This window comes from Streptomyces sparsogenes (assembly GCF_001704635.1).
Taxonomy (GTDB): Bacteria; Actinomycetota; Actinomycetes; order Streptomycetales; family Streptomycetaceae; genus Streptomyces; species Streptomyces sparsogenes.
In genome coordinates this window covers 57,348-113,400 of sequence record NZ_MAXF01000041.1, presented here as the reverse complement: position 1 = coordinate 113,400, position 56,053 = coordinate 57,348, and the positions used below count along the sequence as shown (strand labels likewise).

At 72.8% G+C, this 56,053-nt stretch carries 51 protein-coding genes (2 of these 51 only partly in view); 27 read left to right on the top strand and 24 right to left on the bottom strand.

Annotation, left to right across the window (positions count from 1 at the left end):
* Both BBH68_RS10150 and BBH68_RS10145 read left to right on the top strand, forming a co-directional pair.
* Positions 1-291, top strand: the final stretch of a protein-coding gene (locus BBH68_RS10150) for an enoyl-CoA hydratase family protein (RefSeq protein WP_065960891.1). The gene continues 537 nt to the left of window position 1, outside the view; the window shows 291 of its 828 coding nt (coding positions 538-828); the start codon falls outside the window, past its left edge; it ends in the stop codon at positions 289-291.
* Positions 288-929 (top strand): TetR/AcrR family transcriptional regulator, encoded by a 642-nt coding sequence (locus BBH68_RS10145; RefSeq protein ID WP_065960940.1) that lies wholly within the window; start codon positions 288-290, stop codon positions 927-929. The genes BBH68_RS10150 and BBH68_RS10145 overlap by 4 nt, the downstream gene beginning before the upstream one ends.
* A gap of 40 nt (positions 930-969) precedes the next feature.
* On the opposite strand, the gene BBH68_RS10140 is transcribed toward BBH68_RS10145, so the two are convergent.
* Positions 970-2,070 (bottom strand): citrate synthase 2, encoded by a 1,101-nt coding sequence (locus tag BBH68_RS10140; RefSeq protein ID WP_065960890.1) that lies wholly within the window; start codon positions 2,068-2,070, stop codon positions 970-972.
* 393 nt (positions 2,071-2,463) lie between these two features.
* Between BBH68_RS10140 and pdxH the strand changes: the two genes are divergently transcribed.
* Positions 2,464-3,162, top strand: a complete 699-nt coding sequence (gene pdxH / locus BBH68_RS10135) for a pyridoxamine 5'-phosphate oxidase (RefSeq protein ID WP_065960889.1) — start codon at positions 2,464-2,466, stop codon at positions 3,160-3,162.
* Between the two features lie 411 nt (positions 3,163-3,573).
* The gene (locus BBH68_RS10130; protein ID WP_245737980.1) at positions 3,574-5,079 is read left to right on the top strand and encodes a PAS domain-containing protein; all 1,506 of its coding nucleotides are present in this window, start codon (positions 3,574-3,576) and stop codon (positions 5,077-5,079) included.
* 102 nt (positions 5,080-5,181) lie between these two features.
* On the opposite strand, the gene BBH68_RS10125 is transcribed toward BBH68_RS10130, so the two are convergent.
* Complete coding sequence (locus tag BBH68_RS10125) at positions 5,182-5,937, bottom strand: SIS domain-containing protein (RefSeq protein ID WP_065960888.1); 756 nt, start codon at positions 5,935-5,937, stop codon at positions 5,182-5,184.
* 246 nt (positions 5,938-6,183) lie between these two features.
* On the opposite strand from BBH68_RS10125, the gene BBH68_RS10120 reads away from it, so the two are divergent.
* The gene (locus tag BBH68_RS10120; protein ID WP_065960887.1) at positions 6,184-6,876 is read left to right on the top strand and encodes an iron-dependent transcriptional repressor DtxR; all 693 of its coding nucleotides are present in this window, start codon (positions 6,184-6,186) and stop codon (positions 6,874-6,876) included.
* 702 nt (positions 6,877-7,578) lie between these two features.
* Positions 7,579-8,448, top strand: coding sequence for an alpha/beta fold hydrolase (locus tag BBH68_RS10115; RefSeq protein ID WP_065960886.1), 870 nt, complete (start codon positions 7,579-7,581; stop codon positions 8,446-8,448).
* Positions 8,449-8,453: 5 nt separating this feature from the next.
* Here BBH68_RS10115 and BBH68_RS10110 read toward each other — a convergent pair whose 3' ends face one another.
* Together BBH68_RS10110 and BBH68_RS10105 are read right to left on the bottom strand one after the other, a co-directional pair.
* Complete coding sequence (locus BBH68_RS10110) at positions 8,454-9,125, bottom strand: SRPBCC family protein (protein ID WP_065960884.1); 672 nt, start codon at positions 9,123-9,125, stop codon at positions 8,454-8,456.
* A 134-nt stretch (positions 9,126-9,259) separates the two neighbouring features.
* Positions 9,260-10,294: a medium chain dehydrogenase/reductase family protein gene (locus BBH68_RS10105; protein WP_065960934.1), complete on the bottom strand. Its 1,035-nt coding sequence runs from the start codon at positions 10,292-10,294 to the stop codon at positions 9,260-9,262.
* Positions 10,295-10,449: 155 nt separating this feature from the next.
* Here BBH68_RS10105 and BBH68_RS10100 point away from each other — a divergent pair, with 155 nt between their 5' ends.
* A complete protein-coding gene (locus tag BBH68_RS10100; protein ID WP_065960883.1) occupies positions 10,450-11,112 on the top strand; it encodes a TetR/AcrR family transcriptional regulator in 663 nt (220 codons plus the stop codon).
* A gap of 4 nt (positions 11,113-11,116) precedes the next feature.
* On the opposite strand, the gene BBH68_RS10095 is transcribed toward BBH68_RS10100, so the two are convergent.
* Positions 11,117-11,467: a hypothetical protein gene (locus BBH68_RS10095; protein WP_245737979.1), complete on the bottom strand. Its 351-nt coding sequence runs from the start codon at positions 11,465-11,467 to the stop codon at positions 11,117-11,119.
* Between the two features lie 269 nt (positions 11,468-11,736).
* Between BBH68_RS10095 and BBH68_RS10090 the strand changes: the two genes are divergently transcribed.
* The 3 genes from BBH68_RS10090 (at position 11,737) to BBH68_RS10080 (ending at position 14,154) form a co-directional block, all read left to right on the top strand.
* Positions 11,737-12,996: a sensor histidine kinase gene (locus BBH68_RS10090; RefSeq protein ID WP_065960882.1), complete on the top strand. Its 1,260-nt coding sequence runs from the start codon at positions 11,737-11,739 to the stop codon at positions 12,994-12,996.
* Positions 12,981-13,628 (top strand): response regulator transcription factor, encoded by a 648-nt coding sequence (locus BBH68_RS10085; protein ID WP_065960881.1) that lies wholly within the window; start codon positions 12,981-12,983, stop codon positions 13,626-13,628. Before BBH68_RS10090 ends, BBH68_RS10085 begins: the two co-directional genes overlap by 16 nt.
* Before the next feature lie 172 nt (positions 13,629-13,800).
* The gene (locus tag BBH68_RS10080; protein WP_065960879.1) at positions 13,801-14,154 is read left to right on the top strand and encodes an SH3 domain-containing protein; all 354 of its coding nucleotides are present in this window, start codon (positions 13,801-13,803) and stop codon (positions 14,152-14,154) included.
* 15 nt (positions 14,155-14,169) lie between these two features.
* Here the strand turns inward: BBH68_RS10080 and BBH68_RS10075 are convergent, their stop codons facing one another.
* A complete protein-coding gene (locus BBH68_RS10075) occupies positions 14,170-15,720 on the bottom strand; it encodes an RICIN domain-containing protein (protein WP_065960877.1) in 1,551 nt (516 codons plus the stop codon).
* Positions 15,721-15,783: 63 nt separating this feature from the next.
* On the opposite strand from BBH68_RS10075, the gene BBH68_RS10070 reads away from it, so the two are divergent.
* Positions 15,784-17,157 (top strand): phospholipase A2, encoded by a 1,374-nt coding sequence (locus BBH68_RS10070; protein WP_065960876.1) that lies wholly within the window; start codon positions 15,784-15,786, stop codon positions 17,155-17,157.
* Between the two features lie 50 nt (positions 17,158-17,207).
* Here the strand turns inward: BBH68_RS10070 and BBH68_RS10065 are convergent, their stop codons facing one another.
* Positions 17,208-17,405, bottom strand: coding sequence for a DUF397 domain-containing protein (locus BBH68_RS10065; protein WP_065960875.1), 198 nt, complete (start codon positions 17,403-17,405; stop codon positions 17,208-17,210).
* An 11-nt stretch (positions 17,406-17,416) separates the two neighbouring features.
* Entirely contained in the window at positions 17,417-18,271 is an 855-nt protein-coding gene (locus BBH68_RS10060) for a helix-turn-helix domain-containing protein (protein WP_065960874.1), read from the bottom strand.
* Positions 18,272-18,429: 158 nt separating this feature from the next.
* On the opposite strand from BBH68_RS10060, the gene BBH68_RS10055 reads away from it, so the two are divergent.
* Positions 18,430-18,855, top strand: coding sequence for an ATP-binding protein (locus BBH68_RS10055; protein ID WP_065960873.1), 426 nt, complete (start codon positions 18,430-18,432; stop codon positions 18,853-18,855).
* Between the two features lie 24 nt (positions 18,856-18,879).
* On the opposite strand, the gene BBH68_RS10050 is transcribed toward BBH68_RS10055, so the two are convergent.
* From BBH68_RS10050 to BBH68_RS10040, 3 genes are all read right to left on the bottom strand, one after another.
* Complete coding sequence (locus tag BBH68_RS10050) at positions 18,880-20,502, bottom strand: transporter (RefSeq protein ID WP_065960872.1); 1,623 nt, start codon at positions 20,500-20,502, stop codon at positions 18,880-18,882.
* Positions 20,499-21,368: an ABC transporter ATP-binding protein gene (locus BBH68_RS10045; protein ID WP_425428798.1), complete on the bottom strand. Its 870-nt coding sequence runs from the start codon at positions 21,366-21,368 to the stop codon at positions 20,499-20,501. Before BBH68_RS10045 ends, BBH68_RS10050 begins: the two co-directional genes overlap by 4 nt.
* 77 nt (positions 21,369-21,445) lie before the next feature.
* A complete protein-coding gene (locus tag BBH68_RS10040; RefSeq protein ID WP_065960932.1) occupies positions 21,446-22,111 on the bottom strand; it encodes a bifunctional DNA primase/polymerase in 666 nt (221 codons plus the stop codon).
* Between the two features lie 389 nt (positions 22,112-22,500).
* Here BBH68_RS10040 and BBH68_RS10035 point away from each other — a divergent pair, with 389 nt between their 5' ends.
* Together BBH68_RS10035 and BBH68_RS10030 are read left to right on the top strand one after the other, a co-directional pair.
* Positions 22,501-23,892, top strand: a complete 1,392-nt coding sequence (locus BBH68_RS10035; RefSeq protein WP_065960867.1) for an NsdA family TPR-like regulatory protein — start codon at positions 22,501-22,503, stop codon at positions 23,890-23,892.
* Positions 23,893-24,002: 110 nt separating this feature from the next.
* Positions 24,003-25,841, top strand: a complete 1,839-nt coding sequence (locus BBH68_RS10030; protein ID WP_065960865.1) for a hypothetical protein — start codon at positions 24,003-24,005, stop codon at positions 25,839-25,841.
* A gap of 104 nt (positions 25,842-25,945) precedes the next feature.
* On the opposite strand, the gene BBH68_RS10025 is transcribed toward BBH68_RS10030, so the two are convergent.
* Complete coding sequence (locus BBH68_RS10025; RefSeq protein ID WP_065960863.1) at positions 25,946-27,259, bottom strand: ABC transporter substrate-binding protein; 1,314 nt, start codon at positions 27,257-27,259, stop codon at positions 25,946-25,948.
* Between the two features lie 171 nt (positions 27,260-27,430).
* Here BBH68_RS10025 and BBH68_RS10020 point away from each other — a divergent pair, with 171 nt between their 5' ends.
* Together BBH68_RS10020 and purU are read left to right on the top strand one after the other, a co-directional pair.
* Positions 27,431-27,877 (top strand): SCO4402 family protein, encoded by a 447-nt coding sequence (locus BBH68_RS10020; protein WP_065960861.1) that lies wholly within the window; start codon positions 27,431-27,433, stop codon positions 27,875-27,877.
* 32 nt (positions 27,878-27,909) lie between these two features.
* A complete protein-coding gene (gene purU, locus BBH68_RS10015; RefSeq protein ID WP_065960859.1) occupies positions 27,910-28,782 on the top strand; it encodes a formyltetrahydrofolate deformylase in 873 nt (290 codons plus the stop codon).
* Positions 28,783-28,813: 31 nt separating this feature from the next.
* Here the strand turns inward: purU and BBH68_RS10010 are convergent, their stop codons facing one another.
* On the bottom strand, positions 28,814-30,211 hold the full coding sequence (locus BBH68_RS10010; RefSeq protein ID WP_065960858.1) for a maleylpyruvate isomerase N-terminal domain-containing protein: 1,398 nt from the start codon (positions 30,209-30,211) through the stop codon (positions 28,814-28,816).
* Positions 30,208-30,831, bottom strand: coding sequence for a sigma-70 family RNA polymerase sigma factor (locus tag BBH68_RS10005; RefSeq protein ID WP_065960857.1), 624 nt, complete (start codon positions 30,829-30,831; stop codon positions 30,208-30,210). The genes BBH68_RS10010 and BBH68_RS10005 overlap by 4 nt, the downstream gene beginning before the upstream one ends.
* A 301-nt stretch (positions 30,832-31,132) precedes the next feature.
* On the opposite strand from BBH68_RS10005, the gene BBH68_RS10000 reads away from it, so the two are divergent.
* Entirely contained in the window at positions 31,133-31,492 is a 360-nt protein-coding gene (locus tag BBH68_RS10000; protein WP_065960855.1) for an STAS domain-containing protein, read from the top strand.
* 43 nt (positions 31,493-31,535) lie between these two features.
* Here the strand turns inward: BBH68_RS10000 and BBH68_RS09995 are convergent, their stop codons facing one another.
* The gene (locus BBH68_RS09995) at positions 31,536-33,038 is read right to left on the bottom strand and encodes an MFS transporter (RefSeq protein ID WP_065960853.1); all 1,503 of its coding nucleotides are present in this window, start codon (positions 33,036-33,038) and stop codon (positions 31,536-31,538) included.
* A 61-nt stretch (positions 33,039-33,099) separates the two neighbouring features.
* Between BBH68_RS09995 and BBH68_RS09990 the strand changes: the two genes are divergently transcribed.
* A complete protein-coding gene (locus BBH68_RS09990; protein ID WP_065960851.1) occupies positions 33,100-34,125 on the top strand; it encodes a helix-turn-helix transcriptional regulator in 1,026 nt (341 codons plus the stop codon).
* Here BBH68_RS09990 and BBH68_RS09985 read toward each other — a convergent pair.
* From BBH68_RS09985 to BBH68_RS09975, 3 genes are all read right to left on the bottom strand, one after another.
* Complete coding sequence (locus BBH68_RS09985) at positions 34,122-35,327, bottom strand: sensor histidine kinase (protein WP_065960849.1); 1,206 nt, start codon at positions 35,325-35,327, stop codon at positions 34,122-34,124. The genes BBH68_RS09990 and BBH68_RS09985 overlap by 4 nt on opposite strands.
* Complete coding sequence (locus BBH68_RS09980) at positions 35,324-35,992, bottom strand: response regulator (RefSeq protein ID WP_065960848.1); 669 nt, start codon at positions 35,990-35,992, stop codon at positions 35,324-35,326. Before BBH68_RS09980 ends, BBH68_RS09985 begins: the two co-directional genes overlap by 4 nt.
* Positions 35,993-36,307: 315 nt before the next feature.
* On the bottom strand, positions 36,308-37,807 hold the full coding sequence (locus BBH68_RS09975) for a helix-turn-helix domain-containing protein (protein WP_065960847.1): 1,500 nt from the start codon (positions 37,805-37,807) through the stop codon (positions 36,308-36,310).
* Between the two features lie 66 nt (positions 37,808-37,873).
* On the opposite strand from BBH68_RS09975, the gene BBH68_RS09970 reads away from it, so the two are divergent.
* Entirely contained in the window at positions 37,874-39,256 is a 1,383-nt protein-coding gene (locus BBH68_RS09970; protein WP_245737978.1) for an alpha/beta fold hydrolase, read from the top strand.
* Positions 39,257-39,524: 268 nt separating this feature from the next.
* Positions 39,525-40,889: a M64 family metallopeptidase gene (locus tag BBH68_RS09965; RefSeq protein WP_065960845.1), complete on the top strand. Its 1,365-nt coding sequence runs from the start codon at positions 39,525-39,527 to the stop codon at positions 40,887-40,889.
* A gap of 160 nt (positions 40,890-41,049) precedes the next feature.
* On the opposite strand, the gene BBH68_RS09960 is transcribed toward BBH68_RS09965, so the two are convergent.
* From BBH68_RS09960 to BBH68_RS09935, 6 genes are all read right to left on the bottom strand, one after another.
* Positions 41,050-41,688: a response regulator gene (locus tag BBH68_RS09960; RefSeq protein WP_065960842.1), complete on the bottom strand. Its 639-nt coding sequence runs from the start codon at positions 41,686-41,688 to the stop codon at positions 41,050-41,052.
* Positions 41,685-42,920, bottom strand: coding sequence for a sensor histidine kinase (locus BBH68_RS09955; RefSeq protein ID WP_174589005.1), 1,236 nt, complete (start codon positions 42,918-42,920; stop codon positions 41,685-41,687). The genes BBH68_RS09960 and BBH68_RS09955 overlap by 4 nt, the downstream gene beginning before the upstream one ends.
* 5 nt (positions 42,921-42,925) lie before the next feature.
* Positions 42,926-45,139, bottom strand: coding sequence for an MMPL family transporter (locus tag BBH68_RS09950; protein WP_065960838.1), 2,214 nt, complete (start codon positions 45,137-45,139; stop codon positions 42,926-42,928).
* Between the two features lie 138 nt (positions 45,140-45,277).
* A complete protein-coding gene (locus BBH68_RS09945; RefSeq protein ID WP_065960836.1) occupies positions 45,278-46,465 on the bottom strand; it encodes a winged helix DNA-binding domain-containing protein in 1,188 nt (395 codons plus the stop codon).
* A gap of 95 nt (positions 46,466-46,560) precedes the next feature.
* On the bottom strand, positions 46,561-47,085 hold the full coding sequence (locus BBH68_RS39115; protein WP_245737977.1) for a hypothetical protein: 525 nt from the start codon (positions 47,083-47,085) through the stop codon (positions 46,561-46,563).
* A 54-nt stretch (positions 47,086-47,139) separates the two neighbouring features.
* Complete coding sequence (locus BBH68_RS09935) at positions 47,140-47,391, bottom strand: ATP-binding protein (protein WP_065960832.1); 252 nt, start codon at positions 47,389-47,391, stop codon at positions 47,140-47,142.
* 37 nt (positions 47,392-47,428) lie between these two features.
* Between BBH68_RS09935 and BBH68_RS09930 the strand changes: the two genes are divergently transcribed.
* The 7 genes from BBH68_RS09930 to BBH68_RS09900 all read left to right on the top strand — a co-directional run.
* A complete protein-coding gene (locus BBH68_RS09930) occupies positions 47,429-48,232 on the top strand; it encodes a helix-turn-helix domain-containing protein (RefSeq protein WP_141712978.1) in 804 nt (267 codons plus the stop codon).
* Entirely contained in the window at positions 48,148-48,363 is a 216-nt protein-coding gene (locus tag BBH68_RS39110; RefSeq protein WP_076972227.1) for a DUF397 domain-containing protein, read from the top strand. The genes BBH68_RS09930 and BBH68_RS39110 overlap by 85 nt, the downstream gene beginning before the upstream one ends.
* A gap of 110 nt (positions 48,364-48,473) precedes the next feature.
* Positions 48,474-49,373, top strand: coding sequence for an aminoglycoside phosphotransferase family protein (locus BBH68_RS39105; RefSeq protein ID WP_076972226.1), 900 nt, complete (start codon positions 48,474-48,476; stop codon positions 49,371-49,373).
* Between the two features lie 76 nt (positions 49,374-49,449).
* Positions 49,450-51,249: a serine/threonine-protein kinase gene (locus BBH68_RS09915; protein WP_065960827.1), complete on the top strand. Its 1,800-nt coding sequence runs from the start codon at positions 49,450-49,452 to the stop codon at positions 51,247-51,249.
* A gap of 87 nt (positions 51,250-51,336) precedes the next feature.
* Positions 51,337-53,310, top strand: coding sequence for a serine/threonine-protein kinase (locus BBH68_RS09910; protein ID WP_065960823.1), 1,974 nt, complete (start codon positions 51,337-51,339; stop codon positions 53,308-53,310).
* Positions 53,311-53,421: 111 nt separating this feature from the next.
* A complete protein-coding gene (locus BBH68_RS09905; RefSeq protein ID WP_065960821.1) occupies positions 53,422-55,077 on the top strand; it encodes a succinic semialdehyde dehydrogenase in 1,656 nt (551 codons plus the stop codon).
* Between the two features lie 32 nt (positions 55,078-55,109).
* A protein-coding gene (locus BBH68_RS09900) for an FAD-dependent oxidoreductase (RefSeq protein WP_065960818.1) crosses the window boundary here: on the top strand, positions 55,110-56,053 show its 5' portion. The gene runs 919 nt beyond the window's last position; 944 of the gene's 1,863 nt are visible here — the first part of the coding sequence; it begins with the start codon at positions 55,110-55,112; its stop codon lies beyond the right edge, outside the window.

Sequence of the window (56,053 nt, the reverse complement as noted above, 5' to 3'; positions counted from 1 at the left end):
CTGGTGACTCTGGGCGAGCCGGGGGCGGACGTGGACGCGCTGCTGGCGCCGGTGCTCGAGGGGCTGCGGCGGGGGTCGCCGCAGGGGCTCGCGGAGTCCAAGCGGCTGGTCACGGCCGGGGTGCTGGCGGCCTTCGAGCGGGAGACGGACCGGCTGGCACAGCGGTCGGCCGAGCTGTTCGCCTCCGCCGAGGCCCGGGAGGGCATGGCGGCGTTCCTGGAACGGCGGGACCCGGCGTGGGTGGCGGAGCCGCCGGCCGACGGCACGGCGCCCGGCGGGGAGGCGCGATGACCCCGCGTGCCGCGCTGCGCGACCCCAAGCAGGACCGCAGCCGGGCGACACGGCAGCGGCTGCTGGAGGCCGCCGTGGCCTGCCTGGCCGAGCACGGCTGGGCCCGGTCCACGGTGGCGGTGGTGGCCGAGCGGGCCGGGGTGTCGCGGGGCGCGGCCCAGCACCACTTCCCGACCCGCGAGGACCTGTTCACGGCCGCCGTGCAGCACGTCGCCGAGGAGCGCTCGGCGGCCCTGCGCGCGCTGCTCTCGCACGAGCGGGGGGAGGGGCGGGAGCAGCGCGAGCCCGGGGGCCCGGGCCGGGTCGCGGAGGTGGTCGAGGCCCTGGTGGAGCTGTACACCGGCCCGCTGTTCCGGGCCGCGCTCCAGCTGTGGGTGGTGGCCTCGTACGAGGAGCAGCTCGGCGCGCGCGTGGCCGCCCTGGAGGCCCGTATCGGCCGGGAGACGCACCGGATGGCCGTGGAGGCCCTGGGTGCCGACGAGAGCGTGCCGGGGGTGCGGGAGTCCGTCCAGGGCTTCCTGGACATGGCGCGCGGCCTCGGCCTCGCCAATCTGCTCACCGACGACCGCGCCCGCCGCGACCGGGTGGTGGCGCAGTGGGCGCGGATCCTCGACGACGTGCTGCGCGCGCCGAGCTGACGTGCTGCGCGCGCCCGGCTGACGTGCTGCGCGCGCCGGGCTAGCGGGAGATGTCCCCGAAGCCCTCGATGTCGTGCGGGCTGCGCGGGCCGGGTCCGGTGTAGCGGGCGGAGGGGCGCACCAGGCGGCCGGTGCGCTTCTGCTCCAGGATGTGCGCGCTCCACCCGGCGGTGCGGGCACAGGTGAACATGGACGTGAACATGTGCGCCGGGACCTCCGCGAAGTCCAGGACGATGGCCGCCCAGAACTCGACGTTGGTGGCCAGCACCCGGTCCGGCCGCCGGTTGTGCAGCTCGTCCAGGGCGGCCCGCTCCAGCGCCTCGGCGACCTCGAAGCGCGGCGCGCCCAGCTCCTTGGCGGTGCGCCGCAGCACGCGGGCGCGCGGGTCCTCGGCCCGGTAGACGCGGTGGCCGAAGCCCATCAGCCGCTCGCCGCGGTCCAGGGCCTGCTTGACGTAGGAGGTGGCGTCGCCGGTGCGCTCGATCTCCTCGATCATGTGGAGCACCCGGGAGGGCGCGCCGCCGTGCAGCGGGCCCGACATGGCGCCGACCGCGCCGGAGAGGGCCGCGGCGACGTCGGCGCCGGTGGAGGCGATGACGCGGGCGGTGAAGGTGGAGGCGTTCATGCCGTGCTCGGCGGCCGAGGTCCAGTAGGCGTCGACGGCGGCGACGTGCTTGGGGTCGGGCTCACCGCGCCAGCGCCGCATGAAGCGCTCCACGATGGTCTCCGCCTTGTCGATCTCCCGCTGGGGGACCATCGGCAGGCCCTGGCCGCGGGCCGACTGGGCGACGTACGACAGCGCCATCACGGCGGCGCGGGCCAGGTCCTCGCGGGCCTGGGCCTCGTCGATGTCCAGGAGCGGTTTGAGGCCCCAGACGGGCGCCAGCATGGCCAGCGCGGACTGCACGTCGACGCGGATGTCACCGGAGTGGACCGGGATGGGGAACGGCTCGGCGGCGGGCAGGCCGGGGTTGAACGCGCCGTCGACCAGCAGGCCCCACACGTTCCCGAAGGAGACGTGGCCCGCCAGGTCCTCGATGTCGACGCCTCGGTAGCGCAGCGCGCCGCCCGCCTTGTCGGGTTCGGCGATCTCCGTCTCGAACGCGACGACTCCTTCGAGTCCGGGTACGAAGTCGGACATCAGGCGGCTCCTCGTGATGTGGTCGACGGTGGGCGGGCGCCCGTGCTGCGGAACGGGTGGTGCGTGCGTACGGCTCCCGGTACAGGGTGCCCCGGGATGTCGCCGGGGACGGCGGCGCCGGGACGGCTCCACGGTCGCGTGCGCGGCTCGCGGTCCGTACCGGTCACCCCGGTGATGCCCCGTACGGGCGGGTGTCATCCGGCCGCGCCGGGCGCGTCCGGCCCGACGGGCGCATATGGTCAGCCACAGTCTGGTCTCTGAGGTACCCCCGGGGAAGCGTGAGAAGCGGCACACCCCCCACCACCCCGGAAAGGGTTACGCCGTGGCCGGGAGGGGGAGGAGGAATCGCTCGTTCGGGGCAGTACCTGCGGCACGGTGTTGATGTTGCAAGATATGCGCGTGCCTCACGTTGACCCGCAATTCTCGGCGCGTCCGGCCGCGCGCACCTACGACCCGGCCGCCATGCGCGAGCACTACCGCGCGGAGGGCATCACCGAGCGCGACCTCGCGGCGGACCCGTACGAGCAGTTCACGCGGTGGTTCGAGCAGGCCGTGGCGAGCGGTCTGTTCGAGCCCAACGCGATGGTGGTCGCCACGGCGGACGCCGCCGGGCGCCCCAGCGCCCGCACGGTGCTGATGAAGAGCTTCGACACGCGTGGCTTCGTCTTCTACACCAACTACACCTCGCGCAAGGGCCGTGAGCTGGCCGAGAACCCGTACGTCTCGCTGCTCTTCCCCTGGCACCCGATCGCCCGCCAGGTCATCGTGACGGGCACGGCGCGGCGCACCGGCCGGGACGAGACGGCCGCGTACTTCAGGACCCGCCCGCACGGGTCGCAGCTGGGGGCGTGGGCGAGCGCGCAGTCCTCGGTGGTCGGCTCGCGGGAGGAGCTGGACCGGGCGTACGGGGAGCTGGTGGACCGCTATCCGCCGGGGGAGCAGGTGCCGGTGCCGCCGGAGTGGGGCGGCTTCCGCGTGGTGCCGGACGCGGTGGAGTTCTGGCAGGGCCGGGAGAACCGGCTGCACGACCGGCTGCGGTATGTGCCGGGCCCGGGCGGGGAGGGCTGGCGGATCGAGCGCCTGAGCCCCTGACGGATCGCCCCTGACGAACAGGTGAACGCCGGAGTGAAGGGGGCGGAAACGCAGGCGACCCGCGGGTCTGTACCCCTGCGCCGTGGCGCGAGGGGGCCGGTCGGACGTACCGGCGACCCGCGGGTCGGGTGACTGCTTGGGATTGGCCGGCCGCACATCCTGCGATGCGCGTGTCCGGCGAATGCGCTGAGCGCGACGACGGACTGCTAGCCCGCAGCCACCTCACGCGTCCGGATTTGATACATCTGCCGAACCACCTCCCTTCTCGTGTGCTCCACACCCTAAGAAGCGGCTCGCCGGGCCACAAGTGAATTTCCGGGGCGCAACGATTTCGCGGAATCCGGTGTGGCGCGTGTCACGTTCGAGTTGAATGTCGGACAGGCCCAGCAGGTCCCACCAGGGGGGTGTCCCGTGAGCGCTTCGGAGGTCCGGCCGCCGCGGCCCGCGTCCGACCGGGGGGACGACTCGGGGCTGCTCGCCGCGCTGCTGGACGGCATGGACGCGGCCCTGTGCGCCTTCGACGCCGACGGCACCGTCACCCACTGGAACCGCGAGGCCGAGCGCATCCTCGGCTGGTCGGCGCGCGAGGCCGTCGGCCGCAAGGGCCTCGCCGGGTGGGCGGTGCGCGCGGCGGACGCCCACGAGGTGGAGGCGCGGCTGATGGCGGCGATGGACGCCCCGGGGCGCCATGTGCACGAGTTCGCGCTGCTCACCAAGGACGGCGGGCGGGTCCTGGTGCGCACCCAGTCCTCGGCGGTGCCGCGGGCGGACGGGCGGCCCGGCGGGGTGTACTGCGCCTTCAGCGAGGTGCACACGCAGATCGACCTGGAGCGTGCCATCGCGCTCAGCGAGGCGCTGCTGGCCGACGCCTCGTGGAGCGTGGTCCTGGTCGACGCCGATCTGCGCCCCGCGGCCGTCAACAAGAACGCGGCCCGCGCGCTGCGCACCAGCCGTACGGCGGCGCTGGGCCGCCCGCTGGGGGACCTGCTCGACCAGGGCGTGGAGGAGCTGGAGACCGCGCTCCAGCACGTCCTGGCGGAGGGCGCGCCACCGGCGCCCACGGAGCTGTGGGTGAGCCTGCGGGAGGCCGGCGAGGGCCTCAGGGGGTTACGGGGCGGCGGAGGCGGGGCCGGCGCCGAGGACGACGGCCGGCTCGAGGGCGGCGCCCGGCCCGACGGGGGCACCGCCGCGCGCCGCTGCTGGCGCAGCGGCTTCCTGAGGCTGGCGTCGCCGCTGGCGGAGGAGCCGGTGCCGCTCGGGGTGGCGTGGATCTTCCAGGACGTGACGGAGCTGAAGCGGCACGAGCTGGACAGCTCGCGGCTGCGCTTCCGCGGCAATCAGCTCCAGCGGGCGGCGCGGGCGGCGGCGGAGTGCGAGGACCCGGCCGAGGCGGCCACCGTCCATCTGGACTTCGCGCTCGCGGGCTTCGCCGACCACGCCCTGATCGACCTGGTCCTGGAGGCAGCCCCGAGCGCCGGCCCGCGAACCGGTTTCGGGGCCGCTTCGCAGGCCGCCGGTGCCGGTGACGGCGCGGAGCGGATCCGGCTGGTGCGGGCGGCCGCGACGCCGGGCGGGGCCCCCGGCCCGTGCCCGGCGATCGTCGCGGGAGGCATTCCGGTGGCCTACGGGGAGGGTCACCCGGCGCTCCAGGCGGCCGAGCGCTGCGGACCGGTGCGGGTCAGCGCGACCCGCGCGGAGGAGACGGGCACCACCTCGTGGGCGGCGGCCCGCAAGTGGCCCGCCGGCACGCTCCACGCCCTGTGCGCCCCGCTGCGCAGCCGGGGCCGCACCCTGGGCGTGGCCACCTTCCTGCGCGGCTCCGGCCGCCGCCCCTTCGACCGGGCGGACGCCGCGTACGCCGAGGACGTCGCCGGCCGCGTCGCGGCCGCCCTCGACCTCGCCCAGCAGCTCGGCTAGCGGCGCGTCCGATTCGCGGTGAGTATGAGACAGCGACACGCCGTGGTGTCGGCGTGTCGCTGTCCGATACTCACCGCAAACACTCACCGCACATCACGGGCATCAGCGCCGGTAGAAGATCCGGTCGCCGTACGCGGCCATGACCCGCCCGTTCCAGTCGTGGCCGCCGTCCACATTGCCCGAGCGCAGCATCGGCGGGTCGATGCCGCGCGCGGCCAGCTCGCCCGCCGCCGTGGCCATCACGGCCTGCATCAGCGCGGAGGTCACGACCGTCGAGGCGGGGCCGAAGGGCGCGCCGACCCCGTCGGCGGTCAGCTCGGCGTCGCCGACCGCGATCTTGCTGTCGAGGACCAGGTCGCAGTGGTCCTTCAGGAAGTCCCCGGAGTGGTGCCGCGAGGTGGTCGCGGTGGTGTACGCGACGGAGGTCACGCCGATCACCTTGAGGCCGGCGGCCCGCGCGTGCATGGCCATCTCCACGGGCAGCGCGTTGCGCCCGGACAGCGAGATGACGAACAGCACGTCGCCCGCCCGCGCGGGGCTGTTGTCCAGGACGGCTCCGGCGAGCCCGTCCACGCGCTCCAGGGCGCTGCCGAGCGTGGCGGGCACCACGTCGACCCCGACCACCCCCGGCACCGGGAGGAGGTTCATCAGGGCCAGGCCGCCCGCGCGGTAGACGACGTCCTGGGCGGGCAGCGAGGAGTGGCCGGCGCCGAAGGCGAAGAGGCGGCCGCCCGCGACGACGGTCTCGGCGATCAGGGCCCCCGCCGCGCCGATGGCCTCGGCCTCCTCGTCGCGTACCCGCCGCAGCAGGCCGATGGCGGCGTCGAAGTACTGCCCGGCCAGCTTGCTCTCGCTCATCCCCGAGTGGTCCTTCCGTAGGTGTCGGTCGTCGGTCGGTTGTCAGTCCTCGGCGGTCGCCGGCCGGTCGCCGGTCGGTCGCCGCGTGGCGCGGATCACGTTGGGCCGTCGGCCGGGAGGCTGTCAACACCGGATCGGCCCGGGGTCGCACCGATGGGGGCGGCGGCGCCTGACTCGGCCCCATTGTCGGTGGGATGCGTCAGAATTGTGGTCAGGGCCACCGCACGACACATTCGAGGGGCACGCATGTCCGGACTCATCGACACGACGGAGATGTATCTCCGCACCATCCTCGAGCTTGAGGAGGAGGGTGTCGTCCCGATGCGCGCCCGTATCGCGGAGCGGCTCGATCAGAGCGGCCCGACGGTCAGCCAGACCGTGGCGCGCATGGAGCGCGACGGCCTGGTGCAGGTCGCGGGCGACCGCCATCTGGAGCTCACCGAAGAGGGCCGCCGCCTGGCGACGCGCGTGATGCGCAAGCACCGGCTCGCCGAGTGTCTGCTGGTCGATGTGATCGGCCTGGAGTGGGAGCAGGTCCACGCCGAGGCCTGCCGCTGGGAGCACGTGATGAGCGAGGCGGTGGAGCGGCGGGTGCTGGAGCTGCTGCGCCACCCCACCGAGTCGCCGTACGGGAACCCGATCCCGGGCCTGGAGGAGCTGGGCGAGAAGGCGGAGGCCGACCCGTTCCTGGACGACAGCATGGTGAGCCTGCGCGAGCTGGAGCCGGGCACGGAGGGCAAGACGGTGGTCGTGCGCCGGATCGGCGAGCCCATCCAGACGGACGCCCAGCTGATGTACACGCTGCGCCGGGCGGGCGTGCAGCCGGGCTCGGTGGTGAGCGTGACCGAGTCGCCCGGCGGCGTGCTGGTGGGCAGCAGCGGCGAGGCCGCCGAGCTGGACCCGGACATCGCCTCCCACGTGTTCGTAGCCAAGCGCTGACCCCCGCCCCCTTCAAGCCCCGCTCCCCTCAGCGTCCTCCTACCCCCCCGCGCCCGCGTGATCCGGGCGACACGCTGACCGAATCGGCCGGTGCGGCCGGCGGGGCGGCCGTGACCTGCGGTGACCGGCTACCGGCGGGTTTTCCCGGTGCCGGAGTTGGTGGAAAGCGAGCGGCCGGGCCGCCGCCGTGCGACTCTGTCGCGTAGGCGTAGGCATATATGCACGAGGCATGAGCGCGTGCGTGCGCCGAGGTGTGCTGCGCCGAGATGTGCAGGGGCCTGGGGCCGGGGCATCCGAGGTCTGCTCGGCTGCCCTCCCGGGCCGGGGGGAGGGGGCTCTCATGTGCCTGACGGGCGGTGTCGCCCAGCGGGCGTACGACAGCGAGGGCCCCGGCGCCTTGAGTCGCCGGGGCCCCGCTTCCCCATGTCCCCCCGCTGGGCCCCCGGCCGCACGGTCCGCTGTGACGCGGCCCGTGCGGCCGGAGGCCCTGGCGACCCGGAGCCCCGAGCTCTCAGGGTCGCTCCCCGCGGACTTCCTTCCCCGAGCAGTCCGCCTCCCGCTAGCTGTCTCCCCTCGGTGCGGACGATCAACCCCCTGGCACGGTCACTCGAACGAGGGGTGTTGCCCGGTCGTGACGGCGTGTTCGAATAAAGGTTCGATACCCTGCGGTTGGTCGAGGGAGGAACGGAGGTGCCAGAACAGATGGCGCGGCGCATCGACGTGACGGGAGCCGGCGGCGTGCGGCTCGCCGCCTGGGAGTTCGCCGATCCGCCCAAGGCGGACGGCGGCGAGCCGACACCGCCCGGGCCGGGAGTGCTTCTGCTCCATGGCCTGATGGGCCGGGCGGCCCACTGGGCGCGGACCGCGCGCTGGCTGGCCACCCGCCATCGGGCCGTCGCCCTCGACCAGCGGGGCCACGGCCGCAGCGAGAAGCCCGCCGACGGCCCGTTCGACCGCGCCACGTATGTGGCCGACGCCGAGGCCGCGGTCGAGCAGCTGGGCCTGGCCCCCGTCACCCTCATCGGCCACTCCATGGGCGCCCTCACCGCCTGGCAGCTGGCCGCCCGCCGCCCCGACCTGGTCCGGGCGCTGGTCATCTGCGATATGCGGGCCTCCGCCCTGGGCTCCGCCTCGCAGGCGGAGTGGGCCGAGTGGTTCGCCTCCTGGCCGCTGCCCTTCGCCACCCTCGCCGATGTGCGCAAGTGGTTCGGCGAGGACGACCCGCGGCTGGAGCGGCCGAATCCGGCCAGGGGCGAGTTCTTCGCCGAGGTCATGACCGAGCGCTCGGACGGCTGGCGCCCGGTCTTCTCCCGCCGCCAGATGCTCAAGGCCCGCGCGGCCTGGGTGCATGACGCCCATTGGGAAGAGCTCGCGCTCGTCGAGTGCCCCACCCTCGTGGTGCGCGGCCTGGACGGCGAACTGGGCCGGGCGGAGGCGCAGGAGATGGTCCGTGTCCTGCCCCGCGGTGAGTACGCGGAGGTGACGGACGCGGGCCATCTCGTCCACTACGACCAGCCGGACGGCTGGCGCCGGGCCGTGGAGCCCTTCCTGGCCTCGGTGTTGCCCGCGTAGCCCGGTCACCGCCCGTGGGCGCGGGCCTCGGCGGTGGTCTTCAGGTCGCGCAGCCAGGCGTCGAGGCCCGCGCCGAGTGCCGCGGTCGCGGTGGGGATGTCGGCCTCGACCTGGGCGCCGGTCCAGGTCTCCTCGGTGTGCACCCGGACGCCGCCTTTGACCTTGGTGAAGGTCCACAGGTGGACCCCCTCGTCGATGCGCAGCCCCTCGCCGATCGCGGGCCCGCGCCACAGCACGCAGTGGCCGCGCTGGAGCTGCCGGACGGTGGAGGTGATCTTCAGGGTGGTGGCGGGGGTCGAGGGGGTGGCGGGCGCGGGGGTGGTCCACCGGAACCGCGAACCCTTCCGCAGCGGGCCGGGGTCCAGGCGCTCCGCGGTGAGGACGGGCGGCTGCCAGGACGGCCAGCGCTCCACGTCGGTCTGCAGCGAGAAGACGGTGCTCAGCGGTGCGTTGATCACGGTGTCGGACCGGTAGCGAATCCGGGCGTCGGGGTCGACGCCTTCTCCTCGGCACTGCGCGGGACGGCTGTGGGGGGCGGGCGGGTCGGCCTGGGCGGGCGGGGCGGCGGCCCCGAGGACGCCGGCGAGGGCGAGCGGGACGGTGAGGGCGGCGGCGCGTACGCCGGCCCGGGGCCGGGGCTGCGGGGCGGGGGAGTGCGAACGGCGGCTGCCGAACATGGTGGTTCCTCTCGTTAGGGCATGGTGGGTGAGGTCGCGGGTGAGGCCGTCGTGGTCGCGGTTCGGGACGGTGGCGCTGGCAGGGACGGCGGCGCGGCTCGGGACGGTGGCGCGGGCAGGGGCGGCGCCGGGTGCTACGGGGTCAGCACGACCTTGCCGGCGACGGTGCCGGATTCGGCCAGCCGCACGGCCTCGGCGACGCGGGTGAGCGGCAGTTGGGCGGCGATCCGGGCGGTGATGTCACCGCGCTGGAAGGCGGCGAAGACCTGGGTGAGGTCGTGGCGCAGCCGGGCCCGGAAGCGGTTCTTGGCCAGGGACCGCCCGGCCCAGGCGTTGTAGAAGTAGGCGCGGCGGCGGTTGGGCAGGGCGTTCCACAGCCAGACGCGGCCGAGGAGTTTGAGCACGGGCCACTGCTTGGAGCCCCGGTCGTCCCGGGTGGAGGCGCTGCCGTACGAGACGAGGGTGCCGCCGGGCGCGAGGAGGCGCCAGGAGTCGACGATGCCCCGGCCGCCGACGTGGTCGAAGACGGCGTCCACCCCGCCGGGAGCGAGCTCGCGGATCCGCGCGGCGACGTCCCCGGCGCGGTAGTCGACCGGGGTGACCCCCTGCTCCCGCAGGGCGGCGTGGTGGCGGGTGGACGCCGTGCCGATCACCTTCGCCCCGGCGGCGTGGGCGAGTTGGACCAGGACCGAGCCGACGCCGCCGTTGGCGCCGTACACCACGACGGTCTGCCCCGCGCGGACGCGTGCCTTGCGGTGGAGCATCTGCCAGGCGGTGATCCCGTTGATGACCAGGGTCTCCGCCTCCGCCGCGCCGACCCCGTCGGGGACCTCGACCACGTCCGCCGCGTCGACGACCACATGGCTGGCCCACCCGCCGACCTTCACCAGCGCGGCCACCCGGGTCCCGGCCGTCGCCGGCGCGACGCCCTCCCCGGTCGCCGCCACCGTGCCGACCAGGTCATAGCCCGGCACGAACGGGAACGGCGGCTGGTCGTAGTAGCGGCCGCGCCGCATCTGCTGCTCGGCGAACGAGACGCCGGTCGCCTCCATCTTGATCACGACCTGTCCCGGTCCCGGAGAGGGGACCGCCCCGCCCGAGCGGACCTGAAGCCCTTCCGGCTCCACCGTGCCCGGCAGGACGACCTCGACGAGTCCTTCGGCGTTCATGACGACCTCCACTGCGCTCCGCGCTGTCTATAAGTTCTCGCGTTCGTTAGAAGTTATAACTGGACGGCGGGGCGGACGTCAACAGGGTTCGTGATAGCTTCTAACTAAATCTTGAAGCTGTAGACCCGCAGGTGAAGAGGGGTGGCAGGCGGACCATGGCGGAATCGAGCAGCGCAACCCCGCGCGAGCGCTACCGCGCCCAGGTGCGCGCGGAGGTCAAGGAGCGCGCGTGGGAGCAGATCGCCACGGCGGGGGCCTCAGCCCTCTCCCTCAACGCGATCGCCAAGCGGATGGGCATGAGCGGACCCGCCCTCTACCGGTACTTCGCCAGCCGCGACGAGCTGATCACCGAGCTCATCCGGGACGCGTACCGAAGCCTCGCCGACACCCTCCGCGCGGCATCCGAGGAGTCCGGCGCCGACGTGGCCGCGCTGGCGCACGCCCTGCGCGGCTGGGCCCTGGACGACCCCCAGCGGTACTTCCTCGTCTACGGCACCCCCGTCCCCGGCTATCACGCGCCCGACGACATCACCGCCATCGCCTCCGAGAACATGGCCACCCTGCTCGACGCCTGGACCGCGCGGCCCTCCGCCGACCCCGCGCCCCCCTTCGCCGAACACCTCGAAGGCCTCGGCCGCCAATGGGTCGACGACCACCCCGCCCCGCCGGCGGCCCTCCACGGCGCCCTGACCTTCTGGACCCGGCTGCACGGCGTCCTGTCCCTGGAACTCGCGGGCCACTTCAACGGAATGGGATTCGACCCCGCCCAGCTCTTCGCGGCCGAACTGGACAGCCTGCTCACGGGCGGCGGCCACTGAGAGGTCAGCGCGCCTTGGGGAAGGCGGCGCGCAGCTCGGGCCGGTTGACGATGAACGCGGCGGGCGCGAGGGCGAGGGCGCCCGCGATCTGCGGGACGACGAACCACAACGGGAGGGCGCCGGGGATGGAGTCGATGGCGACGATCGCGATCGGCACGACGACGGCGATGACGCGCACGCGTATATAGGCCCAGCGTGCGCCCCGTGAGGCGACGACGGTCAGCCAGTACGCGACGACGGCGCTCGCGAACATGCCGCCGGCGCGGCCCCACATGAACGACGTCACCTCGCGGCCCATGACCGAGCGGACGACGACCACGGCGAGGACCGCGACACTGAACGAGCCGTAGGCCATGACGAGTCCTCACCGTGGCGAAGGCCCGCAGGGTGTCCGGGCGGGTGATGTGGTCGGTCGCGGCCGTGGTGCGGCTGGGAGTTGCCATGGCTCCTGCTTCCTCGGGCTGTCCGGTGTCGATTCGACGCTAGGGAGCGCAGGGCCGGGGCGGTATGCGCCTGGACGCACAGGGGGGTGGGTCCAGCCCTACTTCTGCGCTGACCCGGCCGGATCCGGACTCCCCGGGGCGCACAGTGGAGTCACTGGGTCATGAAGTACCAAGGAGAATCATGAAACCGCTGGGGTCGTGGGTGACGAGTGCGTGCGTGGGGTTCGCGCGGGCGTGCGTCGTGGTGGCGGTCGCCATGCTGGTCCCGGTCGTATGGGCGGCCGCCGTGGCGCTGTGGTTCTGGTGGGGTGGAAACCCGTGGTCGTGGATAGGCCCCTTCGTATGGGCGAGTATCGGCACCGCCGCCCTGTCCCGCCCGGTCTGCCGGATGGTCCGTTCCCTCGTCGCGAAGTGGACGGGCACCCGCATCCCCGCCGGATACCGGGAGGCCACCCCGGTGACCCAGATGTCGACCGGGTACTGGTGGAACGGTTTCTCCTACTCGCGTACCAGCGAGGACGCCCGCCGGGAGCAGCGCTTGCGGCTCTGGTGGAGCGATCCCGCCACCTGGCGTGATCTGCGGTTCACCGCGATCGTGCCGATCACCATCGGGGTGATCGCGGCCATCCCGCCGGCCGGAGCCGTGGCGGCGGTCCTCGGCTTCAGCCAACCGGGGTCCGCTCGGGTCGGGGCGGTCGGGGTAGTCGGCGTGCTCGTGGCCATCGGCACCGCCCCGTACGCCTGGCGGTCCGTCGAGCCGGTGGCCGTACGCCTTCTCCGTCCGTCGTCGGCGATGGCGCTGGCCGACCGGGTGGACGAGCTGACGGCCCAGCGCGCCGACACCACGCTCGCGCAAGCCGCCGAGATCCGCCGGATCGAACGGGACCTGCACGATGGGGCGCAGGCGCGCCTGGTCATGCTCGGGCTGTCCCTCGCGACCGCCGAGAAACTGATGGAAACCGACCCCGACCAGGCCAAGGCGCTGATGCGAGAGGCGCGGATCGGCGCCGCCACCTCGCTGGCCGAGCTCCGCGAACTGGTCCACGGCATCAACCCGCCGGTACTGAACGACCGGGGGCTCGTCGACGCCGTACGCACCCTGGCCATGGACAGCCCGCTGGAAACCAGCGTCAGCGCCGACGTTCAGCCGCGCCTGGAGCCCCCGATCGAGTCCGCCCTGTACTTCGGAATCGCCGAACTGCTGACCAACGCGGTCAAGCACGCCCATGCGACCCGGGGCCGGATCGCCATCACCCAGGACGACACCGGCATCGTCGTCGAAGTCGAGGACAACGGCCGGGGCGGGGCCGATGAGCGGGCGGGTGGCGGACTCGCGGGGCTGCGCCGCCGCCTCGCCGTCTTCGACGGCACCCTGGAGATCACCAGCCCGGCAGGGGGCCCGACCCGCGCGAGGATGATGGTGCCGTGCGCATCGTTGTAGCCGAAGACCTCTACCTCCTGCGCGACGGCATGGTCCGCCTCATCGAGGCATGCGGACACCAGGTGGTGGCGACGGCCGCCACCGGACCCGAGACGCTCGCCGCGCTGCTGAGGTGGCGGCCGGACGTCGCCGTCGTCGACGTCCGGATGCCTCCGACCCAGTCGGACGAGGGCCTGCGGGCGGCCCTCGCCGCCCGCCGCGAGGTTCCCGGACTGCCGGTCCTGATCCTCTCCCAGTACGTGGAGCAGCTGTACGCCCGCGAACTCCTGGCCGACGACGCCGGCGGCATCGGCTACTTCCTCAAGGAGAGCGTGTTCGACGCCGATCAGTTCATCGACGCCCTGGAACGCGTCGCCGCCGGCGGCACCGCCATGGACCCGGCCGTCATCACCAAGCTGCTCTCCAGCGGATCCTCGAACCGACGGCTGGAACGGCTCACAGAACGCGAACACTCCGTGCTCAGCCTCATGGCGGAGGGGCTGTCCAACCAGGCCATCGCCCAGCGGCTCTTCCTCAGCGAAAGTGCCATCAGCAAATACACCACCTCGATCTTCGGCAAACTCGGCATCACCGACGACGACAACAACAATCGCCGTGTCCGGGCCGTCCTGGCCTACCTCAACAAGCCCTAGCTCTAGGTAATGACGCGCCCACTTGCCGGAGCGGTTCCGTCCGACCCGTCAACGCGGCCCACGACTAGGAAAGTTGCTGTTGGCGCGTTTCCTGGTCGTCACGTCGTGAATGCCCGGTGCTAGTCTCTTCGGTGCGATAACGGAAGCGTTCCTGATCAGGGGGTGGGATCGCGTGCAGGCTAAACGCAGGGCCTCGGCCATCGTGTTGACGGCTTCACTGCTGCTGGGTGGCTCGATGGCCCTGGCACCGACGGCGTCCGCGGTGGGGTCGTCGGCATGCCGGTTCGATTCACCTGACGTCAATTTCAAGGTCCGCACCAGTGGAGCGACGTTCCGGACCGGCCCCGGAAAGCGTTATCACGTGATCGGGACGCTTTACCGGGGGGATTCCTTCCGCTATTACTGCCGGACGGGTGGCCTCAAGGACTTCAGGAAGAGCTGGTCGTACGGCAAGCTCCTGAAGCGGAGCCATTCGGGAATTCCGGCCGGAACGAAGGGCTGGGTCTACAGCAAGTACCTCGACTAGCGACGGCCCGAACTCTCAGGTGCGCCAGAGTGTCCAGCTGTCGCCGCCGCACTCTTCTTGCAGCACTTGTTCCTCGTCCCCGCTCGCAGTGGGCAGGGCTACGCACTTGCCGCTGTTACGGCTGATCAGCTTCCATGCGTGGCGGGAAGTGTCGTAGCGGAAGCTCCAGAGCTGATCCGGGAACAGATCTTGCTCGTCGTCACCGCACAGATACTGCGTGATGATGGCGTCGTTCTCCTTGCGTGCCGCATCGACCGAAAGGCACAGACCGCTGTGCTGATTGCGGATCGAGTACGTGGTTCCGGCTGATCCGGCGTCTTCCGCGGTAAGTTTCCAGAACTGCTCGGTGCTCGCGCCACAGCCGGTCTGGATGAGGCCTGCCGATGGGATGGTGTTCTCCGGGGGCACGGACAGGCACAAGTGGCTGTCGACATTGGTCAGGCGGAACAGGCCCTTCGGCAGCGGCGGTGCGTCAGCGCGGGCGCGCGGCTTCTGGCCGGGCGATGGGGTGGCCGACGGTGCCGACGGTGTCTGCGGCTTCGACGGGGTCGCCGTGGGTGCGGGCCGCCTTGTGCCGCCGGACGGGCGCGTGAACGGATCGGAGGACCGCGCCGAGGGCCCTGGCGTCGGGCTGTGGGGCGTCGTGATCGTCGGCGTGGCGGACGTGGTGGGTGCCGCGCCTGACGTTGCGGTGTTCTGGCTGTCGGTGACGAACCACATGCCGCCCAGCAGCGCCGCGAGCGCGCCCCACTGGGCGGGGGTGCGCCAGCGCCGGAAGCGGTCCCGGCGGTCGCCGGTCCTGCCGGTCGCCGGGGAGCCGCCTCCGGCCGGTGGGCCGTCCGCCCCGGACGACGCCTGTTGGGGAGCGCGCGGTCCTGCGTTCGAGTGGAGGTACTTCTCCTGGTCCTCCAGGGCGGCATTCCGGGCCTGTAACGCGTCGGACTTGGCCTCTTCGGCGATCGTCAGGCTCTCTCTGGCCTGGCGGAGTTCCTCCCCGGCATCCCCGTCCGCTGTCGGGTCCTGCGTCTTTCCGCGCTCAAGCCGGTGGATGACCTCGACCAGGCTCCGGATGCGCTCTTCCGCTTCCGCCAGGTCCGTCTCGGCCTGCCGCCGCGCCTGTACGGCCTTCTCCACGGCCTGCTGTGGCTTCGATGCCGGGGCCTGCCGCGGCTGCTTCTGGTCAACCAGTTCGTAGAGGCGTTTGGCCTCTTCGTGCCGCTGCTGCCGGGTGCGGGCGTCGCGTACCTGGCGGTTGATGACCTCATGCAGGATGTGGGCGGGCACCGCCCGCTCGCCGGAGCGGTACTGCCCCCACAACGTCTTTCCGCCGCCTTGCGGATAGCGCTCGGCGAGCTCGCGCAGCGTCAGGCCTTCCGTCAGCCGGCACAGCATTCCCGCTAACTCGTTGATGTGCTCCGACTCGCCCCTCAGCCCTTCAAATGGCCGGCCAGTCCTGCCCATGAACCCCCCTTTGTCCGCGGACAATCCCCCGATGTCCGCCGCCGACCTGCACCGAAGGTGAACGATCTTGATGGAAAACAGTCCGGCCCGCAGCGTCGATGTCATGCACCGGATCCCCGTGAACGGACCGGTGCCCGGAATCACATCAACGCTGAAAGGACTCTACCCATGCGTATACGCGGACTGACGCACTCCACAGCACGGCGGCTGTCCACTGCCAAGAAGGTTCTGTTCCTGCTCGGCGCGGCCTCTCTCGTCGCCGGCATCCCCGCGTATGCCGACCCGCAGCAGCCCGTGTCGGGCGAGCCTGTCGCCATGGGCCAGATCGTCTCGGCCGAGGACAGCGTCTATGCCCTGGCCGAAGACAACTCCGCGGTCTACGAGTGGTCCTCCGACACGGTCAACTGGCAAAAGGTGGGCGGCCCCGCGAAGGACCTCTACGCGAGCGCCGACGCCGTCTACGCCACCGACCCGGCCACAGGCGACCTCAACAAGTACAACGGCGAGCCCGGCCAGTGGTCCCGCATCGGCGGCGCCGGCACCGCCTTCGCCGCCACCAGCGAGCACCTGTACGGCATCGGCCCCGACGGCACCGGTGTGTGGGAGTACACCGGCCAGGGCGACACGTGGACCAAGGTCGGCGGCCCCGCCAAGGACCTCTACACCGGCCCCGCCGCCGCCCTGTACGCCACCGACCCGGCCACCGGCGAACTCAACAAGTACGCGGACGGCCAGTGGGCCGGCATCGGCAGCTCAGGCGCCGCCTTCGCCGTCACCGACAACAACGTCTACAAACTGGACCCCGACCGCTCCGGCGTCTTCGAGTACAACACCGAGGACAACCAGTGGAACAAGGTCGGCGGCCCCGCCGGCGAGATCTTCAGCAGCAACACCCTGTACGCCACCAACCCCGACACCGGTGACCTCTACAAGTACAACGGCCGGCCCGAGGAGTGGAACCGCGTCGGCGGGCCCGCCGCCGCCTTCACCACCAGCGGCGACCGCCTCTACCGCCTCGCCTCCGACCACCGGTCCGTCCAGATGTACAGCGGCACCGGGGCGGACGACCAGTGGACCGACCTCCACGCGCCGACCGCCCCCGCGGTCTCGGACGACAAGCTCGCCCGACTCAAGAGCCTGACGCAGGAGGGAGAGGACGCCCGCCGCGCCTGGTACGCGGCCCTCTACGAACACCAGAGCGGCACGCCCGACCCCTACGAGTTCGACTGGTCCACAAACGGGTGCAACGCGCCTGCCCCCGACTCCATCGGCGGCTTCGACTTCACATTCGCCTGCTACCGGCACGACTTCGGGTACCGCAACTCCAAGGCCCTGCTGGGCAAGGAGTCCTTCCACAACAGCGTGAACGGAGACTCCGACAAGGACCGCATCGACCGTGTCTTCCACCAGGACCTGAACACCATCTGCGAGAGCCGGGACTGGCCCGTCGACCACACCGCCGTCGAGCGCGCGCTGTGCCGCCGGGCGGCCGGCCTCTACTACCAAAGCGTCCTCGCGGCAGGCCTGCTCGAAACCCGGTGATCCGCTGAACCACCCGTCGCCCGGCCGGCGCCCCGCCGACCGGGCTTCGGCTATGCGCCGAGGTGGTCGAACTCGCCTGCCTTTATGCCGCGTATGAGGGTGCGGAGCGGGTGGGGGGCTGTCGTGACGACGACGTTCGGGTCGTCGCTCTCCCGGAGTTGTATCGCGCCGTCGACGGTGGCCAGCTCCACGCATTCACCCTCCTCGTGGGAGAAGGAGGACTTCTGCCAGATGAGTGGGGCGGTCATCAATGTGCCTTTCATAGCTCTCGGACGATCGAGTCGAGGAGGTCTCGCGATGCGTCGCAGCTGAGGGAAGCTGCCTTCACTGCCTCGAAGAGCGTGCGGTATTTCCTGAGGTGCGGCTCCGCGTGCAGGAAGCTCACGCCCGGGGCGGTGTCGATCTGCACGGTGTCAAGCTGCGGAACCGGGCCGCCTGTGTAGTACATCGCGTGGCCGGAGCCGATGGGCTCTTCCACGCGAAAGGGAATCACCCGCAGGGTGAGGTTCGGTCGCTCGCACAGTTCTCGGAGATGTTCGAGCTGTGCGCGGGCCACCTTTCGGCCGCCGAATCGCATCCGCAGCGCGGCCTCGTGAATGACGGCTTCGAACGGCTGGGGTTCGTCGCGCAGAAGGATCTTTTGGCGCTCCATCCGGAAGCCGAGCCGTGCTTCCATTTCTGCCTGAGGGAGGCGGGGGAAGGTGAAGCTGAAGACCGTGCGGGCGTAGTCCTGGGTCTGGAAGAGGCCTGGCACGTGGGTGATCTGGATCGTGTGCAGATAGGTGGCGTGGTGCTCCATCTCGGCCAGGTCGAGCATCGATGCGGGGAGCACGCCTCGGTACGCCTCCCACCAGCCCTCGCCGCGCTGCTCGTACGTCATCGCGGACAACGCATCGACAAGTGCGGTGTCGTCGCACGAGTAGAAGGCCGCCAGGCGACGTACGCGCTCCTCGCTGACGCCGACACGACCCGACTCGATGTGGCTGACCTTCGCCGGATCGACCCCGAGCAGCCGTGCGGCGTCACGGGCGGTCATGGCCGCAGCCTCGCGCATCTTGCGCAACTCGGTGCCGAGGCGCTCCTGTCGAGCAGTTGGGGTGCTCCTCGGTGGCATGACGTCCTTCCCTGGCTCGTGACGAGTGTGGCGTCCCGCCGTACGGCGGTCTACCTCGTTTGGGGGCAGTTTCGACTTCAAGGTTGCCCCGGAGTCATCTTGAACCCTACCGTCTGTGGCGTACCGCTCACGCACCGCTCAACGAGAGAAGCAACCGCATGGGCAACTCCAGGCCGCACCGGCCCCACTCGTACACGCTCTACTGCCCGCCCCTCGAGACATCCCCCTGCATCGCTCGCGACTTCGTCACCTCCGTACTCCGTCGCTTACAGCTCAACGACGCGGTCGACACCGCGGCACTGTGCACCGCCGAACTCGCCGCCAACGCCTACGCCCACGCGCCGGGCAACGGCTCCGTCCTCTGGCTCGCCGTCGAGCCCGCCGAGGTCTGCGTCACCGTCTACGACGGCAACCTGACCGAACCGCTCCTCCGCCCGCCCAGCCTCGACGCCGAAGGCGGCCGGGGGTTGCGGATCGTCGAGGCGCTGGCGGACAAGTGGGGGACGACGCCCGGCGCCCCGCTGGGGATCGGCGGGGCGGAGGGCAAGGGCGTGTGGTTCTCGCTCGCCACGGGCAGCGCGTGAAGGGGGAGACCGACAGGCAGCGCGTCAGCCCTTCGTGACCGCCGTCAGGATCTCCGGCAGCCGGGCCGCCACCCGGGGGGCGGCCAGGCGGAGGCCGGCCAGGGCGAGCGCCGCGCCGTACGCCGCGCCCAGGGGGAGGAGCAGCCACAGCCGGTCGTCCGCGCCCGCCGTGTGCATCCAGATCGTCGCGCCGATCAGCGGCGCGCACAGCGCCGCGCCGGTGAGCATGCCGCCGAAGATGCCCGCCCACGCGAGCCCCGCCTGGGCCGGGACCACGTTCTTGTAGCCGCTGTCCTGCGGGATGGAGTACGGGTACAGGGCCGAGGTCATGGCGCCGGTCGCCACGAGCGCGCCGAACAGCGCCAGGGCGAGGCCGAGCGCCTCGGGGGCCGCCGCCCACTCGTCCATGAGCGCGGCCGAGCCGAGCACCACCAGCGTGACGTACGGGACGCCCACCAGCGCGAGGGCCAGCGCGCGGCCGCGCAGCTCCAGGTAGGCGTCGCGCGGGGAGGAAATGGTCTGCGCGACCATCCAGAACGCCGAGGAGTCCTGCCCGAACTGGTTGTACATCTGCATGCCCAGCAGCCCCGCGGCCCAGCAGGCGGTGTAGACGCTCCCGCCGCCCTGGACGGTGGTGACGAAGGGCACCAGCAGGCCGACGGCCAGCGAGGTCACCCACGCCGACTTGGTCTTCGGGTCCCGCCACGCGTAGCGCAGCGTGCGCAGTACGACCGTGCCGGTGCGGTCGTCGGGCAGCAGGCGGTGGAGGGCCGGGCGGGCGCCCGCGGGGCGCTCGCGGCGGGGCTCGGCGGCCTGGATCGTCGAGGAGTCGGGCGAGGTCATCAGGTGGGTGAGACCGCGCTGCCACCACCACAGCAGCAGGGCCAGCGCGGCCGCCGACAGGGCGAACTGGGCGGCCGCGGGCCCGTACGAGCCGTCGCTGACGCCCTGGACGGCGTCGAAGGCCGCCGCCGGCGGCACCCAGCGCAGCACGTCGGCCACCGGCTCCAGGGAGGCCAGCCCGTTCTCGCCGGACAGCTTCCCCACACCGACGTTGAGCAACTGCGCGCCCACCGCCACGAACAGGCCGCTGAGCAGCGCCAGATCGCGGCCCCGGCGGCTGCTGAGCAGCCGCGTGTTGGCGGTGGCGACGGCGCGCGCCAGCGCCGCGCACAGCAGCATCGTCAGGACCACGGCCAGCACGCCCGCCGCCGCGGCCGCCGCGCCGTGGGCCACGGCGATCACCGACCCCACCGCGAGGGTGAGGGTGAACAGCGGGCCGATGCCGATCAGGGAGGACACCAGCAGGGCGAGGACCAGCGGCCGGGGCCGCAGCGGCAGCATCACCAGCCGGGTGGGGTCGAGGGTCTCGTCGCCGCTGGGGAAGAACAGCGGCATCACGGCCCAGCCGAGGGCGAAGACCGCGGCGAGGACGGTGACCAGCGCGGCGGCATGGTCGTGGCCGCGCAGCGCGATCAGGCCGAGCAGTTGGAGCGCCGCGAAGAGGAGGGTGAAGACGACGGAGCCGATGTACGCGGCGCGCCGCTTCGCCGACTGCCGCAGCCCGTTGCGCAGCAGGGACAGCTTGAGCCGGACGAACAGCGCGGTCAGGGGGGCGGGGGCGGTCAGGGAGCCGGTGGCGGTCATCGGGCGCCGCCGCCCAGCCAGTCGAGGTCGTGGCCGGCCGCGCGGTCGTTCGCGCCGACCAGCTCCAGGAAGGCGTCCTGAAGCGAGGGCGCCGCGCCCCGCACCTCCGCCAGCGGGCCCTGGGCCCGGATCCGCCCGGCGGCGAGCACCGCGACCCAGTCGCACAGCGACTCCACCAGCTCCATGACGTGGCTGGAGAAGACGACGGTGGCGCCGGAGCGGGTGTAGCGCTCCAGCACGCCGCGGATGGTCTGCGCGGAGACCGGGTCCACGCCCTCGAAGGGCTCGTCCAGGAAGAGGACTTCCGGGTTGTGGAGCAGCGCGGCGGCCAGGCCGATCTTCTTCCGCATGCCGGTCGAGTAGTCGACGACCAGCTTGTGCTGCGACCCCGCGAGGTCCAGCACGTCCAGCAGTTGCGTGGCGCGCTTGTCGACCTCGTCGGCGGCCAGGCCGCGCAGTCGCCCGGTGTAGTCGAGGAGTTCGCGGCCCGACAGCCGCTCGAACAGCCGCAGCCCCTCGGGCAGCACCCCGATCCGCGCCTTCACCGCGACCGGGTCCCCCCATACGTCGTGCCCGCCGACCTCGACCGTGCCGGAGTCGGGGCGCAGCAGCCCGGTCACCATGGACAGGGTGGTCGTCTTGCCTGCCCCGTTGGGTCCGACCAGTCCGATGAACCGCCCGGCGGGCAGCTCGAGATCGATCCCGGCGACCGCCACCTGCTCCCCGTACCGCTTCCACAGCCCCCGTATGAGCACGGCGGGCGGCGTGCCCGCGCGTCCGGCCGACGTCTCGTGCTCCCCTGGCTCCTTCTCCACCGGTCCCGCCTTTCGCGCATGCGGAGGCCGGTCAACGCCCCCGTCGGGCATCCACGATACGTGCGCGACCGGCGCGCGCCGCGCGGGCCTCCGCGCCCGCGGCGCGCCTCGGCGACCCGCAGGGCGCCTCAGCGCCCGTCGCGGCCGCAGGCGTAGGCGAGGACGCTGACCAGTTCCTCGGCGTCCGGCAGCCAGCGGTTGGCGGCGGTCGGCCGGCGCGCCCACTGGACCGCGCCGTGCCGCCCCACGCGGGTGGGCGGCGCGACCACGTAGTCGCCCTCGCCGTGCGCCACGAGGTCGATCGAGGCGGGCGACCAGCCCTGGTTCCGCACCAGGTGCGGGATCTTGGCTGCGGCGCCGGGCAGGACGAAGAAGAGCATCCTGCGCCCCGGGGTGGAGGTGACCGGGCCCAGCTCGACCCCCAGGCGCTCCATGCGCGCCAGCGCCAGACAGCCCGCCGTCTCCGGCACGTCGAGCGCGTCGAAGGTGCGCCCGGTCGGCAGCAGGATCGAGGCGCGCGGCGCGCCGCTCCACATGCGGCGCGCCACGACGGGGCTGCCGGTCGCCTGGTCCGCCCAGTCGGCGCGGGTCGGATGGGCGCCGGGCGCGGGGCAGTCCGCCGCGCCGCAGCTGCACTGGTCGACGCCGGCCACGGGTTCGAGCCAGGCGCCGGGCAGCACGTCCCAGTGCCGCTCCTCCGCGTAGCGCACCGCCGCGTCCTGCAGTCCCTCCCCGCGCTGCTGGGGGATCTGTGGTGCTCCTGTCACGTCTGTCACGTCGTCTGTCACGTCCATGGTCTCGTCCACGACCAGCACAACTTCCGCGCTGTTCCGGGGTTACGCCCCCCGAGGGGCGGCCCGGAGGCGCACCGGGCCGTAAAAAATACGGGCCTTAAAAATATCGGCATGCGGGGCGCATGGGAGCACGGTCGGGGGCGCGCACGGGGACGCGGCTGTGTGAGCGGGTAGCCACCATGCGTGACGGGCGTACGAGTGTCCGGTGGGCCGTGCCGTGCTCCAGGGCACGGCCCTGGACTCCTGTCGGCGCCGTACGCGTACGATCGCGGTCAATTCGGGCAAGTCCTTCATTCCCCGCATGTCTGGCGTATCCGCGCTATTCGCGGGGCAGTGATCAACAGGGACGGCATCCGCCGTAAACGCACAGCAGTCACTGGGGGTAAACCATGGCCGCTAGGCCGCTTGTGGCGCGGCAGCCGAACGAGAGGCTGCAGGCGCTTATTCAGGAAGCCGGGTGCTCCAACGCCGGCTTGGCGCGCAGGGTCAACATGTGCGGCGCCGAGCACGGTCTCGATCTGCGCTACGACAAGACCTCGGTCGCCCGCTGGCTGCGCGGCCAGCAGCCGAGGGGCCGGGCCCCGGGCATCATCGCCGAGGCGCTCGGCCGCAAGCTCGGCCGTACGGTCACGATCGACGAGATCGGCATGGCCAACGGCAAGAACCTCGCCTCGGGGGTGGGGCTTCAGTTCTCGCCCACCGTCCTCGGCGCGATAGAGCAGGTCTGCGAGCTGTGGCGGAGCGACGTCGGGCGCCGCGACTTCCTGAGCGGTTCGACGGTCGCCGCCTCGGCGCTGGTGGAGCCCAGCCGCGACTGGCTGATCACCGGCACGGACACGCAGGTCGCGCGGACGGCCGGGGCGAAGGTCGGCAGGTCCGACGTGGCGGCGGTGCGGGCGACCACCGACGCGCTCATCGAGCTGGACCACCGGTACGGGAGCGGGCATGTGCGCCCCGTCGTCGTCCACTATCTGAACAGCGTGGTCTCCGGGCTGCTGGCCGGCTCCTACCGGGAGTCGGTGGGGCGCGAGTTGTTCGCCGCGGTCGCCAGGCTGACCGAGCTGGCCGGCTACATGGCGGTCGACACGGGCCAGTCCGGGCTCGCCCAGCGCTACTACATCCAGGCGCTGCGGCTGGCCCAGGCCGCCGGGGACCGGGGTTACGGCGGGTATGTGCTGGCCGCGAGCATGAGCCACCTCGCGGCCCAGCTCGGAAACCCCCGGGAGATCGCCCAGTTGGCGAAGGCCGCGCAGGAAGGCGCGCGCGGGCAGGTGCCGCCGCGCGCCGAGTCGCTGTTCCTGGCCGCCGAGGCCCGCGGCCACGCCCTGCTGGGCGACGGGCGCGCCTGCCAGGTCGCGGCGGGCCGCGCGCTGGACGCGATGGAGCGGGCGGTGGGCAGCGGCGGGGAGTCCGGCGACGAGCCGGTGTGGATCCGCCACTTCGACCACGCCTACCTGGCCGACGAGTTGGCCCACTGCCACCGCGACCTCGGCCAGGCCGAGCCCGCCAGGCGCCGCGCGGAGGAGGCCCTGGCGGGCCACCCGGAGGGCCGGGTGCGGCGGCGGGCGATCGGGCTGTTGCTGCTGGCCACGTCGCTGGTGCAGCAGCGCGAGGTGGAACAGGCCTGCCACACCGGCACCCAGGCGGTCGAGCTGCTCGGATCCCTGCGCTCCAACCGGGGGGTGGAGTATCTGGACGACTTCCAGCAGCGGCTGGAGCCGTATCGGGACGAGCCGGTGGTGCGGGAATTCGGGGCGCGGCTGGAGGTACAGGCGGCCTGACGCGGTGACCAGCGTCTCTCCGTCCCGCGGGTCCACCGGGCACCGCCGCGTCCGGGGACCCGGTAGCGTGAGCCGTTGATTCCGTAAGTTCGCATAGCCAAGGAGTCCCGGTGACGCAGAGCGGACAGGGGAACGAGCCGCAGCTGCCTGCGGTCCCGCCCGCGCAGCCTTCGCAGCCCGTGCGCGAGGGTGTCGTGCTGCCCGCTCAGGGCGATCAGCGGGCCCAGGACCAGCACCAGGCGGCCCCGGCCGGCGGCCAGGCATGGGGGCAGCCGTGGGGCCCGCAGGGTGCTCCGCAAGGCGGGCCGCAGGGCGCCGGGCAGCCCGGCGCGCCGCTGGCCCAGCCGCTGCCGCCGGAAGGCGCGCCCCACCCCCAGCCGGGCTCCCAGCAGGGCTGGCCGCAGCAGCCGCCGCAGACCCCGCCCCCCGGCGCGCCGCAACCCCCCGGCGCGTCGTACGGCGGGCCGCAGGGCGCGCCGCTGCCCGCCCAGGGGCAGCAGCCGTATGCCCAGCAGGGCTGGCCCGCGCACGGCCAGCCGCAGGCGCAGGCCCAGCCGCCGCACATGCAGCCGCCGCCGCACGGGCAGCCGCAGTCTCCGGAGAGACAGGCGCAGCCCTTCGCCGGCGCCGCCGGACCCGGCATGCCTGCCGGGCCCGCCGATCAGACCCAAGTGCTGCCGCCGCAGTCCGGCTACGCCGGGCCGCCCGCGGCCGACTCCGAGCCGACGCAGTACATACCGCCCGTTTCCGGGCAGATGCCCGGCGCGATGCCGCTGCCGCCCGAGGGCGCGGCCCACACCGCCCCGCCGGCCCACGCCCAGCCAGCCGCCGCGAACACCCCGCTGCCGCCGGAGAACCAGCCCGCGCAGCCGCAGTCGCAGTCCCAGTCCCAGCCGCACGCCCAGTCGCGCCCCGAATCGGACAACGAGTCCACCACGATGCTGCGGGCCGTCCGCCCCGGCCGCCCCCGCCACGGCGCCCCCCAGCCGGCCCCCGGCCAGCCCGCTTCAGGTCAGCCCGCCCCCGGCGCCGCCGAGGAGACGCAGGTCCTGCCCGGGCCGATCCCGGCCGCCGGGCAGCCGCCGCAGCCGCAGGGCGGCCCGGCGCGGCCCGGCTCCGCCCCGTACGCGATCCGCCCCGGCATGCCGGGGGACCGGCCCCCGCCGTCGGAGTTCGACGGCCTGTTCCGTGCCGACGGCGCGCCCGCCGAACCGGCGGACTCGACGCAGCAGCTGCCGCAGTTCGGCGACCAGGGCCCGCAGCCGCCCGCGCCCGCCCCCGCCGACGGCGGCGGGGGCCGGGGCAAGCGCGGCGGCCGGAAGATGTCACCCGCGGCCCTCATCGGCATCGTCGTCGCGGGCTGCGCCCTCGCCGGCCTCGCCGCCGGAGCGGCGCTCAGCGCGGGGGGCGACGACGACAAGAAGGACACGAAGGCCTCGGAGAGCGAGACGCCGGACACCAAGACCGACGACGAGCCGACCAAGGCGGCCGACCCCGTCGAGGCGCAGGCCAAGGCGCTCGACGCGCTGCTCGCGGACAGCAACAACAGCCGCGCGGCGGTGATCAAGGCCGTGGGGGACATCAGGTCCTGCAAGAACCTGTCCACCGCCGCCACCAACCTGCGCACCGCCGCCGGCCAGCGCACCGACCTCGTCACCCGGCTGGGCAAGATCTCCGTCGACAAGCTGCCCAACCACGCCGAGTTGACCTCCTCCCTGACCAAGGCGTGGCGGTCCTCCGCCACGGCCGACAACCAGTACGCGGCGTGGGCCGACCAGGTCGGCGGCAAGAAGGGCTGCCACAAGGGCAGGGCCCGCACGACGCCCCGGGTGGGCGCGGCGGAGCGGGCGAGCGGCGAGGCGACCACGGCCAAGAAGAGGGCGGCCGAGCTGTGGAACCCGATCGCCACGAAGTACGGCCTGACCTCGCACCAGGCGACGGACCTGTAGTCCGGTGGCTTTGCGGTGAGTATGGGACAGCGACACGCCGTCGCCTCGGCGTGTCGCTGTCCCATACTCACCGCGAAACGCACCGCGAACCCGGGCTTCGGCCGCTAGCCCCTCGGGGCGTACCGCTGGAGGGTCCCCGCGACGTTGACGGACCCCTCGCGGACCGCGACCAGCCGCCCGTCCCGCACCACCTGGTAGGTCACGTCCGCGTTGACGAGGCGCGGATAGCCGTGGATGGCCAGCGAGTCCTTGAAGCCCCAGCGCAGGGTCGGCGTCAGGCCGCCCGTGCCGGCCGCGTGGCCGTTGTCCAGGGCACGCCGGACCGTGCGGGCGCTGATGTCGTCGGCGTCCAGGGCGTTCAGGACCGAGCGCAGCACGGTGTAGGCGATCCAGGTGGTCTGGGTGCCGGGGTCCTCCGCGTCGATGTTGTCGTCGTCGAAGGCGTACCGCTTGATGACCTTCTTCATGGGCCCCCAGCGCGGATCGTCCGCGGCCGGGTACCAGCCGGTGGCGTACGCGCCCTCCAGCGGGCTCTCGCGGCCGCCGGTGCTGTCCACGAGGGACTGGCGGACGCTGCCGAGCACGGAGGCGATCCGTACCTTCGGGTGGTCCTCCTGGAGCCGCCGGAAGGAGTCGAAGAAGGTGCTGGTGCGCTGCCCAAGCGCCGCGGTCACGCAGGAGCCGGACAGCTCGGCGCCCTGCGCGGCGCCGCCGAGGGAGGTCTCGGCGCCCACCCGGTTCAGGGCGGCGCCGGCCTGCCGGGTGTAGTCCCCGGCGTCCTCGGGGGCGCGGACGTCCTCGGCCGCCTGGCGCCCGCCGGCCGCCAGGCCCGCGTCGAGGAGGTCGGGGAACGCGTCGCCCGCGATGGTGTCGGGGCGGACGAGGGCGACGCGGTGGCAGACGGAGGCGAGCTGCCGGCCGTTGCCGGCCAGCAGGGCGGCCTGGCCGCCGTTGACCGGGTAGGAGTAGGGGCTGTCGAACTCCTCCTGGGTCAGCCCGTATCCGCCGATGTACGGGATGCCCGCGCCCTCCAGGGCGGAGATGAAGTAGCGGCCGTACTGGCTGTACGAGCCGACGACCGCGACGACCTTCTCGGAGGCCGCCCGCCGGGCGCAGCGCGCGGCCTCGGAGGGGTCGTTGCGCTCGTTGCAGGTGATGACCTTCAGCTTGCGGCCGTGGATGCCGCCGGAGGCGTTGACCCAGCGGGCGTACGCCTGCGCCATGGCGGGCATGCCGGGCATGTTGGTCGCCTTGGTGCCCTCGGGCGCCCAGGTCATGACGGTGATCGGAGGCTCGGACCCGGCCCCGCCGAGGGTGCCGCAGCCGGTCAGCGCCCCCGCCCCGACGGCCGCGCAGAGCATCGCCGTCAGCCACGGCCGCGGGGAGAGCCGAGGGGAGAAACGTCGCCATCCGGTCATGACATGCGAGCGTGGCGTTCCGTATGTAACGGGGTGACTATCGCAATTGACAGGAAAGTGACGGGAGGGTGAATTACGGGGGGCGGTACGTGTCCGTCCGTGAGGAACGTACGATCGATTCCTGTGCAAGGTTCGGAGAAGTCTTCCCGTCGCGCCCGTCGCTCGACCACCATGGGCGCCATGCCTGTCAATGACATGCCGTGGTGGCGCTGGCGCAGCAATGTGCGCTCGGCGCTGCACATGCTTTCCGACCCCGTCTTCCAGCAGGAGTGCTGGCTGGCGGGACAGGACGGATACGGGGACGTCACCGATGCCGTGTACCGGCTGGTGGAGGACACCTGGCTGGACAACTGGTCGGCCGAGAAGTACGTCGGCACGATCTTCCGCGACTCGCAGGAGGCGGCGCTCGTCGACGTCGCGGTCCTGAGGGTGCTGCGGATCATGCACCAGGTGGGCGCGGACGCCCCGGTCTCGGCCTATCTGGCGCACCACGCCTGGCCCGAGGCCGTCCGGGCGGCGCGCGAGGCGCATGTGCGGCTCGCGACCAACGACGGCGAGGACCCGGACGTGCCCCCGCACACCCTCGAAGTGCTGGCGATCATGACGCGCTCGGTCTAGGGGTCCTCCCGGGTGTGCGACGCTATGGAGTCATGAGCCAGTCGCATTCCGCCGCCCCCGACCAGTACGTCCTCACCCTGTCCTGCCCCGACAAGCAGGGCATCGTGCACGCCGTGTCCAGCTACCTCTTCATGACCGGCTGCAACATCGAGGACAGCCAGCAGTTCGGGGACCGGGACACGGGGCTCTTCTTCATGCGGGTGCACTTCCGCGCGGTCTCGCCGGTGCGGGTGGAGGACCTGCGGGCGAGCTTCGCGGCGGTGGGCGAGTCCTTCCACATGGACTGGCAGATCCACCCGGCCGGGGAGAAGATGCGGGTCGTGCTGATGGTCAGCAAGTTCGGCCACTGCCTGAACGACCTGCTCTTCCGCTCGCGGATCGGGGCGCTGCCCGTGGAGATCGCGGCGGTGGTCTCCAACCACACCGACTTCGAGGAGCTGGTGGGCTCGTACGGGGTGCCGTTCCGGCACATCCCGGTGACGAAGGACACCAAGGGCCAGGCGGAGGCCGAGCTGCTGGAGCTGGTGGAGGAGGAGAAGGTCGAGCTGGTGGTCCTGGCCCGCTACATGCAGGTGCTCTCGGACGACCTGTGCAAGCGGCTGGCGGGGCGCATCATCAACATCCACCACTCCTTCCTCCCGAGCTTCAAGGGCGCCAAGCCGTACCACCAGGCGCACGCCCGGGGCGTGAAGCTGATCGGTGCCACGGCCCACTATGTGACGGCCGACCTGGACGAGGGGCCGATCATCGAGCAGGAGGTCGAGCGGGTCGGCCATGCGCTGACCCCCGAGCAGCTGGTGGCGGTCGGGCGCGACGTGGAGTGCCAGGCGCTGGCGCGGGCGGTGAAGTGGCACAGCGAGCGGCGGGTGCTCCTCAACGGCCACCGCACGGTCGTCTTCGCCTGAGGAACCCTCTGACGGGGGCGCCCCCGGCCGCTCACATTCGCGACAGGGACGCCGTCGCGAAGAGGACGTCGCGGATCGCCTCCGGGTCGCCGATCTGTCCCGCGGCCGCCTCCTCGGGCGGCACATGACCGGCCGCGAGCTGGTAGAAGGCCTCGCGGTCGAGGGCGATCCTGGCCACCGTCTCCGCCTCGGAGGGCAGCGCGGCGGGGGAGTCCAGCGGGATGTACCAGTGGCCGCTGCCCTCGACCTCCAGATGGAGCGTGCGGCCCGGCGCGCCCGCCGTGCCCAGCCGCCGGGGCGGCCCCGCGAGCCCGGCCCGGCGGCGCTGCGCGAGCGCGTCGGGCAGCAGCCGGGCGTACAGGTCGACCATCCGTCTGAGGTGGGCCGAGGCGGGTGGCTCGTACGGGTAGTCGATCGCCTCCGCGATGTCCCCGGCGTGCACCCAGCACTCGAAGGCGCGGTCGACGAACGAGTCGCGCAGCGGCAGGGAGAAGCCCCCGTACGGCACGGGGAGCATCCGGGCGCCGCGCCCGGCGAAGGACACCGTGCGCACCAGCGCGTGGCCCTGCTCCCGCCACGGCTCGCGCACCGCCTCCGGCTCCGCCGCGGCCTCGGGGCTCAGCTCGGGGCCGTCGTGCCAGTACGCCTCGGTACGGGCCTCCGGGTCGCCCGGGGCGTCGGCGCCCAGCGGGTCGGGCAGCCCGAGCGAGGCGGCGAGGATGCCGTCGACCACCATCAGGTGGCCGATCACCCCGGCAACGGTGGTGTCCCGCCCCACCTGCCGCCGTCCGTCGAACCACCGCAGCCGCACCGGCGCCCGCCACTCCGCCTCGCCCATGTCGCGCAGCAGCGCGTCCAGCCGGGCGGCCTCCGCGTCGTACACCCCCGCCCAGTCGGGCACCGGGATCCGGGCCGGGCGGCGGCCCAGGCAGCCCGCGAGCACCCGGGAGCGCAGCAGCGGGTCGAGGTCGAGGCTCTGCTCGGTGTGGAGCAGGCCGACCGCCTCACGCAGCCGCAGGGCCTCGTCGGCGCAGGGATTGCAGTGGTTGAGGTGCGCCTCCACGGCGGCGGTCTCCTCGGGCGGGCAGGCCGCCAGGGCCCAGGCGCCCAGCAGCGACTTCAGCACCGCGTGGGAGAGCTGGGGCGCGGGTGGCGGGACCGGCGGGACAGGCGGGGCGGGTAGCCGGCCACGGCTTTCGGCAGCGGGCTCCTGATGCTCCTGTGGCTCCTGCTGCTCCTGCTGCTCGTGTGGCTCCTGGGGTCGGCGTGGCTCCTGGGGTCCGCGCGGCGGGGGCGCCCCGTCCGCCGGGGGAGCGGGGTGCCAGTGGGCGGGCCAGCGGCCGCTGTCCTCGGCGGCCGGCCGCGGCGGGGGTATGCGCGGCGCCTCGGCGGGCTCGGTGCCGCCGGTGCCGTCATCGGGTCTGCTCACAGGGCCCGCCCGTACCCGGGAGGCGGACCGGCCTCGGGGAGCGGCGCGCGGGCCGTGGACAGCAGTTGCAGCCCCAGCCGCAGCCGGCGCCTGGCCTCGTCCTCCGTCACGCCGAGTTCGGCCGCGGTCTGCCGGTAGTCGCGGCGGTCGAAGTAGGCCAGCTCGAGCGCGGCGCGCAGCGGGGCGGGCATGGACGTGACGATGTAGTCGGCGCGGGCGGCCACGGAGGCCTCGCGGATCCGCTCCTCGATGTCCTCCGCCGTACGCCTGCCCCGCGCCGCTACGGCGCCTTCCCCGGCGGTGCCGTCCCCGGCCGGGTCGGCCGCGGCGCGCGCCTCGGCCTCCCGCAGCCGGTGCACCGCCTGGCGGTGGGCCAGCGTGGCGATCCACGAGCGCAGCGAGCCCTGCTGGGGGTCGTACGCGCCCGGGTTCTCCCAGGCGTAGCCGAACACTTCACGGGTGACGCGGTCGGCGGCCTCCTCGTCCTCCAGGACCCGATGGGCGAGATTGTGGACGAGGGAGGCGAACCGGTCGTACAACTCGCCCAGCGCGGCGGCCTCTCCGCGCGCCAGGCGTTGCTGCATCCTGCGGTCCCAGCGGGGCGGTGCGTCGTTCGCCATGTGGCCCCCATCCCTCGTGCTCGAGTTGTTCGGGTGTCACCGTCCTATCGAATGTAGTGCGGGGGGCTGGCAGAACACGCCCCCATGCGGCAAAGTGCGGCGCGGCCGGGCTGCGGATGGTATTGGGCCGGTCACTTTGCGCAGGAATCCCGCGACGAAACGCTTCCGCACGACATAAGGTCGTCATCTCCGGCTTCCGCCGGGGGGTGTTTGGTGGGGCGCCGGGCGGGCAGCCGCCCGGGAACAATCGATTCCGGTTTGCGGGCGAGCGAAGGGCTTCGGGCGCGTGACGTTGAAGGTGATGGAGGACCGACGGGGGGAGTGGGTCGTTCTCCAGGTCTCGGGAGAGATGGACCTGGTGACCTCCCCCGCGGTCCGGCAGCACGTGCACGACGCGGTCGCCGAGGGCCGCCACCGGCTGGTGCTCGACCTGCAAGAGGTCCGCTTCTGCGACTCCAGCGGCGTCGGCGTGCTCATCGCGGCCCGCCGCCTCATGCGGTCCTGCTCCGGACGCCTCCGGCTGATCCTCCCCCCACAGGGCGCCGCGCCCGGCTCCCACGTCCACCGGGTCCTGGCCGCCCTCGGCGTCCGCCGCCTCTTCGAGGTCTACCCCGACCTGGCCGCCGCCACCGACAGCGCCGCGGACCCGCTGACCGCCTAGCCGGCGGCCACCCGGCCTGGTGGCGCCTCGCTGCGCGAACCATTCATCGTGTGCTCCTCGTCCGGGCGGGCGGTGCGGTCACTGCCGGCGGGGTGGCGGCGGTCTTGGGCAGGGCGAGCATCGCGACGGCGGCGAGGACGTAGGCGGCGACCTGCCAGGGCATCACCTGAGCGAGGGCGTGGCCGAACAGCCGCGCTGGTTCGTCGGACGCTGTCCCGGCGGCCGGGATGAGGGCGTTGAAGAAGACGGTGCCGAGGACGGCGACACCGGCGGCGCCGCCGATCTGGTTCACCGTCGACAGGACCCCGCCGGCGGCGCCGGCGTGGTGGCCGGGCACACCGGCCAGGACGATGTTGACCAGGATCGGCGCACCCAGTCCCAGGCCGAGGCCACCGAGGAACAGGGCGCCGGCCAGCGGCCAGTAGCCCGGGGCCGTGGCGCCGTCGCTGACCAGCCACCACAGCAGCCCCTGGGAAGCGGCCAGGGTCAGGGCGCCGGTGACGACGAGGGCGCGGCCGGCCCGCGCCGCGAGGGCGACCCCGGCACCAGAGGTGATCATCGACCCGATCGCGTACGGCAGGATCACCAGGCCGGTGTCCCACGCGGAGCGGCCGGTGCCGGCCTGCAGATAGACCGACAGGACCAGGAAGAACGAGGCCAGGCCGCCGAAGAACAACACCGACGCCACCAGGCCCGCGGCGAACGGCCGGATCGACAGCAGGGCCGGGTTCAGCACGGGCTGACCGCCCCGGCGGGTCAGGGCCCGCTCGTAGGCCAGGAACACTGCCAGGAGCAGCAGCCCGGTCGCGAGCAGGGCCCACCCGAACGCCGGCCACCCCCAGTCCCGGCCCTGCACCAGCGGCAGCAGCACCAGGAGCACCGCAACCGCGACCAGCACGGCCCCGGCCACGTCCAGACGGGCGCGCACCGGTGCGAGCGACTCGGGAAGCACCCGGACACCCAGCGCGAGGGCGAGGACTGCGACGGGGACGTTGATCCAGAAAATCGCGCGCCACCCCAGGCCCCACGGGTCCGTGTCGACGAGCGCTCCGCCCAGCAGCGGCCCGGCGACCGACGCCAGACCCTGGACGGCCCCGTACGCGCCGAAGGCCCTGGCCATCGCGGCCGGCTCGAACGACGACCGGATGATGCCGAAGACCTGCGGGACCATGAACCCCCCGGCCAAGCCCTGCACCGCCCGGACCGCGATCAGGACCCCGGCCGAGGGGGCCAGAGCGCACGCGGCGGACGCGACTGCGAAGCACGCCAGGGAGACGAGGAAGACCTTGCGGCGGCCGTGGTCGTCGCCGACTCGTCCCCCCGTGATCAGGCCGGACCCCAGCGCGAGGGTGTAGGCCGCGAGCATCCACTGCAACTGCGACTGGGAGGCGTGCAGGTCGGTGGCGATGTCCGGGGCGGCGACCGTGACGATGGTGACGTCGAGCAGGTCCATGAACGAGGCGAACAGCATGATGAGCAGCGCGAGGGACGACCGGCGGCCGGCCACTGGTGCTTCCTGCGCGGGGGTGCGGGAGGAGTGAGCCATGCCCGCACCGTGGCACCGGTAGCGGCCACCGGATGACCGCTACCGGTGCCAGACTTCTTTCGTGGCTGACACGTCTGCGCGGATCCTGCGCCTGCTGTCCCTGCTCGAGGCGCGCATCGAATGGCCTGGGCCCGAACTCGCCGATCGACTCGACGTCTCCTCGCGGACCCTGCGCCGTGACATCGACACCCTCCGCGAGCTCGGGTACCCCGTCGACGCGGTCAAGGGCCCCGGCGGCGGTTACCGGCTCGGGGCGGGCGGGAAGTTGCCGCCGTTGGTCCTCGACGACGACCAGGCCGTCGCCATCGCCCTCGCGCTGCAGACCGCACCTGCGGCCGTCACCGGCATCGACGACGCTCTCACCCGCGCGCTGACCACCCTGCGCCAGGTCATGCCCGCCCGCCTACGGGCCGCCAGCGAGGCCTTCGAGGTCACGAGCCTGCGCAACTACTGGGAGTTCTCCGCTCCGCCGATCGACGTGGCGACCCTGCAAACCGTCGGGTCGGCCATCCGCACCCGCCACGTCCTGCGATTCGACTACACCACACCCGACGGCCACGACCCCGCCCCCGGCGAGCCCGAGTTCCAGCCTCCCCTCGAGGTCGAGCCACACCACCTCGTCGTCTGGGCCGGGCGCTGGTACCTCATCGCCCGCGACCACGCCCACCGCACGTGGCACACCTACCGGGTCGACCGCGTCCGCCCACGAACCCCCGCAGGAGCCGCCTTCACACCCCAGCCGCTCACACACGACGACCTCACCCGCCTTGTCGTCCAGAATCCCGACCGGGGAGACACCCCCGGCCACTGGCCGTGCGTCGGTACCGCCACCCTCGCCCTGCCTGCCGAGGTCGTCGCTCGCTGGGCCCCCGGAGGGTCCGTCGTGGAGGCCGTCGACTCCGGTCGGTGCCGGCTGACCATCGGCGGCTGGTCCTGGGCCGGCATCGCGGGCCTGCTCATCACCTTCGACACCACACTCGACGACATCGGCCCACCAGCACTGGCCGACGCCTTCCAGAACATCCGGCATCGGCTGGTGGGTGTCGGATCAGGGCTGCTCGACCAACGTCCCCGTCAGTACACCTAGGCTTCGGCGGCCCGGGGCGCGGGTGTGGCTCCGGGGAGGGCCGCGCGGACGAGGAAGCCGCCGTCGGGGAGGGGGCGGGCCTCCAGGGTGCCGCCGAGGAGTTGGGCGCGCTCGCGCAGGCCGATCAGGCCGTGGCCGCCGCCCGGCAGCTCGGGCGCTGCCGCCGTGGCGTCGGGCGCCCCGTTGCGCACCTCCACGCGCAACTCCCGTACGCCCTCTCCCGCGTCTCCCGGGCTTCCCGCGCCCGCCGCGTCGGCCTCGCCCGCCGCGACGGCCTCGCTGACCCGGACCCGCACCCGGGCCCCCGGCGCGTGCTTGCGCACATTGGTCAGCGCCTCCTGCACGATGCGGAACACCGCCCGTTCGACGGCCTCCGACTGCCCCAGGCCCTCCAGCACCCCCTCGCCGTAGTCGGCCTCGTAGTCGACGTCCAGCGCGCTCAGTTCGATCAGGCGCGGCAGGTCGGCCAGGCAGGGCTGCGGGGTGAGTTCCTCCAGGTCCCCGCCCGCCGCGCGCAGCACGCCCACCATGTGGCGCAGTTCGTCCAGCGTGCGCACCGACAGCTCGCGGATCGTACGGGCGCCCTCGCGGGCCCCGCCGTCCTCCGCGCTGATCAGCACCGCCCCGGCCTGGAGGCTGATGAGGCTGACCTGGTGGGCGACGACATCGTGCATCTCCCGGGCGAGACGGGCCCGTTCGGTGCTGAGCACCTGCTGGGCCAGCAGCTCGTCGGCGTGGCGGCGGCTGCGCGTCAGCTCCTCGACGCGGGCGGCCAGTTCGCCGCGGGTGCGCACCAGCAGGCCCAGCGCGATGGGGCCGACGGAGGTCACGCTCGCGTCGATCAGGGTCAGGGTGTTCTCCCGGTACGCGGTCGGCTCGAAGTCCGAGACCGGCCACGGCACGAAGTGCGCGATCGCCAGCAGCAGCGCCGAGAACGCCAGCAGCCGGCGGTCGGGGCGGCGCACGGCCACGGTGTACAGGGCGATCATCGGCGAGAACCAGACGTAGCCGATGAGGATCCCCGGCAGCGTGACCAGGAACACGGTCAGCGGCAGCCGCCGGCGCAGCAGCAGCGCGGCCGCGGCCACCAGCGACACGTTCAGCTCCAGGCCCGGTGTCACGCCGTTGACCAGCAGCGCGTCGGCCACCGCGAGCGCCACGGGAACGACCAGCGGCGCCCAGCGCGGCGCCCGGACACTCATCGCGGCCCACCCGCCCGGGGGCCGCCCGCCAGCAGCCCCGCGCGGTCGGCCACGATCGCCGCCTGCACCCGGTTGACCCCGCCCAACTTCCCGAGCAGCGCCCGCACATGGTCCTTGACGGTGCTGGGCGCCAGCCCCATCCGCTCCGCGATCTGCGGATTGGCCAGCCCCTCCCCGAGCAGCGCCAGCACCTCCCGCTCGCGCGGGGTGAGCGCCTCGACGGCCGCCGAGGCCGTGGCCTCCGCCTCGGCCGCCAGATAGCCGCCGATCACGGCCCGGGTGACGCCCGGGTCCAGGACGCTGCCGCCCTGCGCGAGCGTCCGTACGGCGCCCACCAGCTGCTCCGGATCGGTGTCCTTGAGCAGAAAGCCCGCCGCGCCCGCGCGCAGCGCGGCCGTGACGTACTCCTGCGCGTCGAAGGTGGTCAGCATGGCGACGGTAGGCGGGCGCTCCGCCTCCAGCAGCCGTCTGAGCACGGTCAGCCCGTCCACGTCGGGCATCCGGATGTCCAGGAGGACCACATCGGCCGCGCTCCCGCGCACCGACTCCACCGCCTCGGCGCCGGAGCACTCCGCGACCACCTCGATGTCCGGGGCCGTGCCCAGGATCAGCCGCAGCCCCGACCGTACGAGTGCCTCGTCGTCCACCACCGCCACCCGGATCACCGGCCGCTCCCCTCGTCGGCTGTCATGCTCATTTCCCCGGACAGCCTGCCGTATCGGCGGATCAAAGTGGAGTAGCGACCTCCGCCCGTTGGGGGGAACACCCCCGCCGGTCGGCGGGGGTGACCGGGAGACCAGAGGCTGATTTCCCGGCCGCCCGCCCCGGGGCACAGTGGTCCCACGCCGCGTCACCCGCGGCCCAGGCCGCCGCGGCCCCCACACGCGGCGGCCCTCTTCTTTTCGCCGCCTGCCTGCTGCTGCCGCCTGCCGCCGTCTGCTGCCGCCTTCTGCGGCCGGCTCGCCCGGCCCCGGCCGGCCTCACACCCCCGGCGGCTCCGCCGGGGCGGGCCCCAGGGTGGTCGTGCCGGGGGCCGCGCGGTGGCCCAGACCCCGGCGGTACGCGTCCATCGCGGCCTCGACCCGGCCGCCGCGCCGCAGCAGATCGCCCAGCAGCCGGCACAGGTCGGCCAGGTCCCCGGCCGCGCCCGTCCGCTCCAGCAGGGCCAGCGCCGCGCGGTAGTGCTCCTCGGCGGTCCGCGCGTCGCCGCGCTCCTCCGCGATCAGGCCGAGCAGCCGGTGCGCCCCGCCCGCGTGAACCGCGCCGTGCTCGGCGGTGAGCCCGGCGATCCCACCCTCGGCGATCTCCCCTTCGGTGATCCCTCCTTCGGTGATCCCTCCTTCGGTGATCACCTCATCCCCCGCGGACTCGCCCGCCCCGCCCGCCGAGTCCGCCCCGCCCGCCGGAGGCCTCCTCAGCAGCGGCAGCAGCAGGGCCTCCGCCTCCGCCGTCCGCCCTCGCCGCCGCAGCACGTCCGCGAGCTCCACCTCCACCTGCACCGTGTACAGCGCGGCCCGCTTGGACGCCAGCATGTCCCGGGCGATGCGCAGTTCGCGCTCCGCCCGCTCCAGGTTGCCGTCCTGCGCGTGGACGTAGCCGCGCATCCAGTGGCAGTGCGCCAGGTCGGTGTGGATCCGCAGCTGCTCGTACAGCTCCTGCGCCTTGGCCAGCGAGGCGTCCGCCTCGGCGGTGCGGCCCTCGGCGATGAGCGTGCGGGCCACGCCGCGGTGCATCCGGGCGATCAGCCCCGGGTCGTCCACGCTGGGGGCCAGCGCGAGCGCCAGCTCGGCGGAGCGCGCGGCGCGCGCGTGGGCGCCCATGTCCATGTACGGGGCGATGGCGGCGGTGTAGAGCAGCAGCAGGGCGTTCGGATCGTGCAGCCCCGAGGCGTTCAGCTCGTCGATGGCGTTCTCCAGGAGGTAGCAGGAGTAACGCAGCTCGCCCGACAGGAAGTGGACCACGGCCCGGCCGCGGATCGCCGGGACCCGCCGGGGCAGCGGCTCGTCGGCCAGCAGCCGCTCCGCCGCCTCGTAGTGGGCGCGCGCGGCGGCCAGTTCGCCGGTCTCCAGGACGCAGTCGCCGAGCCCCACCAGGGCGGTGGCCCGCTCGTCCCGGAGGCCGAGCAGCTCCGCCTCGGCCATCAGCTCCTGAAAGCGCCCGGCCGCTTCCTCCGCGTCGCCGGTGGTCAGCGCCTTGCGGGCGTCGGTGAGTCCGGCCCGCAGCCGGATCGCGTCGCGCGGGTCGCGGCCCGTGGTCAGCTCCTCGTAGCTGACGCCGAGGCGCTCGGCGAGATGGCGCAGCGCGGCCTCGGAGGGGCGCACCTTGCCCGACTCGAGGGTGGAGACATACGCGGCGGTATACGCCGGCTCGGCCAGCTGACGCTGGGTGAACCCCCGCTCGGTGCGCAGCCGGAGCACCCGGCGCCCGATCTCGGCGGCCCCCTCCGCCGTCCGTACGTCCCCGGCGCTTCTCTCGCCCACCGTGCCCTCTTCTCCCCGGAGCTAACTTAATTGCCGAGCTAAGTCCATTTACGTGAGGATTGAAAGATGTCGAAGACGATGGATCAGGGGCCGACCGGGCCCGAGGCGGCGACCGTACGTCAGCCGGGACTCCTGCTCACCGACCACCACTTCGACGTACCGCTCGACCATACGGCTCCCGACGGCGAGCAGATCACCGTTTACGCCCGCGAGGTGATCGCCACCGACAAAGCGGAGAAGGCGGGGGAGGAGAAGACGGGGAAGGCGCGGCGCGACGGTCTGCCCTGGCTGGTCTACCTCCAGGGCGGGCCGGGCTTCGGCGCCGACCGCCCCGTGGGCCGCTCCGGCTGGCTGGACCGCGCCCTGGAGGAGTACCGGGTGCTGCTCCTCGACCAGCGCGGCACCGGCCGCTCCACCCCCGCCAACCGCCAGACCCTCCCGCTGCGCGGCACCCCGGCCGAGCAGGCGGAGTACCTGGCGCACTTCCGCGCCGACGCCATCGTCCGCGACTGCGAGCTGATCCGGCGGCGGCTGGCCGGCGACCGGCCCTGGACCGTGCTGGGCCAGAGCTTCGGCGGCTTCTGCGCCGTGACGTACCTCTCGTACGCGCCCGAAGGGCTCGACACGGCGCTCATCGCCGGAGGTCTGCCGGCGCTGGGGTCCGATGTCCACGCCGACGCCGTCTATCGCGCCGCCTACCCCCGGATGGTGCGCAAGTCGCTCGCGCACTACGACCGTTACCCCGGGGACGTCGCCGCCGCCCGCCGCATCGCGCGCCATCTCGCCGAGCGCGAGGAGGTGCTGCCGGACGGGACCGTGCTGACCGTCGAGGCGTTCCAGCAGCTCGGCATCCTGCTGGGCACCTGCGACGGCTCCCACCGGCTGCATTACCTCCTGGAGGACGCCTTCACGCCCACCGCCGACGGGCCCCGGCTGAACGACACGTTCCGGGAGCATGTCGCCGCGGTCCTGTCCCGCGCCGACAGCCCGCTCTACACGCTGTTGCACGAGTCGATCTACGCCCAGGACGGCCGCGCCACCGACTGGTCGGCGCACCGGGTGCGGGCCGCGTTCCCGCAGTTCGACGCGGGGCGGGCGATCGCCGAGGACCGGCCGGTGTTGTTCACGGGTGAGACGGTCCACCCCTGGATGCTCCGGACCCACGCGGCGCTGCGCCCGCTGCGCGACACCGCCGAACTGCTGGCCGCCCGCACCGGCTGGGGACCGCTCTACGACGCGGAGCGGCTGGCGCGCAACACGGTGCCGGTGGCCGCCGCGATCTACCACGACGACCTGTATGTGGACGCCGGGCACTCGCTGGCCACCGCCCGGGCCATCCGGGGCCTGCGCACCTGGGTGACGGACGAATACGAACACGACGCGCTGCGGGTGGACGGCTACCGGGTGCTGGACCGGCTGCTGCGGCTGGCGCGCGACGAAACCTCGTGAACCACGTGCCGGACACCAACCACGTGTCGGACACCGCGAAAACACCTGCCGCCCACCGGGAAACACCTGCCACACACCATGAAACACCTGGTCAGGACGGTTTCCCGGCAACCACCACGACACCGGTGACGACAGCCGACCACGGACGCCGACTAGAGACTTCCCTAATTCCCATTGCCGAACGGCGCCTGGAACCCCTAGGTTGAGCGGCGACTTAATCCTGCTTAACTGGCTGCTTATAAGGCCGAGTTCCGGGGGGTACTCCACCGTGCGCAGACGTCTGCCCGGACGTTTCTCCATACGCACCGCGGCCGTCGCCGGCGGCCTGGTCCTGACGTCGGCCCTGGCGGCGACGGCGTCGGCCACCCCGGCCGAGCCGCCCCCCACCCGCCTCGCGGGGGCCCATGACGGCTCGGCGCACGCCGCCCAGCGCACCCATGAGGTCGAGTACTTCACCCGCCCCGGCGGCCACCCCCGCCACACCGAGGTGCCGGCCGCCACCCCCGACCGCCTGGCCCGCGCCCACCGCGCCCTGTCCGCGTCCGAGGCCGCCGCCGACGGCGACGTCAGCTCGGTCGTCCAGACCGGCCCGGTCGCCGACAAGCTCGACGTGGTGTTCGTGGGCGACGGCTACACGGCCGCCCAGCAGGAGGACTTCCACGCCGACGTGCGGTCCAAGTGGGAGCAGATCTCCGCCGTCGAGCCGTACGCCTCGTACAAGCAGCTGTTCAACGTCTGGGCGGTGGACGCGGTGTCCAACCAGTCCGGCGTCTCCGGCGACCCGGGCAAGGACGTCGTCCGGGACACCGCGCTCAAGTCGTACTTCTGGTGCGACGGGATCGAGCGGCTGCTGTGCGTCGACACCGACAAGGTCGAGTCGTACGCCGCCAAGGCCCCGCAGGCCGATCTGGTCGTCGTGCTCTCCAACTCCACCAAGTACGGCGGCGCGGGCTACACCCTCACCTCCCAGGTCGGCTACGACGGCATCGCCACCGCCTCCTCCGACAACGCCGACTCCGACCAGGTCGCCGTGCACGAGACCGGCCACTCCCTCGGCAAGCTGGCCGACGAGTACTTCTACGCCGAGTACGGCACCTACACCGGTGCCGAGCCCAGCGAGTCCAACGCCACCAAGCTGACGGCGGCCCAGCTGACCTCCCAGCAGAAGAAGTGGTACCGCTGGATCGGCCAGACCTCGCCCGACGGCGGCAAGGTCGGGGCGTTCGAGGGCGGCCGCTACTACCCCAAGGGCATCAACCGCCCCACCGAGAACTCGATCATGCGCACCCTCGGCCGGGAGTTCAGCCTCCCCGGCCGCGAGGCGATGATCGCGGGCTTCTACCGCCACGCCACGGTGCTCTCCAGCCCGACCGGCACGGACACCGCGGTGAAGCGCGACGCGGCCATCAAGGTCACCCTCCCGTCCTCCGCGTCGGTCACGTGGTCCGTGGACGGCAAGGAGGTGACCGCCGCGCGCGGCAAGAAGTCGGTCACCCCGGCCTCCCTCGGCGTGGCCGCCGACGGCAGGGCGCACACCGTCACCGCCACGGCCACGGACAACACCGCGGCGGTCAAGGACCCCGCCCTGCGCAAGCGGCTGACCGACTCCCGCACCTGGAAGGTCACCGCCTAGCCCGCCCGCACCGCCGCCACCCCCCAGCTGCCGCCCCGTGGACCCCCGCCGCGGGGCGGCTTCCTTTCCCCTGTTTCCGGGGCTGCTTGTTTTCAGGGCCGTCTGCCTCCAGGGCCGCCTGTCTCCGGGGCCGTCTGCCCCCCCGGGAGTGTCCGGCGGATCAGGGCCGCCGCAGCAGGCCCCGCTCCATGGCCACCACCACCGCCCTGGTCCGGTCGTTGACGTCGAGCTTCGCGAACAGCCGCAGCAGATGGGTCTTGACCGTGGCCTCCGTGATGACGAGGCGCTTGCCGATCTCCGCGTTGGTCAGGCCGTCGGCCACCGCGTTGAGCACGTCGGTCTCGCGGGCGGTCAGCGGGTCCTGCACCGGGCGGCGCATGCGCGCGATCAGCTTCTCGGCCACCCGGGGCGCGAGGACGGTCTCGCCGCGCGCCGCCGAGCGGATCGCGTCGGCGAGCTGTTCCCGGGTGGTGTCCTTGAGGAGGTAGCCGATGGCGCCGGCCTCCACCCCCCGCTCGATGTCCTGGTCCGTGTCGTACGTCGTCAGGATCAGCACCCGGGTGCGCGGGTGGCGGGCGACGATCTCGGCGGTCGCCCCCACGCCGTCGAGCACCGGCATCCGCAGATCGACGAGCGCGACATCGGGGTCGTGCCGCTCGACGAGTTCCAGGGCCGCCCTGCCGTCCCCCGCCTCCCCGACGATCTCGATGCCGTCCTCCCCGGCGAGCAGGGCGACCACGCCCGCCCGCATCACGGTGTGGTCGTCCACCACGACCACCCGGACTCGTCCGCCGGTCATCCCGCCCCCTCGCTCGTCTCCAGAGGAATCTCCGGAGGAATCTCCGCAGCAGTCTCCAGAGGAATCATCGCCAGGATCCGTGTGCCGTCGCCGACCGAGCTGGTGACCGTCAGCCGGCCGCCCAGCTCCGCCAGGCGTTTCCGCATCCCGTCGAGGCCGAAGCCTGCCGACTCCTCCGGGTCGAAACCGGTGCCGTCGTCGGTGACCTCCAGCTCCACCCCGTACGGCCGGCGGGTCAGGTTCACCCCGACCGTGGACGCCCGCGCGTGCTTGCGGACGTTGGCCAGGGACTCCTGGGTGCAGCGCAGCAGCGCGATCCGGGTCTGCTGGTCGCACACCACCTCCGCCAGGTCGGCGGCCACCGTGAGCCCGGTGTCCTCCGCGAAGCGGTCCAGGACGCGGCGCAGCGTCCGCGCCACCGAGCCGCCCGCCGCACCGTCCTGCCGCCGTTGCGCCGAGCCCACCAGCTCCCGCGCCTCGGCCAGGTTCTCGCGGGCCGTCGACTCGATCGAGCGCAGCTGCTGGGCGCTGCGCGCCGGATCGGAGGCGAGCTGGGCCCGGGCCGCCTCCGCGAGCACGACGATCGACGCGAACCCCTGCGCGAGGGTGTCGTGGATGTCTCGCGCCATCCGCTCCCGCTCGTCCGCCGCGCCCTGCCGCTGGTGTGCCTCGGACAGCTCGGCCTGGGTCCGTTCCAACTCGACGATCAGCCGGGCCCGTTCGGCGCTCTGGGCGACCACCGAGTGGGCCCACAGGCCGATCAGGACGCCCACGGCCACGACGATCAGGGTGGACACCAGGGTCTCGCTGAAGAACTCCAGGGACCAGCCCTGCCGGGAAATGCTCCCCGCCAGCGTCGCGGCGGTGGCGAGCCCCAGGAACCCCATGGAGGCCCTGGGGGTCCGCCCGAACATCCAGTAGTGCGGCAGCGTCACCATGAACAGCGCCGCGTAGCTGCTGCGCAGATACGCGAGCCCGCCGAGCGCGAGCACCAGCACGGACAGATAGACGTGCGGCCGTACGACGGGGTTGCCGGGGAAGCGGTCCAGCAGCGCGTAGCACAGCACCACGCAGCCGAGCAGCGCCAGCGCCCCGTACCTGCTCCCGCCGGGCTGGTCCATCGCGGCGAGCCCGACGGCCATCGCGGCGAACAGCACCCAGCACACCGCGTTCCAGCGGCGCAGCGACGCGGCCCAGAAGGCGTCGGCGGAGGGCCCGGCAAGAGCAGTCATACCGATCAACGTACGTCGACCACCGGCTGCCCGTGAGCCGCCTGGTCCGGCACGGCCGCGGGACGCCGCCCCGGCCGCGACGGCCACCAGGTGGCCTCGCCGAGCAGCAGCAGGGCCGCGGGCAGGACCATGACGCGGACGACGAAGGCGTCGAGCAGCACGGCCGCCGCCAGGACGAAACCGATCTGCTTCATCTCGATGATGTGCAGGAAGACGAAGCTCACGAAGACGGTCGTCATCACGACCGCGGCGCTGGTGACCACGCTCGCCGAGGTGCGGAGCCCGTCCAGCACCGCCTGCCGCGTGGGGACACCGGCGAGCGCGGCCTCCCTGATCCGGCTGACCACGAACACCTGGTAGTCCATGGAGAGCCCGAAGAGGATCACGAAGAGGAAGAGCGGGACCCGCGATCCGATCGAGCCGGTGGAGTGGAAGTCCAGCAGCCCCTCGGCCCAGTTGCCCTGGAAGACGAGCACGAGCAGCCCGAGCGCGGCCGCGGCCGACAGCAGGTTCAGGACGACACCGACCAGGCCGAGCACGACGGAGCGGAAGGCGTACACGGTCATCACGAACGTCACCAGCAGCAACGCCCCGATCACCAGCGGCAGTTTGGAGTTCTGGTGGGCGGGATAGTCCGCGTAGCGGGCGACGTCGCCGCTGACGCCGTACTCCGCGCCCTCGATCCGGCCGACGGTGGCGGGCAGGTAGTCGTGGCGCAGATGGTCGAGGGAGTCCCCGGCCTGGGGGGAGTTGCCGAGGTACGGCACCTTCAGCCGCAGGACGCTGATCCGGTGGTCGGCCGAGGTGTCGATCCGCGAGCCGTCGGCGAACAGCGGATCGCGGTCGGCCAGCCCGGCGAGCCTGCGCAGCGCCCCGGTGACCTCCTCGGTGCGCGAGGCGTCGGCGCGTACGACCACGTCGTGGGTGACCCTCCGCTCGGGGAACGCGTCGTTGAGTCGGTCGTACACCCGCATGGCGGGGATGGCGCGGGAGTGGGTGTCCCGGCTCATCTCGGTGATCTTCAGCTGGCCCAGCGGAACGGCGAGCGCGAGCAGGGTGAGCACCGAGACGCAGAGCGTGGCGAGCGGGTACCGGGCGGCGGGACGCAGCAGCGCCGCCCAGATCCGGCCACCGCCCTCGCCGCGCGTCCGCCGGGCCGGCTTGCCGCGCTCCGCCCGGCGCAGCGCCTTGCGCTCCGCCCGCTTCCCGAGCACGACCAGCAGCGCGGGCAGCGCGGTCAGGGAGCTGGCCACGGCGACCAGGACGACCACGATGGTGCCGGTGGCCAGCGAGGAGAAGATCACGTCGGAGGCCAGATACAACGTCGCCGTGGAGGCCACGACCGCGAGACCCGACACCACCACCGCACGGCCCGAGGTGGCCGCCGCCAGCTCCACCAGCGCCTCGCTGCTCAGCCGGCCGCCGGCGCGGGCCCGCTCCTCGCGCTCCCGCTTGAGGTAGAAGAGGGTGTAGTCGACGCCGACCGCGAGGCCGATCATCAGGATCACGTTGGTGCCCACCCCGACGTCGGGGGACACGTGCGAGACCACCATCGACAGACCGATCGCCGCCGCGATCGACGACAGGGCGAGCAGCAGCGGCACGGTGGCCATGACGACCGAGCCGAAGGCGATCAGCAGCGTGATCAGGGTGACCGGAAGCGTGATCTTCTCGGACAGCGCCAGGTCGTCATTGCGCTGCTGGTCGACCCCCTTGCTGGTGGAGGGGGATCCGGTCTCCTCGAGCAGCAGCCGGGGGTGGGACTTCTGCACGGCCTCGGTCTGCGCGACCAGCGCGTCGACCTTGGCGTCCGCGTCCAGCTCCTCACCCTTGACGGCCACCTCGACCATGAGGATCCGGCCGTCGCCGGACCACAGCGGCGCGGCCACCTCCGCGACCTCGGGCAGTTGCTTCATCCGCGCCGTGAGGTCCCGCGCGGCCGCCTCGGCGGCCCGCTTGCCGGCCTGGCCGTCGAGGGCGCCGCCGGGGCGGGCGGAGATCAGCACCTGCTCGGTGGGGCGGCGCTCCAGATGCCCCTCGGCCGCCATGGCCTCCGCCCGGCCCGCCTCGCCGACCCGGTAGTCGGCCGTCGTGGCGCTGTTGGTGCCGACGGCTCCGCCGACGACCAGGCACAGCGCCACGAACACAAGCCATCCGACGACCGCCCGCCAGGGATGCCGCGCGCTCCAGCGAGCGGCGCGCACAGTGAGTGAATTCATGCCCGAAAGCCTTGTTGACCAGGGCGGTTGGCGGACAGAGGCGTCAGGTTGAACCTGCCGTCCACCGATCGGTGGACCGGAGGGCTGGGGGAATCCCCCGCCCTCCCCTGAGGCTGCCCCCAGGAGACACCCCCTGGCCTAGGAGGTCAACTCCCGCTCCAGCGGCGTACGGAACCGGGGCGTGACCCGGACCTCCCCCAGCCACCCGCTCAGCCGCGCCGCCTCCGCCGCCACGGCGGCCGCCGCCTCCCGGCCCACATCGGTCAGCGCCCGCCAGACCACCTCGCCGTCCGCCCGCTGGGCCCAGCCGCCGACGACGCGGCCGTTCCACCACACCGTGGGGCCGATGTTGCCGCTGCGGTCGAAGAGCGGCTTCACATGGTCCGGGTCGAGGTACCAGCCGCGGGACTGCCAGCCCATGGCGGTCGGGTCCAGGGCGGGCAGCAGCGCGGCCCAGGGCTCGTCCTCCCCGGCCGGCCCGCCGTCGCCGGGCACGTCCCCGGGCACCACGTACCCCATGCCCTCCTCCAGCGCCACGCCCTCCGCCCCGACGTCGGCCAGCGCCCGCCGGGTGTCGGTCGCGGTCCACCCCGCCCACCACTTCAGGTCCGCCTCGGTCGCGGGCCCGTACGCCGCCAGCCAGCGGCGGGCCAGCTCGGCCTTCGCCTCCCGGACGGGCAGGTCGGGGAGCGCCGGGGCCGGCGCCCACGGGTAGAGGCTGCTGGTCCACGAGCCGCGCGGGCGGCAGCGGCGCAGATGGCCGTCGGAGGCGAGCAGCCGCAGCAGCCGGCTGCCGACGGTCTGCCGCGCCGCGTACGACTTGCCGGGGGCCATCACGATCCGCTCACGCAGCGCGGGCACGTCCTCGGCCACCTCGGCGGTCGTCGCCTCCCCCCGCGCGGCCACCGCCGCCAGCACGGCCTTCTCCACCTCGGCCAGCCGCGCCTCGTCCCAGTGCTCCTCGGCGCGCTCCCGCAGATGCTTCAGCAGCGTGGCCCGCTCCCGGGCCGCGATCGCCCGCGCGGTGGAGGACCCGACGACCGGCGCGAGCTCCGTCGTCACGGCGAAGATCGTGCGCCGCATGCTCAACAGCTTGACCAGCGACACGTCCTCGTACAGCGCCCGCTCCACCTCCCCCGCCCCCGGCTCCCGCAGCCGCGCGCACGCGGACAGATACACGGTGGCCGGATCGGTCGCGTGCAGTCCGACGACCGCGTCGGCCACCTCCTCGACGCCGGCCGCCCGCGCGGAGGGCGCGAGCAGATGCCGCCGCCCGAGGCGGGCGCGGCGCTGGGCGGGGGTGACACGGGGGAGTGACTCGCTCATGGGGCCGACCGTAGGGACCGTACCTGTCATCTTCTGGCAGGTACGGTTCGCGGGGCGCGGCACGGTCGGGTGCTCATCTTGCTGTTCCAGCCTTGTCACTCTGGGGGTGGCACCCCGAGGTCGCGGCGCATGGCGGTCCTCATGGCCCGGATCAGGTCCCAGATCTCCCTTTGAGCCCGGGCCGCGGTGGCCATGGTTTCCCCTTCCTGAGGCTCTCCTCGCTCCAGACGTTTGATCTGGCCATAGACCCTGTTCAGAGCCAGATTGACCGCACGCGCACACGCGAGCACTTCGTCCGGGGCGATCATCTGCGCTTCGGAGTACCGATCGCGGTGAGCACCCTTGGCTTCATCGAGTGCCTCCCTGTCCGCTTCCTCGACACCGCGTTCTCGCATGACATGCAGGTGACGGTTGAGCGCCGTGGTGAACTGGCGTGCGTCCCGATTGAGTTCGACGTAGCAGGTGCGTCGGCTGAGCAGGTTCTCGCGAAGCTCTTCGTGGCTGCGAACCAGTTCTATCTCCCGGCGTTTTGCCCGTTCGGAGGCGCGCTGGGTGAGGAGCGACCCCCCTAGCGTCCCGGCTACACCTGCCACGGCAACGATCACTGAACCAAGATCCACGGGTACCCCCTCGAAGCAGTGGCGCGCTTGGTCGCCTGCGGACTTCCGCGAGCGTTACGGCACGGAGAACTCAGCCCAGACCACCTTCCCTCGCAACGGCCTGGCGTGATGCCCCCAGTCCTTGCTGAGCGCCGCCACGATCGCCAATCGGGCAAGCCCAGCGTGCCGCACCGCATTTGTCACGAGTTCGCTGGCCACTACCTCGACGCATTCGGCCAGCTCGTCGTCCACGCACCAGGTGTCCAGGACGTCGCGGACGTGGCGTCGGGCGGTGCCCGCTGCTTTGGGCGCGTGAGGGAGAGGCATGCGGCTGATGTGAAGTCCAGGATCATTTGTGGCGGGCATGTCTCAGCAGGACCTCGGCAAGGCGCTGTACTGCTCCGGCGCGCTTGTCGGCTACATCGAGGCGGCGAAGCGGTATCCGACGCTGGAGTTCGCGGAGCGCTGCGACGACGTGTTCGGGACGGGTGGGTTCTTCGTGCGGATGTGGCCGCTGGTGAGCCGGTTCGTGTTGCCGCACGCGTTCCGTCACATGGTCGACTTCGAGGCGGGTGCTACGGCGATCCGCACGTATCAGGCGCAGGCGTTGTACGGCTTGGTGCAGACGGAAGACTTCGCCCGCGCCATGCTCGCGCCGGGCCGCCACGAGGACTTGGATGCTGCCCTCGCGGCTCGGATGGAGCGCCAGAGCATTCTTCAAGGGGCAAGCGCGCCGGATGTCTGGGTAGTGATCGATGAGGCCGCGCTTCGTCGCCGTCCGGTCGGTGGGGAAGTGATGTGCGTCCAACTTCAGCGCTTGTTGGACTACCGGTACGACCCCAAGATGGTTGTTCAAGTCCTTCCGTTCAGCGCGGGAATCCCAGTATCGATGGACGGCTCTTTCACCCTCCTGGCCATGGACGAGGGCGCGGACTTGGTCTACAGCGAAGGCGTGGGGACCGCCCAAGTGCTGGCACATCCGGACGAGTTCAAGAAAGCGTGCTTCCGTTACGATCTTCTGCGGGCCGCCGCGCTCTCGCCGGAGGACTCGTGTGAGCTGATCGCCTCACTCATGGAGGAGCTATGGGCACCGCGTGGCGTAAGTCCAGCTACAGCAGCAGTCAGGGTGGCGAGTGCGTCGAGTGTGCTGCACTCGGTCGGGGGATAGCCGTCCGCGATTCCAAGAACCCCGACGGCCCCCGCCTCCGCTTCACCGCCACGGCCTGGCACGCCTTCCTCGATTACGCCACATCTATGCCGCCAACTGCTGTTCCCTCGCCGAATGGAACCGGGGCGTGACCCGGATCTCCCTCAGTCAGGGCGCCCAGTCACGCCCCTCCGTCTCCATGACCCCGCCGCCTCCCGGCCGACTAGCCGAACGCGCGTTCCTGAGTCGCTAGGGTGTTGGGGTGCTCCAGATACCCGAGGCTTTTGCGCGAGGGACAGTAGCTCGGGAGGGTGGCCGCGGCCGTGACTGGATAGCGGCTTTGCCCGGCCTGGTCGATGAGTTTCTTCAGCGTTGGGATTGCACACCAACAGGCGAGATATTGCATGGGCAGGTCGGGATCGTCGTTCCCGTACGCTGCAGCGATGGATCATTGGCTGTTCTGAAGCTCTCGTTTCCGCACCCCGGCAATGTCCATGAGCCGGACGCCTTCGCCGTCTGGGGTGGGCGAGGGGCAGTAGCACTGTACGAGCGCGATGACACATGCTTCGCCATGCTCTTGGAACGGGCCGGACGTGGCACGCTGGCCGATGTCGCCGACGTTGACGAGGCTGTCGCGATCGCCGGCCGACTCGCACATCGTCTGGCCGTTCCCGCCCCGACCGGTCTGCCCAGGCTGCGGGATCAGGTGGGGCAATGGGAGGAAGATCTTCGAAAGGATGCCGCACATCTAGCCGACTCCTTGCACCGGCGCGAGGTCGAAGCCGCTCTCCTGACCCTCCGGGAGCTGGGTTCTGAGCAGCCGGACACACTTGTTCACGGCGACCTGCACTACGGCAACGTGCTGCGTGCGGAACGGGAACCTTGGCTGGCCATCGACCCGAAGGGGTATGTCGGCGATGTGGCCTACGACGCCATCACCCTGCTCCGTAATCGCCACGAAGAACTGCTCGATGCAGCAGACTTGAAGTCTGCTCTGCTGCATCGCCTCGCCATCTTCGCCAATGCCGCCGGTACTGATCCGGACCGAGCCCGCCGCTGGGCCCAGGCTCGCGCCGTGACAGCTTCCTTGCGAGGGCGGCGCTTGGGCGATCCCGACTGGGTCATCCAGGTCAATGACCGGATCGCGGAACTGCTGAGCTGAGTCGTTCTCAGCTGGTTGAGAGGCCCCCGGCCAGGCTCGTCCATTGATCGCCCTTGGGGTGAGGCAAGATGAGGCCATGGGTAGCTTCGGGGGAAGTGGCCGGCTCCTGGCCGGGCGTTATCAGCTGGTGTCACGGCTGGGGCGCGGCGGCATGGGGACGGTGTGGCGGGCCGTGGACACCTTGCTGGGCCGGGATGTGGCGGTCAAGGAGCTGCACCACGACGAGGGGCTTGACGGGATGTCGGCCCTGGACGTCCAGGTGCAGCACGAGCGCACCCTGCGCGAGGCCCGTACGGTGGCGCAGATCAAGCATCCGAACGTGATCGTCCTGCATGACGTGGTGGAGGAGGACGACCGCCCCTGGATCGTCATGGAGCTGGTCGACGGCTGCTCGCTCGCCGACCGGCTGGCCGCCGAGGGGCCCGTCGGGCCGCGTGAGGCGGCGCGGATCGGGGTCGCGCTGGTGGACGCGTTGAAGGTGGCGCATGCGCGCGGGGTGCTGCACCGGGATCTGAAGCCGGCCAATGTGCTGATGGAGTCGGGCACCGGGCGGGTGGTGCTGACGGACTTCGGGATCGCCCAGGTGGCGGGCAGTACGACGATCACGGAGACGGGGACGTTCGTCGGCTCGCCCGAATACACCGCGCCCGAGCGGATGTCGGGGCGCCGCACGGGCCCGGAGTCGGACCTGTGGTCGCTGGGTGTGCTGCTGTGCACGCTGGTCAGCGGCGAATCGCCGTTCCGCCGCGACTCGTTGGGCGGGGTGCTGCACGCGGTGGTGTTCGACGAGATACGGCCGCCCGAGGCCGCCGGGGTGCTGGGGCCGGTGATCGAGGGGCTGCTGCGGCGCGATCCCGACCTGCGGCTGACCGGGGACGAGGCGGCGCGGATGCTGCGGAGGTGCCTGGAGCCGGGGGACACCCCCGAGATCCCCCTGGAGTACACGCCGACGCAGCCCGCCGTGCAGGCGCGGGGCACGGACAGCCCCGGCCCGGGCGGGCACGGGCCGGGGCGGGGTCCGGGGCAGGGTCCTGGGCATGGGGCCGGGCCGGGCGGCGCCGCCGGGGCCGGCCCGGGCGGGCCCGGTGCGGGCGGGGCCGCTCCGCCGGGAGCGGCCACCCCCGCCACGCCCGTCGGCCCCGCCACGCCCGTCGCACCCGCCACCCTGGCCACCCCCGCACCGCGCGGCCGGGGTCCGCGTCGCCGTACCGCGCTGGTGGCGGCCGTCGCCGTGGTGACGCTGGCCGGCCTCGGGGCCGGGATCGCGGCGCTGGCGTTCGACCGGGACGGGGACGACACCGCGAGCGACGGCGGGAGCCGGGACAAGCCCACCGCCACGGCCACCGCCTCGAAAACCCCGGGCGAGAAGCCGTCGAAGCCCTCGCCGTCGGGCAAGTCGTCGGCCCCGCCCTCCAAGTCCGCCGTCCCGGCCGGCTACGAGCTGGTCGACGACCCGTTCGGCTTCTCGATCGCCGTCCCCGAGGGCTACTCCCGCGTGGTCAAGGGCCCGCGCGTCTACTACAACTCGCCGGGCATGGAGTTCCGGATCGGGATCCACGTCCAGGAGCAGGACCCCAAGGGCCCGCTGCGGCTGAGCCGGGAGGCGGACGCCAGGGGGCCGCAGGACTACCCGGGCTACCGCAGCGGCCAGGTCATCGAGACCCAGCGCGACGGGCTGCCCGCCGCGCTGTGGGCGTTCATCTGGAACGGCTCGGCCGACGACGGCGGATCGCGTCAGACGTACGACCTGACCTGGGACGAGGCGGGCAGGATGTACGACGTGTGGGTGTCCGCGCCGGTCGGGAAGAAATCCGAGGGAAAGCAGCACTTCGACAGGGCTGTCGACAGTTTCTCCCGGCCCGCCGACCAGAACTGAACAGCACCGCAACGGCTTTGTCACGAGCGTCCCCGCCGCCCCGGAGCCGGTGGCGGGCCGTGTACCGGACCAGGTAATCATGGACCCATGAAGAACGACGGGGGACGGGCGGACGAGCCCACGAGCTATGAGCTGCAGCCGCCGCAAGCCCGGACGTCGCAGGTCCCGGCCGCGCAGGTCCCGGCCGCGCCGGTGCCGACCGCACCGGTGCCGCCCCAGGGCCCCCCTCGCGCGTCGGCTCAGGAGCCGCGTCGGGCGGACCCCCAGGGCCGGCCGCACCTCCCGTACGAGCCGACGCAGCTGGACGGCCGGGCCGCCGCCGGCCGGCCTCCTGCCGGGCCTCCCGACTCAGGCCGGCCGGCCTCCGGCCAGGCAGCCTCCGAACCCCCGGCCTCCGAACCCCCGGCCTCCGAACCCCCGGCCTCCGACCCCCCAGCCCCCAGCCAGGCCGCCCCCGGCCAGGACGGCCCCGACCCCCGCACGTCACCGCCCGCGCCCGCCGCAGCCGCCGACCCCGACGTCGACCGCGTCGTCGGCGGCCGCTACCGCCTCGTCTCCCGGCTGGGCCACGGCGGCATGGGCACGGTCTGGAAGGCGCACGACCAGGTCGTCGACCGCGATGTCGCGGTCAAGGAGCCGCGCGTGCCCGACACCCTGCCGGAGAGCGAGCGGCAGAAGGTGTACCAGCGGATGCAGCGCGAGGCGCGCGCCGCAGCCCGTATCGACCACCCCTCCGTGGTGTCCGTGTACGACGTGGTCGTCGAGGACGGCCGGCCCTGGCTGGTGATGGAGCTGGTGCGCGGCGACACGCTCGCCGACCGGCTGGCCGAGGGCACGCTGGACCCGCGCGAGGCGGCCCGGATCGGCGTCGCGGTGCTGGGCGCGCTGACGGCCGCGCATGAGGCCGGGGTGCTGCACCGCGACGTCAAGCCGGACAACGTCCTGCTGGGCCGGAACGACCGCGTGGTGCTGACCGACTTCGGCATCGCGCAGGTGGAGGGCGAGCAGGGGCTGACGGACACCGGCGCGTTCGTCGGCTCACCCGAATTCATCGCGCCCGAGCGGGTGCTGGGCCAGCGGCCCGGGCCCGAGTCGGACCTGTGGTCGCTGGGCGTGGTGCTGTACGCGGCGGTCGAGGGCATGTCGCCGTTCCGCCGCTCGCACGCCCCCGCGACCCTGCAGGCCATCCTGTCGGCCGAGCCGCAGACCCCCGCGCGCGGCTCGGGCGCGCTCGGCACGCTCATCATGCAACTGCTGCGCAAGGACCCGGCGGCCCGGCCCACGGTGGCCGAGGCGCGGCAGACGCTGGAGTCGGTGGTGCGACCCCCGCAGCCGATCCCGACGGTGCTCGCGGCCAACCCGTACGCCCAGGCCCAGGGCGCGGGCGGGGGCGAACAGCAGAGCGCGGGCAGCCGCTTCGTACCGCCGGTCCTGCACAAGAACCGCAAGGCGCAGTGGGGTCTTGGCGGGGTGGTGCTGGCGGTGGCCGCCGTGCTCGTGCTGGTGCTGATGAAGCCGTTCGCGAGCGAGGGCAGCGGCATTCCGGACGGGTGGACGGTACGGGACGAGCGCGAGGTGGTCGCGGCGTCGCTGGCCGTCCCCGAGGACTACAAGCGGGTGCTGGAGGACAGCGACAAGGACAACCAGGCCGTCACCTTCAAGGACCCCAGCGGCGTCTACACCATCCATCTGCTCCGGGCCGTCAAGGACGGCGAGGGGGACGTCACCGGACTCAAGGACGCGGTCCGGCAGACGATCGCGGTCTACAAGGACAGCCGCCAGGCCCACTACGCGGACGCCGAGAGCACGCAGGCGGAATCCTCCCAGCAGGGCCAGCCGGCGGCGGATGTGAACACCACCTACCGCCCCTTCGGCAGCAGCAGCGACGACTACATCCCCTACCTCGATCGCAACCACATCTATGTCGACTCCGACAAGACGCGCTGGCAGCTGGTCGTGACCATGCCCGCCGAGGGGGAGGCCCGTAAGACCGGCGACAAGCTCTACGAAGAGGTCGTCAAGCACCTGGAGATCCAGGACCTGAAGAAGGCCGCCCCCTGAGGCGACCCGCACGCCATCGCGCCAGCGTCCGCTGGCGCGATTGTGTGTGAGCCGTGAAAGCGGGTTACCGACGGGTACCCAAACCGGCCGGGCGCGCCTACGCTCGCCCCCATGACGGAGTCGCAGGACAGCGCACAGGCACCGCAGGGCAAGGCCGAGGCGCCGCAGGGCAAGGCCCACGCCCCCGCCGACGGCAACCCGGTCGCCCCCGCCGGCGCCCGCACCGCCGCCCACGTCGCCACCCCCGAGCTGGTCGCCCGGCTGGCGCGCGGCGTGGTGGGCAGCGGCAGCACCACCAGCCACACGCCCTTCACCGGGGAGGTCCTGGCCGAGCTGCCCGGGTCCACCCCCGAGGACGTCGCCGAGGCGTACGAGCGCGCCCGCGCGGCCCAGCGGGCGTGGGCCCGTACGCCCGTGCGCCGGCGCGCGGCCGTGCTGCTGCGCTTCCACGACCTGATCATGCGCCGCCAGTCCGAGGTGCTTGACCTGATCCAGGTGGAGACGGGCAAGACCCGGCTGCACGCCCACGAGGAGGTGCAGGAGGTCTCCCTCACCGCCCGCCACTACGGGCGCAAGGCCCCCGCCTACCTCGGCGCGCGCCGCCACACCGGCGCCGTGCCCGTGCTGACCAAGGTCACCGAGCTGCGCCAGCCCAAGGGCGTCGTCGGCCTGATCTCCCCCTGGAACTACCCGCTGTCCCTGTCCGTCGGCGACTCGCTGCCCGCCTTCGTCGCGGGCAACGCCGTCGTGATGAAGCCGGACACCGAGACCGCGCTGACCGCCCTGTGGGCCCGCGAGCTGCTGATCGAGGCCGGGCTGCCCGAGGGCGTGTGGCAGATCGTCCTGGGCGAGGGGCCGGTCGTCGGCCCCGCCGTCGTCCAGCACGCCGACTACGTGTCCTTCACCGGCTCCACCCGCACCGGCCGCGAGGTCGCCCAGCGCGCGGCGGCCCGGCTCATCGGCTGCTCCCTCGAACTCGGCGGCAAGAACGCCATGCTGGTCCTCCGGGACGCCGACCTCGACAAGGCCGCCGAGGGCTCGGTGCGGGCCTGCTTCTCCTCGGCCGGGCAGCTGTGCGAGTCCATCGAGCGCCTCTACGTCCACGAGTCGATCGCCGACGCCTTTCTGGAGCGGTTCGTCGCCCGCACCAAGGCCATGCGCCTGGGCACGGCCCTCGCCTACGGGGCCGAGATGGGCTCCCTCGCGGGCGAGCGCCAGCTCCGGACCGTCGTACGCCATGTCGACGAGGCCCGGGAGAAGGGCGCGACGGTGCTCACCGGCGGACGTGCCCGCCCCGACATCGGCCCGTACTTCTACGAGCCGACCATCCTCGACGGGGTCGAGCCGCCCATGGCGGTGTGCGCCGAGGAGACCTTCGGACCGGTCGTCTCCGTCTACCGCTTCACCGACGAGGACGACGCGATCGAGCGCGCCAACGCCACCCCGTACGGCCTCAACGCCAGCGTCTGGACCAAGGACGGCCGGCGCGGCCGCGCGGTCGCCGCCCGGCTGCGGGCCGGCACCGTCAACGTCAACGAGGGCTACGGCGCGGCGTACGGCAGCGTCCGCGCGCCGCTGGGCGGGATGGGCGACTCAGGGCTGGGGCGCCGCCACGGCGTGGAGGGGATCCTCAAGTTCACCGAGGCCCAGACGGTCGCGCACCAGCGGCTGCTGCCGCTCGGCCCGGCCTTCGGGATGACGGACGAGAAGTACGCGGCGTTCATGACCCGCAGCCTGCGCGCGATGAAGGCGCTGGGCCTGCGCTGACGGCGCGCGGCGACGGGACAGGAGGTACTGCTGTGGACGATGCCCACAACCGCGAGGCCCACAACCGCGAGGCCCACGACGGCGAGACCCACGACGGCGAGGCCCACGACGGCGACGCCTACGACTACGACGTCCTCGTCGTCGGCTCGGGCTTCGGCGGCTCGGTGACGGCGCTGCGCCTGACCGAGAAGGGCTACCGCGTCGGGGTGCTGGAGGCGGGCCGCCGCTTCACCCGCGAGACCCTGCCGAAGAACTCCTGGCACCTGCGCGACTACCTGTGGGCCCCGGCCCTCGGCTGCTACGGCATCCAGCGCATCCACGTCCTGGGCAAGGTGATGGTGCTGGCGGGCGCCGGGGTCGGGGGCGGCTCCCTCAACTACGCCAACACCCTCTACGTACCGCCCGAGCCCTTCTTCCGCGACCCGCAGTGGGGCGCCATCACCGACTGGCGGGCGGAGCTGGCGCCCTACTACGACCAGGCACGGCGGATGCTCGGGGCGCGCCTGAACAAGACCATGACGCCGTCCGACGAACACCTGAAGGCCGCCGCCGAGCGGATGGGGGTGGGCGAGACCTTCCACATGGCGCCGGTGGGCGTGTTCTTCGGGGACGGCGACGACGCCGACGGGACGGCCACGGCGGCGCCGGGGGAGCGCGTCCCCGACCCGTACTTCGGCGGCGCGGGCCCCTCCCGCCGGGCCTGCACCGAGTGCGGCGAGTGCATGACCGGCTGCCGCCACGGCGCGAAGAACACCCTCAACGAGAACTACCTCCACCTCGCCGAGCGGGCCGGGGCCGTCGTCCACCCCATGACCACGGTCGTGGCCGTCGGCGAGGACCGGCGCGGCGGCGGCTACCGGGTCACCACCGTCCCCACCGACCGGCGCCGCAAGGCCCGGCCGCGCGTGCTGCGCGCCCGCCAGGTCGTGCTGGCCGCCGGGACGTACGGCACCCAGTCCCTGCTGCACACCATGCG

Coding starts and splice junctions, on each gene's coding strand:
- BBH68_RS10145 (WP_065960940.1), top strand. CDS start 288: ATGACCCCGCGTGCCGCGCTGCGCGACCCCAAGCAGGACCGCAGCCGG.
- BBH68_RS10140 (WP_065960890.1), bottom strand. CDS start 2,070: ATGTCCGACTTCGTACCCGGACTCGAAGGAGTCGTCGCGTTCGAGACG.
- pdxH (WP_065960889.1), top strand. CDS start 2,464: ATGCGCGTGCCTCACGTTGACCCGCAATTCTCGGCGCGTCCGGCCGCG.
- BBH68_RS10125 (WP_065960888.1), bottom strand. CDS start 5,937: ATGAGCGAGAGCAAGCTGGCCGGGCAGTACTTCGACGCCGCCATCGGC.
- BBH68_RS10120 (WP_065960887.1), top strand. CDS start 6,184: ATGTCCGGACTCATCGACACGACGGAGATGTATCTCCGCACCATCCTC.
- BBH68_RS10115 (WP_065960886.1), top strand. CDS start 7,579: ATGGCGCGGCGCATCGACGTGACGGGAGCCGGCGGCGTGCGGCTCGCC.
- BBH68_RS10110 (WP_065960884.1), bottom strand. CDS start 9,125: ATGTTCGGCAGCCGCCGTTCGCACTCCCCCGCCCCGCAGCCCCGGCCC.
- BBH68_RS10105 (WP_065960934.1), bottom strand. CDS start 10,294: ATGAACGCCGAAGGACTCGTCGAGGTCGTCCTGCCGGGCACGGTGGAG.
- BBH68_RS10100 (WP_065960883.1), top strand. CDS start 10,450: ATGGCGGAATCGAGCAGCGCAACCCCGCGCGAGCGCTACCGCGCCCAG.
- BBH68_RS10095 (WP_245737979.1), bottom strand. CDS start 11,467: ATGGCCTACGGCTCGTTCAGTGTCGCGGTCCTCGCCGTGGTCGTCGTC.
- BBH68_RS10090 (WP_065960882.1), top strand. CDS start 11,737: ATGAAACCGCTGGGGTCGTGGGTGACGAGTGCGTGCGTGGGGTTCGCG.
- BBH68_RS10075 (WP_065960877.1), bottom strand. CDS start 15,720: ATGACATCGACGCTGCGGGCCGGACTGTTTTCCATCAAGATCGTTCAC.
- BBH68_RS10070 (WP_065960876.1), top strand. CDS start 15,784: ATGCGTATACGCGGACTGACGCACTCCACAGCACGGCGGCTGTCCACT.
- BBH68_RS10065 (WP_065960875.1), bottom strand. CDS start 17,405: ATGACCGCCCCACTCATCTGGCAGAAGTCCTCCTTCTCCCACGAGGAG.
- BBH68_RS10060 (WP_065960874.1), bottom strand. CDS start 18,271: ATGCCACCGAGGAGCACCCCAACTGCTCGACAGGAGCGCCTCGGCACC.
- BBH68_RS10055 (WP_065960873.1), top strand. CDS start 18,430: ATGGGCAACTCCAGGCCGCACCGGCCCCACTCGTACACGCTCTACTGC.
- BBH68_RS10050 (WP_065960872.1), bottom strand. CDS start 20,502: ATGACCGCCACCGGCTCCCTGACCGCCCCCGCCCCCCTGACCGCGCTG.
- BBH68_RS10045 (WP_425428798.1), bottom strand. CDS start 21,368: ATGCCCGACGGGGGCGTTGACCGGCCTCCGCATGCGCGAAAGGCGGGA.
- BBH68_RS10040 (WP_065960932.1), bottom strand. CDS start 22,111: ATGGACGTGACAGACGACGTGACAGACGTGACAGGAGCACCACAGATC.
- BBH68_RS10035 (WP_065960867.1), top strand. CDS start 22,501: ATGGCCGCTAGGCCGCTTGTGGCGCGGCAGCCGAACGAGAGGCTGCAG.
- BBH68_RS10025 (WP_065960863.1), bottom strand. CDS start 27,259: ATGACCGGATGGCGACGTTTCTCCCCTCGGCTCTCCCCGCGGCCGTGG.
- BBH68_RS10020 (WP_065960861.1), top strand. CDS start 27,431: ATGGGCGCCATGCCTGTCAATGACATGCCGTGGTGGCGCTGGCGCAGC.
- purU (WP_065960859.1), top strand. CDS start 27,910: ATGAGCCAGTCGCATTCCGCCGCCCCCGACCAGTACGTCCTCACCCTG.
- BBH68_RS10005 (WP_065960857.1), bottom strand. CDS start 30,831: ATGGCGAACGACGCACCGCCCCGCTGGGACCGCAGGATGCAGCAACGC.
- BBH68_RS10000 (WP_065960855.1), top strand. CDS start 31,133: ATGGAGGACCGACGGGGGGAGTGGGTCGTTCTCCAGGTCTCGGGAGAG.
- BBH68_RS09995 (WP_065960853.1), bottom strand. CDS start 33,038: ATGGCTCACTCCTCCCGCACCCCCGCGCAGGAAGCACCAGTGGCCGGC.
- BBH68_RS09985 (WP_065960849.1), bottom strand. CDS start 35,327: ATGAGTGTCCGGGCGCCGCGCTGGGCGCCGCTGGTCGTTCCCGTGGCG.
- BBH68_RS09970 (WP_245737978.1), top strand. CDS start 37,874: ATGTCGAAGACGATGGATCAGGGGCCGACCGGGCCCGAGGCGGCGACC.
- BBH68_RS09960 (WP_065960842.1), bottom strand. CDS start 41,688: ATGACCGGCGGACGAGTCCGGGTGGTCGTGGTGGACGACCACACCGTG.
- BBH68_RS09955 (WP_174589005.1), bottom strand. CDS start 42,920: ATGACTGCTCTTGCCGGGCCCTCCGCCGACGCCTTCTGGGCCGCGTCG.
- BBH68_RS09950 (WP_065960838.1), bottom strand. CDS start 45,139: ATGAATTCACTCACTGTGCGCGCCGCTCGCTGGAGCGCGCGGCATCCC.
- BBH68_RS09945 (WP_065960836.1), bottom strand. CDS start 46,465: ATGAGCGAGTCACTCCCCCGTGTCACCCCCGCCCAGCGCCGCGCCCGC.
- BBH68_RS09935 (WP_065960832.1), bottom strand. CDS start 47,391: ATGCCTCTCCCTCACGCGCCCAAAGCAGCGGGCACCGCCCGACGCCAC.
- BBH68_RS09930 (WP_141712978.1), top strand. CDS start 47,429: ATGTCTCAGCAGGACCTCGGCAAGGCGCTGTACTGCTCCGGCGCGCTT.
- BBH68_RS39110 (WP_076972227.1), top strand. CDS start 48,148: ATGGGCACCGCGTGGCGTAAGTCCAGCTACAGCAGCAGTCAGGGTGGC.
- BBH68_RS09915 (WP_065960827.1), top strand. CDS start 49,450: ATGGGTAGCTTCGGGGGAAGTGGCCGGCTCCTGGCCGGGCGTTATCAG.
- BBH68_RS09910 (WP_065960823.1), top strand. CDS start 51,337: ATGAAGAACGACGGGGGACGGGCGGACGAGCCCACGAGCTATGAGCTG.
- BBH68_RS09905 (WP_065960821.1), top strand. CDS start 53,422: ATGACGGAGTCGCAGGACAGCGCACAGGCACCGCAGGGCAAGGCCGAG.